Origin of the sequence: Mesorhizobium salmacidum (SeqCode) (assembly GCF_037179605.1) — a bacterium.
Lineage (GTDB): Bacteria > Pseudomonadota > Alphaproteobacteria > Rhizobiales > Rhizobiaceae > Mesorhizobium > Mesorhizobium salmacidum.
This window is the reverse complement of record NZ_JAPYKS010000030.1, coordinates 1-46,901: the sequence shown is the minus strand read 5'-3', so window position 1 is coordinate 46,901 and position 46,901 is coordinate 1. Positions and strand designations below refer to the sequence as shown.

At 59.9% G+C, this 46,901-nt stretch carries 36 protein-coding genes and 1 tRNA gene; 15 read left to right on the top strand and 22 right to left on the bottom strand.

Features of this window, described 5'->3' with window-relative positions:
• Window positions 1-107: 107 nt before the first annotated feature.
• Window positions 108-1,013, bottom strand: a complete 906-nt coding sequence (gene cysD, locus O7A60_RS27795) for a sulfate adenylyltransferase subunit CysD (RefSeq protein ID WP_027145902.1) — start codon at window positions 1,011-1,013, stop codon at window positions 108-110.
• A 467-nt stretch (window positions 1,014-1,480) separates the two neighbouring features.
• On the opposite strand from cysD, the gene O7A60_RS27790 reads away from it, so the two are divergent.
• Window positions 1,481-2,806, top strand: coding sequence for an O-antigen ligase family protein (locus O7A60_RS27790; protein ID WP_337108917.1), 1,326 nt, complete (start codon window positions 1,481-1,483; stop codon window positions 2,804-2,806).
• A 17-nt stretch (window positions 2,807-2,823) separates the two neighbouring features.
• Window positions 2,824-3,771, top strand: coding sequence for an NAD-dependent epimerase/dehydratase family protein (locus O7A60_RS27785; protein WP_337108916.1), 948 nt, complete (start codon window positions 2,824-2,826; stop codon window positions 3,769-3,771).
• A 45-nt stretch (window positions 3,772-3,816) separates the two neighbouring features.
• Here O7A60_RS27785 and O7A60_RS27780 read toward each other — a convergent pair whose 3' ends face one another.
• The 3 genes from O7A60_RS27780 to O7A60_RS27770 all read right to left on the bottom strand — a co-directional run bounded on the left by O7A60_RS27780 (window position 3,817) and on the right by O7A60_RS27770 (window position 7,517).
• Window positions 3,817-4,356 (bottom strand): sugar transferase, encoded by a 540-nt coding sequence (locus O7A60_RS27780; protein WP_337108919.1) that lies wholly within the window; start codon window positions 4,354-4,356, stop codon window positions 3,817-3,819.
• A 121-nt stretch (window positions 4,357-4,477) separates the two neighbouring features.
• Window positions 4,478-5,410: a glycosyltransferase family 2 protein gene (locus tag O7A60_RS27775; RefSeq protein WP_337108915.1), complete on the bottom strand. Its 933-nt coding sequence runs from the start codon at window positions 5,408-5,410 to the stop codon at window positions 4,478-4,480.
• A 118-nt stretch (window positions 5,411-5,528) separates the two neighbouring features.
• Window positions 5,529-7,517 carry a UDP-N-acetylglucosamine 4,6-dehydratase gene (locus tag O7A60_RS27770; protein WP_337108914.1) on the bottom strand — a complete coding sequence of 663 codons (1,989 nt, stop codon included), beginning with the start codon at window positions 7,515-7,517 and terminating at the stop codon, window positions 5,529-5,531.
• 316 nt (window positions 7,518-7,833) lie between these two features.
• Here O7A60_RS27770 and O7A60_RS27765 point away from each other — a divergent pair, with 316 nt between their 5' ends.
• Complete coding sequence (locus O7A60_RS27765; protein ID WP_245262344.1) at window positions 7,834-8,721, top strand: ABC transporter permease; 888 nt, start codon at window positions 7,834-7,836, stop codon at window positions 8,719-8,721.
• Window positions 8,722-8,726: 5 nt separating this feature from the next.
• The gene (locus O7A60_RS27760) at window positions 8,727-9,458 is read left to right on the top strand and encodes an ABC transporter ATP-binding protein (RefSeq protein ID WP_337108913.1); all 732 of its coding nucleotides are present in this window, start codon (window positions 8,727-8,729) and stop codon (window positions 9,456-9,458) included.
• A 56-nt stretch (window positions 9,459-9,514) separates the two neighbouring features.
• Here O7A60_RS27760 and O7A60_RS27755 read toward each other — a convergent pair whose 3' ends face one another.
• The 5 genes from O7A60_RS27755 to O7A60_RS27735 form a co-directional block, all read right to left on the bottom strand.
• The gene (locus O7A60_RS27755; protein ID WP_337108912.1) at window positions 9,515-11,476 is read right to left on the bottom strand and encodes a rhamnan synthesis F family protein; all 1,962 of its coding nucleotides are present in this window, start codon (window positions 11,474-11,476) and stop codon (window positions 9,515-9,517) included.
• Between the two features lie 830 nt (window positions 11,477-12,306).
• Window positions 12,307-12,981 carry a hypothetical protein gene (locus O7A60_RS27750; RefSeq protein ID WP_337108911.1) on the bottom strand — a complete coding sequence of 225 codons (675 nt, stop codon included), beginning with the start codon at window positions 12,979-12,981 and terminating at the stop codon, window positions 12,307-12,309.
• Entirely contained in the window at window positions 12,959-13,393 is a 435-nt protein-coding gene (locus O7A60_RS27745) for a MerR family transcriptional regulator (RefSeq protein WP_337108910.1), read from the bottom strand. The genes O7A60_RS27750 and O7A60_RS27745 overlap by 23 nt, the downstream gene beginning before the upstream one ends.
• Before the next feature lie 171 nt (window positions 13,394-13,564).
• Window positions 13,565-15,394 carry a rhamnan synthesis F family protein gene (locus tag O7A60_RS27740; protein ID WP_337108909.1) on the bottom strand — a complete coding sequence of 610 codons (1,830 nt, stop codon included), beginning with the start codon at window positions 15,392-15,394 and terminating at the stop codon, window positions 13,565-13,567.
• A 60-nt stretch (window positions 15,395-15,454) separates the two neighbouring features.
• A complete protein-coding gene (locus O7A60_RS27735) occupies window positions 15,455-16,513 on the bottom strand; it encodes an NAD-dependent epimerase/dehydratase family protein (protein ID WP_337108908.1) in 1,059 nt (352 codons plus the stop codon).
• 403 nt (window positions 16,514-16,916) lie between these two features.
• Between O7A60_RS27735 and O7A60_RS27730 the strand changes: the two genes are divergently transcribed.
• On the top strand, window positions 16,917-18,104 hold the full coding sequence (locus tag O7A60_RS27730; RefSeq protein WP_337108907.1) for a class I SAM-dependent methyltransferase: 1,188 nt from the start codon (window positions 16,917-16,919) through the stop codon (window positions 18,102-18,104).
• A 37-nt stretch (window positions 18,105-18,141) separates the two neighbouring features.
• Here O7A60_RS27730 and rfbD read toward each other — a convergent pair whose 3' ends face one another.
• The 7 genes from rfbD to O7A60_RS27695 all read right to left on the bottom strand — a co-directional run bounded on the left by rfbD (window position 18,142) and on the right by O7A60_RS27695 (window position 24,416).
• Complete coding sequence (gene rfbD, locus O7A60_RS27725) at window positions 18,142-19,020, bottom strand: dTDP-4-dehydrorhamnose reductase (RefSeq protein WP_337108906.1); 879 nt, start codon at window positions 19,018-19,020, stop codon at window positions 18,142-18,144.
• The gene (gene rfbB / locus O7A60_RS27720; RefSeq protein WP_337108905.1) at window positions 19,017-20,087 is read right to left on the bottom strand and encodes a dTDP-glucose 4,6-dehydratase; all 1,071 of its coding nucleotides are present in this window, start codon (window positions 20,085-20,087) and stop codon (window positions 19,017-19,019) included. The genes rfbD and rfbB overlap by 4 nt, the downstream gene beginning before the upstream one ends.
• A gap of 29 nt (window positions 20,088-20,116) precedes the next feature.
• Window positions 20,117-20,671, bottom strand: a complete 555-nt coding sequence (rfbC, locus tag O7A60_RS27715) for a dTDP-4-dehydrorhamnose 3,5-epimerase (RefSeq protein WP_337108904.1) — start codon at window positions 20,669-20,671, stop codon at window positions 20,117-20,119.
• A 2-nt stretch (window positions 20,672-20,673) separates the two neighbouring features.
• Window positions 20,674-21,555, bottom strand: coding sequence for a glucose-1-phosphate thymidylyltransferase RfbA (gene rfbA / locus O7A60_RS27710; protein WP_140717955.1), 882 nt, complete (start codon window positions 21,553-21,555; stop codon window positions 20,674-20,676).
• A 235-nt stretch (window positions 21,556-21,790) separates the two neighbouring features.
• Complete coding sequence (locus O7A60_RS27705; protein WP_337108903.1) at window positions 21,791-22,603, bottom strand: class I SAM-dependent methyltransferase; 813 nt, start codon at window positions 22,601-22,603, stop codon at window positions 21,791-21,793.
• A 102-nt stretch (window positions 22,604-22,705) separates the two neighbouring features.
• On the bottom strand, window positions 22,706-23,731 hold the full coding sequence (locus O7A60_RS27700; RefSeq protein ID WP_337108918.1) for an NAD-dependent epimerase: 1,026 nt from the start codon (window positions 23,729-23,731) through the stop codon (window positions 22,706-22,708).
• Between the two features lie 94 nt (window positions 23,732-23,825).
• The gene (locus O7A60_RS27695) at window positions 23,826-24,416 is read right to left on the bottom strand and encodes a biotin transporter BioY (protein WP_337108902.1); all 591 of its coding nucleotides are present in this window, start codon (window positions 24,414-24,416) and stop codon (window positions 23,826-23,828) included.
• Window positions 24,417-24,530: 114 nt separating this feature from the next.
• On the opposite strand from O7A60_RS27695, the gene O7A60_RS27690 reads away from it, so the two are divergent.
• Window positions 24,531-25,439, top strand: coding sequence for an MBL fold metallo-hydrolase (locus O7A60_RS27690; protein WP_337108901.1), 909 nt, complete (start codon window positions 24,531-24,533; stop codon window positions 25,437-25,439).
• Window positions 25,440-25,506: 67 nt separating this feature from the next.
• On the opposite strand, the gene O7A60_RS27685 is transcribed toward O7A60_RS27690, so the two are convergent.
• On the bottom strand, window positions 25,507-26,292 hold the full coding sequence (locus tag O7A60_RS27685; protein ID WP_337108900.1) for a DUF1499 domain-containing protein: 786 nt from the start codon (window positions 26,290-26,292) through the stop codon (window positions 25,507-25,509).
• An 80-nt stretch (window positions 26,293-26,372) separates the two neighbouring features.
• Window positions 26,373-28,001 (bottom strand): fatty-acid--CoA ligase, encoded by a 1,629-nt coding sequence (locus O7A60_RS27680; RefSeq protein ID WP_337108899.1) that lies wholly within the window; start codon window positions 27,999-28,001, stop codon window positions 26,373-26,375.
• 320 nt (window positions 28,002-28,321) lie between these two features.
• Here O7A60_RS27680 and O7A60_RS27675 point away from each other — a divergent pair, with 320 nt between their 5' ends.
• Both O7A60_RS27675 and O7A60_RS27670 read left to right on the top strand, forming a co-directional pair.
• A complete protein-coding gene (locus tag O7A60_RS27675; RefSeq protein WP_140510466.1) occupies window positions 28,322-28,675 on the top strand; it encodes a hypothetical protein in 354 nt (117 codons plus the stop codon).
• A 130-nt stretch (window positions 28,676-28,805) separates the two neighbouring features.
• Complete coding sequence (locus O7A60_RS27670) at window positions 28,806-29,195, top strand: DUF427 domain-containing protein (RefSeq protein ID WP_337108898.1); 390 nt, start codon at window positions 28,806-28,808, stop codon at window positions 29,193-29,195.
• Window positions 29,196-29,289: 94 nt separating this feature from the next.
• Here the strand turns inward: O7A60_RS27670 and O7A60_RS27665 are convergent, their stop codons facing one another.
• The 3 genes from O7A60_RS27665 to ppdK form a co-directional block, all read right to left on the bottom strand.
• The gene (locus O7A60_RS27665; RefSeq protein WP_337108897.1) at window positions 29,290-30,030 is read right to left on the bottom strand and encodes a polysaccharide deacetylase family protein; all 741 of its coding nucleotides are present in this window, start codon (window positions 30,028-30,030) and stop codon (window positions 29,290-29,292) included.
• Between the two features lie 166 nt (window positions 30,031-30,196).
• Window positions 30,197-31,297, bottom strand: coding sequence for a glycosyltransferase family 9 protein (locus O7A60_RS27660; protein ID WP_337108896.1), 1,101 nt, complete (start codon window positions 31,295-31,297; stop codon window positions 30,197-30,199).
• Window positions 31,298-31,420: 123 nt separating this feature from the next.
• On the bottom strand, window positions 31,421-34,099 hold the full coding sequence (ppdK, locus tag O7A60_RS27655; RefSeq protein ID WP_337108895.1) for a pyruvate, phosphate dikinase: 2,679 nt from the start codon (window positions 34,097-34,099) through the stop codon (window positions 31,421-31,423).
• Window positions 34,100-34,323: 224 nt separating this feature from the next.
• On the opposite strand from ppdK, the gene O7A60_RS27650 reads away from it, so the two are divergent.
• The 6 genes from O7A60_RS27650 to O7A60_RS27625 all read left to right on the top strand — a co-directional run bounded on the left by O7A60_RS27650 (window position 34,324) and on the right by O7A60_RS27625 (window position 40,955).
• Window positions 34,324-34,668, top strand: a complete 345-nt coding sequence (locus O7A60_RS27650; protein WP_337108894.1) for a VOC family protein — start codon at window positions 34,324-34,326, stop codon at window positions 34,666-34,668.
• Window positions 34,669-34,794: 126 nt separating this feature from the next.
• Window positions 34,795-34,869 (top strand) — tRNA-Gln (locus tag O7A60_RS27645).
• Window positions 34,870-35,362: 493 nt separating this feature from the next.
• Window positions 35,363-36,811, top strand: coding sequence for a TolC family protein (locus O7A60_RS27640; RefSeq protein ID WP_027145931.1), 1,449 nt, complete (start codon window positions 35,363-35,365; stop codon window positions 36,809-36,811).
• 40 nt (window positions 36,812-36,851) lie between these two features.
• Complete coding sequence (locus O7A60_RS27635) at window positions 36,852-38,984, top strand: type I secretion system permease/ATPase (protein WP_337108893.1); 2,133 nt, start codon at window positions 36,852-36,854, stop codon at window positions 38,982-38,984.
• Window positions 38,985-39,034: 50 nt separating this feature from the next.
• Window positions 39,035-40,324: an HlyD family type I secretion periplasmic adaptor subunit gene (locus O7A60_RS27630; protein WP_337108892.1), complete on the top strand. Its 1,290-nt coding sequence runs from the start codon at window positions 39,035-39,037 to the stop codon at window positions 40,322-40,324.
• Window positions 40,314-40,955, top strand: coding sequence for a ribbon-helix-helix domain-containing protein (locus tag O7A60_RS27625; protein WP_140718022.1), 642 nt, complete (start codon window positions 40,314-40,316; stop codon window positions 40,953-40,955). The genes O7A60_RS27630 and O7A60_RS27625 overlap by 11 nt, the downstream gene beginning before the upstream one ends.
• A gap of 131 nt (window positions 40,956-41,086) precedes the next feature.
• Here O7A60_RS27625 and O7A60_RS27620 read toward each other — a convergent pair whose 3' ends face one another.
• Entirely contained in the window at window positions 41,087-42,040 is a 954-nt protein-coding gene (locus tag O7A60_RS27620; protein ID WP_337108891.1) for a transglutaminase-like cysteine peptidase, read from the bottom strand.
• A gap of 323 nt (window positions 42,041-42,363) precedes the next feature.
• On the opposite strand from O7A60_RS27620, the gene O7A60_RS27615 reads away from it, so the two are divergent.
• The coding region (locus O7A60_RS27615) for a beta strand repeat-containing protein (RefSeq protein WP_337108890.1) at window positions 42,364-46,901 on the top strand (4,538 nt) is incomplete at its 3' end.

Below are 46,901 nucleotides of genomic sequence, written 5' to 3'. Positions count from 1 at the left end.
CGAACCGCAGGTCAGGAAGCGCAGCAGCGACTTCTTCTCCTGCGCGGCCAGATAATCGCGGACGCCATCCGTGGGAGCGAGGCTCTTCGCCATGATGTGGCGCATGGTCAGAAATACCCCTCGCGCTTCTTCTTTTCCATCGAACCGGCTTCATCGCGGTCGATCAGGCGACCCTGCCGTTCGGATGTGCGTGCCGTCAGCATCTCGCCGACGATGGCCTCGAGTGTGTCGGCGTCGGATTCGATGGCGCCGGTCAGCGGATAGCAACCAAGCGTGCGGAACCGCACCAACCTGTCCTCCACGACCTCGCCGGGCAGCAGCTTCATGCGATCATCATCCTTGAGGATCAACATGCCATCGCGTTCGACAACCGGCCGCTGCTTGGCGAAATAGAGCGGCACGATCGGGATGTTTTCCTGCAGAATGTACTGCCAGATGTCGAGCTCGGTCCAGTTCGACAAGGGGAAGACGCGGATCGATTCACCCTGCGCGATGCGAGTGTTGAAGATCTTCCACATTTCGGGCCGCTGGTTCTTCGGATCCCACACATGCTGGGCATTGCGGAAAGAGAAGATGCGCTCCTTGGCGCGCGACTTTTCCTCGTCGCGGCGGGCGCCACCAAAGGCGGCATCGAAGCCGTATTTGTCGAGCGCCTGGCGCAACGCCACGGTCTTCATCACATGGGTGTGGGTGTTCGAACCGTGATCGAACGGATTGATGTTGTCGCGCACGCCGTCTTCGTTGACATGAACCAGAAGGTCGAACCCCAGCTTCTGCGCCATCTGATCGCGAAATGCGATCATCTCGCGAAATTTCCAGGTGGTGTCGACGTGAAGAAAGGGGAATGGCGGCTTGGCCGGATAGAACGCCTTCATCGCCAGATGCATCAGCACCGACGAATCCTTGCCGACGGAATAGAGCATAACCGGCTTGGTGAAAGCGGCCGCGACCTCGCGGAATATGTGGATGGACTCGGCTTCAAGCCGCTGCAGATGCGTAAGCGCTGATATCATGGACCGTGAGCGTTCTCTCGTGCCTTGCGACAGAAGTTCCTGCGTCAAATCATCGAGCCTTTTTGCGCCCGCTTCAAGCTTCGCTTCTGGACAAAGTGTTTCGTTCGGACGTTCTAGCAGATCGTCGCGGCCCAGAACAATGCAGGACGAGCCCGGCAGCAGTCGGTTCGGGAATGAATTTTCCATGCTTGTGGCAAAATCCGGAAATTTCTGCTTGAAGGGCCTCCAGCTGGGAAAGGCAGGAAAAATATTGCCTGTGAGAGCGCCGCGGCGGCGCCGCAGGGGTCAACCGGCCCCGAATGCGGGATTTCGGCGGCAATCGATCCGGACGCACTATCGAAACAGCGACCCAGCCGCTATACGCTTTTCGAGAGTGGGCAAGTGCGTGATGAAGCACTGGCAGTTTCGAGGCGAGCATTTTCGAAGATGTGGCGCATAAAATCTCTCTGGAATAGCAGGTCCGAGAATTGAACCGGCTTTCATCCATTAGGCAGCAATTCACGCCTTCGCGGATCAATATCTACTTCTCCATTCTCTGCTTCTTTTCTCCCCCGGTCCTGGGATCGGTGGTTAGCTTCGTGTTCAATGGCGGCGGCTTGTGGTCCGTCCTGTTGATCGCCTTGAAGAGAAGACGCTTCAATGTCGACCGCGCGATGATGCCGCTGACGATCGCGATCTATGCCTATTGCGCAAGCAATGTCCTGGCGTCCCTCGTCAACCACGTGATCGTCAAGGACGCGCGGCATCTTATCCCGCTCATCACCTTTCTGTTTTTTCCCATCTCCTATTCGACCTGGAGCATTACGCAAAAGGCAACGCTCGTCCGCATCATTGTGCTGGCCAGCATGGCTGCCTGTTTCGGGGCGCTGCTGCTGGCGGTCTATCAGCAGTATCGGCTTGGCATACGCGCCGAGGGCGGGGCCGGAAATGCGATCGTTTTCGCTGAGGTCCTCTGCCTTGCAGTGGTGACCTGCGTGGCTGCTGCCCTGTCCGGTATAGAGAGGTACAGGACCGCCCTCATCTGCGCTGCACTCGGCGGAACGGTCGCCATTATCTACTCCGGAACGCGCATCGTCTGGCTGGCGCTGCTGATTGCCGGTATCGCCGTTCTGCTGATCAACCAGCAGAGGCTGAGAGGGAGAAATGCCGTTCGCGTGCTTTTGCTGCTGGCCGCGATCGCAGTCACAATCGCGTTTCTCGGGTTCCAGACGATAGCGGGGCGTGTCGCCTTTCTGCACTCCGACTGGGATGCGCTGGCGGCCCATGGTGACCACACGACTGCTCTGGGATCGCGCGTCGCGCTTTGGGATATCGGCCTGAAGGCATTTCGGGAGATGCCAGTTTTCGGACATGGGGTGGGGGCCACTCACGTCTTGATCAAGCAGGGCTTTCAGGACCAGTTCGGGATGGACGAAGGTTTCAGTCATTTCCATAACGGCTTCCTGACCGCCTTGGTGCAAGCGGGAATCCTGGGTGCGGTGACGCTGGCGGCGATCTTTGTGGTTGCCGCCAGAAATGCCGCCCGGGTCCTTCGCGACAGCGCCGATCCGATCGAGCGGTTCGGCGCCACCATGATTGTCGCCGTCGTGATCACCTATCTGACCGCGGGAATGACAGGCATCCTGATCGGCCATGACATTCTGGACTCGGTCTTTATGGTCTTCCTGGTGTCGGGAACATATCTCGCATGTGGGCGCCAGGCCGCGTTGGTGGAAGCACGGACGGTTTCACCAGCAAACAGCCAAGCCGTTCCATCAGTAGAGGGCCTGGCACCCCGGCCAGCCGCTCGATAGCCGGTCCGGGCAAGACAATGAAAGTCCTGGTTACCGGCGCGACGGGCTTCATCGGCCGCCAGGTGGTCCACCGGCTTCGTGAGGCCGGTGTCGGGCTTCGCCTCGCCTCCCGCCGGCCGGAGAGACTTGATGCGGGGTCCGACGCCATGCCGATGCCGGGTTTCGATGCGCCGGCCGCGGCTTTCCTGGCGCTGACCAGGGATGTTACGGATATCGTCCATTGCGCGGGTCTGAACAATGACCAGGGCAATGCTACCGAAGCCGATTTTCGGGCAGCCAATGCGCAATTGAGCGCACGTCTGGCACATGCCGCCGCCACCCAGGCAAGCGGACGGTTCATCCATCTTTCCTCGATCCGGGCCGTGATCGGCGCGCGTGCCAGCGCAACGATCGACGAAAACACGGTCCCCGAACCGCAAGACGCCTACGGGCGCTCGAAGCGCGAAGCAGAAATCGCGGTGCTGGACGCCTATGCCTCCCATGGCCGTGCCGACGCCGCCATATTGCGGCTGCCTCCAGTCTACGGGATCGGCATGAAAGGAAACCTGGCGACGCTGATGCGGCTCGCCGATACGGCTCTGCCGATCCCGACAGGCGCGTTGACGGCAAACCGCTCGCTGCTGTCATCGCAATCGGCGGCACGGGCGGTGTGGCATCTGCTTTGCCATTCGCAGCCGCTTCATCCGGTCTATACCGCCAGCGACGTGCCGCCGGTTTCCGTCGCTGCCATCATCGGTGCCTTTAGCCGCGGTTTCGGGAGGCCGACGCGCCTGGTGCCAATGCCGGCCGGACCGATGCGGGCAGCCGCCATACTGCTTGGCAAGCGGCCGTTCTGGGACAGCCTGACGGCGACACAGATATGCGACCCTTCCCTGCTTGCCTCGCAAGGCTGGGCGCCGGAATCCAGCACACTGGAAAGGCTGACCGAGATAGCGCGGCTCCGAAAGTCCCGACTTCCCGTTTGACCACTGGTCCAAGGACTGGTTTTTTGCTTCTGGAGCACGGCGCGCTCAGCCGCGATAGAGCGTTCCGAACAAGATCCGAAGGTCGAGCCAGAACGACGCGGTCCTGAGATAGCTGGCATCGATTTCGGCCAGAAGTTGCGGGTTCGACATGTCGATGCCCCTGATCTGGGCCAAGCCTGTCATTCCGGGGAGAGCCTGCAAAACCCCCAGCCGCTTGCGGCATTCGATCAGTTCTGTTTGGGTCGGCAGGCAGGGACGCGGCCCGACCAGGCTCATTTCGCCGCGCAGAACATTCCAGAGCTGCGGCAACTCGTCGAGCTTGAATTTCCGCAAGCCCTTTCCAACCGATGTCACGGCGCTCACGGGGGTTTCATGCGAGGGCAAGGATGGCGTTCCCTGGTACATCGTCCTCAATTTATGGCAGCGAAAAAGCACACCTTCGCGGCCAACCCGCGTTTGGGAAAAAATCACCGGACCAGGCGACGATGCACGGACGGCAAGAATGGCAAGAAACAGAATGGGAGAGGTTGCCACCAGCAGCACAGCCGCACCGGCGAGATCGAAGATTTTCTTGGCTGTCGTCATGAGTGGCCGATGGGCTCCCTGCCAGGGTTTCACGCGGCAACCGCGAGCGAAACCGGTCAATCCGGTCGGCGTAGCATGAGGTCGCCTTCCTGACCAAGCGCCGCCACGCGGTCCGCAATATTCAGATGCGACCCAGGATAAAGGCGAGATAGAGCCCAAGGGTCCCGGCAATAGTCTGTCGATAGACGCCGCTTTTGTGCAGGGCGCCCAGGCGTTGGAAAAGGCTACCTTGCCGACCGTTCGCGAACAAATCGAGGCATGCCAGCGCATCCGTCGTAAGGAGGTCGCGATTGACGGCAAGGCCGGCGAGATTGAGATCGGTCCAGTCCGCGAACTGGCCCTTGAAGAGGCGGCCGACCCGCGAGATCCGCGCCTGCCACGATGCATTGGCGCCGACCAGGTTTGCCGCATGCTGGCGGTAGCGCACCAATGGTCGCGGATCGTAGCGGACGACGCCGCCGGCACCGGTGACGATCAGATAGGCCCACCAATCATGGCTGACGAAACCGGTGCGGGCGGAGGCCTTGGCCAACAGATCGCGGGCGGCGCGGTTGAGCAGGATGGTGTTGCCGCCGGCAATGCTTTGCACCAGCGCGTTGCGGAAGGCCGGCGGACGGCTAAACAGCGGCGAATGGCCGACCAGGCTTCCGGTTTCGGTCATGGTCGCGGTTCGCGAGCAGAACATCAGCGGTTGCGCCACGTCAAATGTCCGCATCCAGCCAAGGGCGCTTTCAAGCCTGTCGGGCTCCCAGACATCGTCCTGATCGCTGAAGGCGTAACAATCCGCGTCAATGCGCGGGTCGAGGATCATCGACCGGAAATTGGCGGCAAAGCCTTGCCGCGGCCCTTCCACCAAATTTATCCGACCTTTTGCCCAGCGGGGCTTCCAGGTTTCGACGATGGCAACCGTGCCATCGACGGAGCCGTCGTCGGATATCCAGAGGTCGACCAGAGGATGGGACTGGTCGAGCAGCGACTGCATTTGCTCGTCGATGAAGGCGGCGCCGTCCTTCGTGGCCATCAGGACGGCAATGCGCAGATCTGTCTTACCCACTGATGTCAAACGCCTTGCTGCGCGAGGAAAACCGCTACGCACTTTTCCCGGAGTTGCTCATCTCTTGCCTTGCGCAATTCCGGACGGAAAACCGCTACGCAGTTTTCCTGGAATTGCTTTAGCTCGCCTGCCCGGCCGTCTTCGGGACCGCGTCCTGCCGCGCGTTCGCCCTTGTCTTCGTCGCGCGGTCGAGATCGGCCAGGATGGTGAGCGAGGCGGCCTTGTCCTGGCTCTTCATGGATTGCTGCAATGCCGCAAGTGCTGCCTGGACATCCGACCACTGCGCCACATCGGTGCTCAGGCCAAAAATCTTGGCAATGCTGAGCTCGACCAATACCTCGTCTTCGCCGTGAAGGGTCTCGTGGAGCTTTTCGCCCGGCCGGATGCCGGTGAAGCGGATCGGTATATCCGTATAGGGGCTTTTGCCCGCCATGCGGATCATCGTTTCGGCCACTTCGACGATCGGCACGGGCTTGCCCATGTCGAGCATGTAGACGGCGTAGTCCTGGTCGGCCGGCCGCGACGCGGCATCGGCCGCCGACATGATGACGAGATCGACGGCCTCGGCGACAGTCATGAAATAGCGCGTCATGCGGCGGTCGGTTATGGTGACCGGCCCACCGGCCTCGATCTGCGCCTGGAATATGGTCGCCACCGAGCCATTGCTGCCGAAGACGTTGCCGAAGCGCACCGCGATGAACTTAGTGGCGGCGCGGCGGCCGCCCGGTTCGCCGGCCGGCGTTTCATGCAGGGCGCTGACGATCTGTTCGGCGGCCCGCTTGGTCATGCCGAGCACGGACGTCGGATCGACGGCCTTGTCGCTCGAGACCATGACGAATTGCGCCACGCCGCATTTGGCGGCGACCTCGGCGCAGACAAGCGTGCCGAAAACGTTGGTCTGGATGGCCGATTCCCAGTTCTCCTCCAGAAGCGGAACGTGCTTCAGCGCGGCGGCATGGAAGAGGATGTCGGGTTTGAACTCCGTGACGACGCGCGTCATCTGGCGCCTGTCCGCGACATCGACGATGCGGACCTTGAGGCGGTCATGGTCCTTCTCGTCGACATACTGGCTCAGCTGGAAGATGCCGAATTCGGAATTGTCGGCGACCAGCACGGCCTCGGCTCCAAGCTCCAGCGACCGCTTGACCAGCGTTCGCCCGATGGAGCCGGCGCCTCCCGTGACCAGGACGCGCTTGCCGCCGACGAAGGCGCCGATGCGCTCGATGTCGGACGGCACAGTCGGGCGGCGCAGGATCGTCTCCATCTCGACGGCATCGAGAACGAGCTTTCCCTCCTGGCCCACCTGCGAAAGCCCAGCGAACTGCACGACCCCGATGTCGCCGTGACGCGCGACGCGGACCAGCTCGGAATATTCCTCGATCTCGTGTTCGGCGCCGCTGCCGAAAATCAGCAGATCGAGGCTCTTGCTGCCGGTCGCATAGTCCTCCAGGACATCGATCAGGCGCGGCCGGGTGGCCACCACGGGAACCCCTTGAATGCGCGTGCCCAGCGGCGCGCCACGCTCGGTCGCCATGATGCCGACGATGGAATGCTCGGCGGGCTGCGCCGTACGCGTGAAACGAATGATCAGGTCGGCCTCGCCGAGCCGCCCGACGAACAGGGCCTGCTTGGTCCGCGCCGTGTCGGCTTTACGGTTCAAAATACCCCAGCTCGCGCCGTCACGCAGGAAGCGGTAGAACAGCCGGGGCGCCGAGATGATGGTGAAGGAGACGAGCAGGAAGACGATGAACTGGCGCTCGTTGAGGCCCGCGACCGGCTGGAAGAAACGTACGACCAGCGAAACGGCGTAGAGCACGAAGGTCAGGATCGCGCAACTCTTCAGGATGTTGAAGAAATCAGGCGTCGAGGCGAAGCGCCAGACCGTGGTGTAGAGGCCGCAATATCTGAACAGCAGATGGCTGATGAGCACGATGCCGGCCCAGGTGAATAGACCCTCCGTGGAGAGCGCGCCGAACGAAAGATCCGACCGCGACAGGACGAGACTGAGCGCGACCGCGACCAGGACCATGGCCACGTCCTGGACCATGATGAAGGCGCGCCGCATCCCGGGCCTGAGTCCGAACACAGCTTCCAGGGAAGTATTCATTAGGCAGTACTAAACTCCAGACTGTCGGCATGACTACCAGCAAAGTGTGAACACGAGAAATCATTCGTGACCGTCACACTTCCAAGTAGCATCCCCGGCCCTCGCCGGCTGTATCGCATACTGCGGGGGACGAGGCATAGCCAGATGTTTTTTTGGAAGAATGAGGGGGAAGGGAAGCATGAAGCCCGATTCGTGGAAAATTGCCGCGAAGTCCCCATTAGCCATTGCTTATAAACAGCACGTCATCAGCATGTGTGTCCAGTTTTGCCGCAGTTGACTCTGCTCCAGACCTCGCTAGGACGCAATGCGTTGCCATATGTCCATCGAAACGGCTATTAGACAGGGGCTTGGTGGTTCGCTATGGCCAGCGAAGGACAATGCGCCGAAACAACAGATTGCGATACTCCCAGCTATGATCGCTGCACTAAACGGGGCTTTTGACGACATCTCAAAAGCCATGAAATTACACCGGGTCTGGGTGGCGCTTGCCCATGAAGACATTGGCGACCAGCACAGACGCACGACACTCGGCCCGCTTTGGATGCTGGTCAACTATTTCGCTTTCGTCGGCACGTTTGTCTTTGTTTTCGTCACCAAGGACGCGAGCAACCCCAGCTACATAGCCTACGTAGCCATCGGCATGCTGGTATGGTTCTATCTCAGTGAAACAATCACCGTGAGCGTGTCGCTCTTCCAGCGCGAGGCGAGCTTCATTCAAGGCACGACACTGCCGTTGTTCGTGTACGTGATGCGATTGACGATGCAAAGCGTCATCCGGGCCGGTTATTCGCTGGCGGGATGCGTTCTTATTCTGTTGTTGAGCGGTTACGGCATCGACACGAACTGGCTGCTGTCGTTGCTGGGTCTGCTGCTTATCGTCCTGGCAACTCCTGCATTTGTCATGGTCTTCGCGTTCTTGGGCGCCTTTTTCCCCGACAGTGAGTTCATCGTCGGCAACATGATGCGGGTTGGCATGTTCTTGACGCCGGTCTTTTGGGTCTATAGCGGGCAAGAAGGCATCCAAAAGTATGCCTATCATTGGAATCCGTTCACCTATTTCCTTGAGGGCGTGCGTGAACCGATCACAGCGGGCATATTTCCGACGCATGCTCTGGCGGTGACAGGTTACATCTGTATCGGCGCCTGGGCTATTGCGTTGCTGCTGCTGGGCCGTTACCGCAAGCACGTCGTTTTCCTGATCTGAGCCTCATGACCTCCATCAAACTGAACAATGTCAGCCTCGTCTATCGGCTGTTTGAAAAGCTGACGCTTTCGGCGCCTGGCCGGCGTCGCAGCGCTCTTGGCGGCAACATAGCAAAGGCGGGCACCAAACAGGTCGTGCAGGCGCTCGACGGTGTCAGCTTCGAGCTCAAGGCGGGCGACCGGTTAGGGCTTGTCGGCCCGAATGGCGCCGGTAAGACCACCCTGCTCAAGGTTCTATACGGAATCTACCAGCCAACGGGCGGCACGATGTCCATCGCCGGCAAGGTCGATGCGCTGTTCAACATCAGTATAGGTTTCCGACCCGAGGCCACCGGGCGCAGGAACATCGTGCTGAGGGGATTGATCAGCGGCTGGACGAAGGCCGAGATCGAAGAGAAGATGGAAGAAATAATCGATTTCAGCGAACTCGGTGATTTCATCGATGTCCCGTTCAAGGCCTACAGCCAGGGCATGGCCGCGCGTCTCGCCTTCGCAGCGGCGACAGCGCTTGATCCTGAGATTCTGCTGATGGACGAGTGGATCGGCGCCGGCGATGCGGCGTTCCAACAGAAAGCCAAACGGCGCATGGACGAATTGGCAGAAAAAGCAGGTATCATTGTCCTGGCCAGCCACGATGAGAATCTGATCAACAGCGTATGCACAAAAAAGCTTACGCTTCGCAGTGGGCGAGTGGAGTCGCTACATCCGGTCGTGAAAGTCCCGTCCAGGAAGCATTGATTGACTCCTAAGGTGCTGGCGCTTGAGAAATTCATACGCCATGCAGGCCTCAGCGGTCATCTCACAAGAGACATAAGGTTCCTGCCGATCCGATAGAATGGCCGTAAGACATAGAATACGGAGGGAGCCCTGGCGTGCAAAGACCTCTTGGCAGCCCCGATCGTCGTCACGATAGATTCCTTAAGGAGCGGCTGACGCGCGCCGACAAGAGAGTTGCCGTTAACCTCAACCACAGGAGCTAGAACAGGGTTGCCGTTGGCTTCGATCATAATGGGATGGCCATTCGCCTTCCAAATGCGCATTTTCTCAATGAGTGCGAAAAAGCTGTACACCGGAGAATGTGTCAGCATCTTTTGCAACTTATATTCAAGCATTGTGTAGTTGAAGGCAGCCTGTCTTGGGGACATGATCTGATGAGCGAGGTATCCCGCATCCTGCGCGACATAGACAATAGCCCGCTCCAAGGCATGCGGTAGATCGCCGTCCCTATAATTCCCCTCGGTTGGAAAATCGCTGAGCTTCCAATTCCTGTCGAACAGCTTCTGCAGTGCCTTGGGCCGAAACCAAAACATCGACCCGTATGGAGCCAAGGGCGTATCCTCATCGAGAGGCACTTTGACGTCGATCTTTCTAAGCAGGTCCTTCACCGGCTCTTTATTGGAGAACCACGAATATCCCATCGTCATGAATGAAATATGGATAATAGGTGCGATGGCAATTCCGATAACCGGATTCTTTCGAAATAAGTCTATGACGTTCGCAACATAGCCCGGGCTGTTCAGAAGATTTTCCAACAAATGGTTCTTGAACAGCAACCCTTGCGCGGCAGAGACCTGCGGCGACTTCTTTGTGTGAATCCTGCAAACGAGATCGTAGTTGTCTTTCTGGAAGATATCCTTGCAAGAAATGAAGAGTGCCGCCATGTCGCGTCCACGGTTTTCGCTCACGACACGAACAATCGAATTACCTATACCTACCTCCTTCTTAAGACGAGCCTCGATTAACCTCTTCTTCTTGCTAGTATCTGTTGTCGCGATGAAATCGTATTTATTTCCTATATTCCTGGAGTATGACAGCAACTCATCCAAAAGCTCTACGTAAAAGACGTGAGCGCACACCGCAATTCGTAAATCATTCGGGGTGTTATTCTCAAGTACCTGATCGGGCAGCACAGACATCAATGCTGCATTGGTATTCAATATCCTCGGTGACGCGCCACGAGCAATGTTCCTCCAAACAAGACCTAAGTCGTAATCTGACGTTTCGCGTATGATATCGATAGCCTTTGGAAGGTTTATCGCATGAGCCTCATGAAACAGAGACTCGTGGAAAAATAATCGCCTTTTTAGTATTGGTATCCTATTCTTAATGGTTTCCTCAATATTAATAAAGCACGGGTAATCCGAACCGTAGTCATCTGGATTCTGATACGCTTCGTATTTATATTTCAGCTTCGAAAAATGATCACTGAACCGACTCTCGTGCTTCAGAACCGATTCATTATAGCTCCCTATCTCGGGCATTGTCTCCCAGTACCGGCGAAATGCCAAAGAGGTAAGCATCGGCTTCCGAATGGCTATGAAATGGGAATTGATGTGCCGAGGGAGATGGCCTTGTCCCGTAAAAGGATTCGGAGTCATCTCCTTGTGAATCGTGATCCCCCAGAAATCGAGGGACTTCCTTTTCTCCATCTCTTCGAACATCTCCGAGAACGGATAGATGGGTCCATAAAACGTATGGTTGTAGAGCAGAAGTTCATCATACTCGCCAAGATTTTCGTATCCGACCGACTCAATCCCTGTCTTATAAGCCCAGACATCAAATCCGCTGTTGTCTCGAATTACTACCTCTTCGACCAATGGCCTCACGGCCATTTCGGAATCGCGAGCCAAAGAGCCGTTCGACACAAAAACCGTCTTACTTACGAATGGTTTCAGAGATTTGATCAGATGCAGAAAGTAGTCATCAACGATCCCTTCTTCATCGTAAAAAAAGGCTATGGCTAGTCGCTTTATCATTTATCGGGCCCGGATGTTACAATGAGAGGACGATGCGCAGATTGGTCGATGTGGTGCATTTTCTCGGTCGCCTAGCGAACATCTCCAGTTGCGAGACACCCGTCCATACGGAACAACAGCCTGGTGGCACCCTGGTCGCCCAATGGAGTTCACGGTGCAAATGAACGGGCTCGGCACTCTGTGTCAACCTTTGGGCAGCTCTGTCAACAATGCCGAGGGAGCGGTAGGTATATGGCTACATTGCAGACCGGCTGCCTTATCCATAAAGCGGAAACTGAAGCCTCCAAGTCGAGAGTGGACGAAGTCACGGGGCGGAATACGAGTGTAAGACGGTGGAAACCTGACTACTGACTGACGCCTGCGACATGGGTAGAGAGGAGTAAGTCAAATATCAACGAATATCCGCCGCAAGACCGGCCATTGGAACAATATGCAGATTGCCAGCGGAAAAACGAAACGAGTTCGGTATCTGGATTCGTTGCGCGGCCTCGCCGCATTGTGGGTTGTGGTAGGTTCACGCCGCGATGGTGCCACAGCCGATCTTTGGCTTGCCCGAGTGGATCGGCGTTTACGACCGCTTATCCCGTTCGCTCAGGTGGTAACCATATCTTGCGATTGTTGCTGGCGCCTTGTCTGCCCTATTGGCGTCGACATGGGCGAGGCGCTGTTTCCGACCCGGTGGAAGAACGACAACCCACCGTCGATCGAGAAGTTCGTGGAGACTTTCCGCGACGATTACGCATGCGCGGACGATACTGGTATTGCCTTCCGCGCAAGGGCCGGCCATCGCGTTGGCGGCGGAATGAAGCTGGGCCAAATTCAGGGCAATGCTAGGGGCCTTCCGACACGTCGCCACTCGGCGTTTCGTCTTCGGAAAGAACCTCTGGCAGATCATCCAGGGTGTCGTCTCGATCATGGCCTTCTAGTCGCGCAGCGAACTGCGGAAGGCCGGACCCGGCCAGCCTCTCAAGATACTCAGGCCACGTTGGAATCCGCCCGGCAACGGACCTGGCAAAACCATGGGCCCTGCGGGATGCTTCGTAGGTGATGACCGGGTTTTCGTCATAGACCTCGCACAGAAAGTCATCCGGGCTCCAGACAGTGACCCTATGGCCTTTCAGATGTCCCGCGTCGAAATCCCTCAGATTCCATGTGAGCAGGTGTGACGGCGCACACGCCATCGCCGCAGCAGCCACGTGGCGATCCCCAGGATGGGTGGCGCCAGTGTCGTCGACAAAGCGCTGCCAATCGCCAAGCTCGAAGTCAGGTATCGCCTTCCGCATCTTCTCGGCAGTGCGCTGCGGGGCAGTTGCATCCTTTCCTGCCTTCAGCAGGCGCTGACCGCGGTTGCGAACCCACTCGTCCTCGATCTTCTCAGTCCAGCGCAGGCGGAAAAGGCCCTCGATGGCCAACGTCATCAAGATGTTTCGCTGCTCTTGGGAAAAGAGGACGTTGGCGTCCGCCAGAACCGTCGGCATGTCTTCAAGGCGACGGTTCTGCGTCAATGTCCCCGATCTCCTCGAAGTCCTGGTAAATCTCGGTCATCAACCGATTCTGTTCGTCTTCCTTGGCCTTCAGGCTAAGAACATCCCCGAGCGTACAACGCCTGTGCGTGCCGACGTAATGGAACGGCAGCCGTCCGTCTTCCATCCGGCGGACGACAAGCGGCCGCGACAGGCCAAGGATCTTGCCCGCCTGGCTGGGAGACAGTTCCGTTCCAAGCGGCCCGTAAGCAACCCCTCCTCGTTCCAGGGCTGTATTAAGAAACCTGGCAAGCACTGAAGCGATCTGCGGATCGAGGGTCACCGGGACGCGCTTCCTCGCTCGGCCCAACTCCCGCAACGAACCCAATGCATCCTCCGCTGCCCGGCGAAGCCCGCCGTCAAAACTTTCAAAATTCAGATGCGCGGTTCCCATGTGATCACCTCTCATATCTGAAATAAGTGAAATTAGCGCAAAGGTCAATTGCTCTGCGCGAACGCGATTAGGTGACTCATATGGGGCCGGCATAGAGGACACCCTGCCTCGAATCGTGCGAGACAAGGCTCTCTCCAGCGGGAGCGAGGACCGCACTTGCGAAGGCGGCTCCTACGCTTTCCTAGCCAGACGATTTCCAACTGCTATTATTGCTCGGTAAGGCGGCCTAAGGATACGAAAGAGAAAGGGCGATCTACGTGTTGTCGATCGCTTAAGGGCTAGAACCAGGACCCTGAACGCTGATTTCACGCCAAAGTTTGGCGACTGACCGGAATAGAAGGCCGACAATTTTGCTTCCAGCATGGTATAATTTCGAGCCGCATGGCTGGGCGTCAGGACATGGCGGAACACGTAGCCGGCATCAAGCGCCACATATGCCACGATCCGTTCAATCGCATAAGGCAAGCTGCCGTCCTTATGACGCGCTCCAGCGAAGTCGCTCCATTTCCACTCGTGCGCGAATAACTTCCTTAATGCCAGCGGCCTGAACCAGTACATTCCACCGTAAGGCGCCACCGGCATGTCGTCATCAAGGTGTATTTTCAGCCCCAGCTCTTCGGCGAGCAGTGCGACATTATCCTTGTTTCCGAACCAGGAGTTTCCCATCGTGGGATAGCCAATATGGACTATCGGCGGCATGACAAGTCCAATGGCGGAATTTTCCGCGAACAACCTGATTATGTTTTCGACATAGGCTTTCGAGTAAAGCAAATTATCGAGCATATGCAGCTTGAATTGGTCACCCATGGCCCCATCTTGGGGAGATTTCTTAGAATGCACACGGCAAACAAGATCATATTCTCCATTTAAGACATAATCTCGGCAAGAAATCAGCAACGCTGACGTATCTCGGCCGTCATTTGAATCAACGACATGTATGATCACACGGTTGGCACCGCGTGCCCCGGCCATCGAGACTTCTATCCTCGCCTTTTTTTCATCGGTGTCGGTCGTGACGATCAGGTCATATCCAGCGGGAATATTCTCCACATAGGCCAGCATCTCCCCCGCCATTTCGGGATAAAATATATGCGCTATAACAGCGATGCGAAACGGCTTTTCCGCCATATTTACCTCTGCGACCTCATCAGAGAGTACTGACATGAGGGCAGAATTGCTGTTGAGCGTTCTCGGTTTTGCGACTTTTCCGATACTTCTCCATACCAATGAAAGATCGTATTCCGAATTTTTCTCGATCAGATACAGAGCCCTTGGCAGATTTATCGCTTCCCTGTCCAAAAATAGCGTGTCCTGGAAAAAAAGCCTTCTCTTTAAAATAGGACTCCTGTTCTCAATGGTTTTATCAACCTCCATCAAAACAGGATAGCTAGTCTTGTATTTATCCGGGTCAACATAGACCGAAGATCTATATCCTATATCCTCAAAATGCTTGGTGAAGACGGTTTCGTGCTTCTTAATCGAATCCATATAAGAGTCGATCCGGCTCATCTGCTGCCAATACAGCTTGAAAGCTTCCGACTGATGAAGAGGCTTCCGGACCGCGATAAAGTGCGAGTTGAGATGAAATGGCAATTCCGATTTCATCGAGTTGAAAGGGTGTGGACGCATCGCACGGTGAGCCGATATGCCCCAAAAGTCACACGCCTCACTGTCCATTCGCGAAAACATCTCGGAAAATGGAAAAATCGGACCATAGAATGTATGATTGAAGAGGAGCACTTCATCAAAGTCGGCAAGCCGCTCCCAGCCGATATCGGTCAGGCCGGCCTTATAAGCCCAGACGTCGAATCCCCTGTTCTCCCGAACAATTAGTCTGTCGACAATCTGCGACAGGCGATCCGCGGATTCCTCATCCAAGAAGCCGTTGGACACGACAATCATGTGTTCGACGAACGGCTTTAGTGACTCCAGCAGATGAAGATAATAGTCTTCGACCTTGCCGTTTTCATCATAGTGGAATGCGATGGCCAAGCGCTTCATTGTAATGCGCTACGCGCTTTTAGGTGAAACAGCGCAGCTTTTCGGCGCGATAAGTTGAGCTTAGCCAAGTCGTGAATCAATCCACTCGGAAAGCTGGCCGATCCCCTCGTCCACGCTTTTCAAAGGCCGCCATTCCAGTTCGCGCACCGTCCTGTCAATGTCGGCGACGGCACAGCGTACATCACCGTTGCGGAACATGCCGTTGACGTGCGGCTCGGGCGCCCCATACCTCTTCGCCACGATTTTCGCCAGATCCAGGACCGTGGTCTTGGAGCCCGTGCCGACATCATAGGCGAGCGATTGCGACAGATTCGTTGTCGTGGCCTTGTCAATCGCCGAGGCAACGTCGTCAATGAACACAAAATCCCTGCCGATATCGCCATCTTCATAGATCGGGATGCTCTTGCCTTCCTTGGCCATCCTGATGAACAACGACACAATTCCCGTGTAGCTATTCGTCAAGGACTGGCCGGGGCCATATACGTTTTGAAGACGAAGCACGTTGACGGCCGTTCCGAATGACAGGGCCCAGGCCCGCAATATCTGTTCCTGGGTTAGTTTGGTCGCCCCGTAGATACTGGTCGGATTCGGTATCGTTTTTTCCGCATCCATTGGCAGAGGTTCAAGGCCGGGAAAATCCCACTCCGCGCGCTCGAGCTGCTGCTTCGATCTCTGGCCCGGATAGGTTACTTGGCCGGTCCCCCTTGAACGCCATGCCCCTTCTCCGTAGACGGCGCGGCTTGACGCCAGGACAAAGCGCTCAGGAACATGCGATGCCGTGGCGAAAGCGTCCAACATGCGGGTTGTGCCAAGGACGTTCGCTATCGCGTGGCGAGAGCCCTCTGTGAGTGACTGTCCGGTGCCCGTTTCAGCCGCAAGATGCACCACAACTTCGGGCCGGGTGGTTTCCAACGCCTGCGTCCAGGTGGAAGCCTCGGTCACATCCGCAATCACGAGTTCAACGCGCGGATCAAGTTCGGCGGGACGCTTTCGCTCAGCGTGAATCTGCGGGTGCAAGATGTCCACGACGATTACGCGACCGAAACGATTCGCCAATTTGGTGGAGAGCGCACAGCCAATGAAACCGGCTCCGCCAGTCACTACACATGTTTTAGACATTCAGCATACCCGGTTATTGATCTGGCTGTTCGTTACCATCGTCGATCTCATTTGAATAGACGCAGAGGGGCTCAGTTCCAGTTGGGCTGGCTTAAAGCGTCAGTGCCCCCGCGTCCGCGCTCGCAAAAAAGATGCACCACAACGGTTCTCTAACCAGACGCCAATTTGACCACTTGGCATGCGAGCCGCCCGAATAGGTTTGACATGCGTTCCAAACACCACAAATCGGCGGCGTCCATGGAATTGTTGAGGCGATCGACTGCTAGCCCGTTCGCCGCTAGAATTCCGGATTCTCGCAGCCCTCTAACGCCTCATACCCTCGCCATATACCGCCCATAGCATTGTTTCGAGGCATCGGTTGCGGACGAGATGTGAGTTGGTTGGCAGGTAAGGAGTAGCATTTTTGAGAGATCATATTGCAGTACAGGTTTCCCCTTCGGAAACGGATGATTTTTTTCGGACACTTCTAAGTAGCGAACTGGATCCGGTCTTTTGGCCCACGGATTTGCTGGATAGAACAAGCGCGTGGTTTGGGCACATACCCTTCGCCCACTGGGTCGTCGGAGCAGCGGAGCCACGCGTCTTGGTCGAGCTCGGAACACACGAGGGCGTTTCGTATTCCGCATTTTGCTCCGCGGTAGCGCGAATGCAGCTGGCGACTCGGTGCTACGCAGTCGATACTTGGCAAGGAGATGAACAGGCAGGCTTCTACGATGATAGCGTATTCCAGAAACTAAGCGCCTATCACACCCCACTCTTCGGAAGCTTTTCCAGTCTTTTGCGGACAACATTTGACGAAGCTCGTAGCCAGTTTTCCGACAAGTCAATAGATATTCTCCATATTGATGGTTTTCATTCCTATGAAGCGGTGAAACATGATTTCGAGACATGGCGAGACAAATTGTCAGACCAAGCGGTCGTCTTGTTCCATGACACTAATGAATTCGGAGAAGGATTCGGCGTGCATCGTCTCTGGGCAGAACTTAAAAGCGAATATCCCAGCTTCGAATTCTTACATAGCCACGGCCTTGGAGTTTTATGTGTTGGCTCGGCGTCCCCTCAAGCCATTCTGACTCTATGCAATCTTTCGGAACGCGACAGTGATCAGCTTCGCCAACGTTTCGATCTCCTAGGAACTCGTTGGGCAGCTGATTCTCAGAACACCAGGCTGGCATCCTTGCTGCATCTGGAACATCAGGCTGGCTTGCAACACCTTCATGAACGGGAGCGCTTGGCCGCCGAAGTCCATAACCTCGAAGAAGAGTTAAAGCAGGCTCGCCTAACCCACGAAGAAATTCTGGAGCAAACTCGCCTGGCCTACACGGAACTTTTGGCGCAGGCTGGCCAAGCTCAACAGGAATTGCAGCAAGATGTGAGTCGGAAGCTTCAGGAAGCTGATGTCAAGATGAGAGAAACCGAGCGCGCTCTCAGCGTGAAAATCGCGACGATCGAATCAGAAAAGAATGCTCTTCTTGGATCGACATCATGGCGATTGACGCGGCCGCTGAGAGCGATGAGGACGGCCCCGTCGGCGTTATCGTTGAGCGGGTTTGCCAAAAGGTGCTGGACCACGCTTGGGAGGCGGCGGTGACAAGCTGAGATCCCGTGGGTCTTTCGCGGTGTCCGTGTCAAGAAAGCCGGCGCACCACCTTCTCCGTCGACTGCCGCCAGTCCGGCGCGTTCCATCCGAACACATCCGCGAATTTCGCGCTTGATAGCCGGGAGTTGGCAGGGCGGCGCGCCTTGGTTGGGTAGTCCATCGTAGTGATATCCCCTACCCGCGCCCAAGAACCACCAGACTTCAGGCTTGTGTCCAGGATATGACGGGCAAAGCCACTCCAGTTGGTCTCGCCGGTGCCGGCCAGATGATAGGTGCCGAACGCGGCGAAGTCCTTGTCGCGGTGCAGCATGGCGGCCGCATGCAGGATCGCGTCGGCGATATCAAGCGCCGATGTGGGATTTCCCCATTGATCGGCCACCACCGAAATCTCGTCGCGGTCGGCGGCGAGCCTCAGCATGGTTTTCACGAAATTCTTTCCGAACGGGCTGTAGACCCACGCGGTGCGCAGGATCAGGTGGCGCGGGCCGACGGCCGCCACCGCCTGCTCGCCGGCGAGCTTGGAGGTTCCGTAGACACCGAGCGGCGCCGTCGGGTCGGTTTCGACATAGGCATCGGCCTTGGTTCCGTCGAAGACATAGTCGGTCGAAAGATGGATGACGGGAACGCCGAGCCGCTCGGCAGCCTCGGCCACCTTGCCGGCACCGGTCGCGTTCACCGCAAAGGCCAGATCGGGCTCGTCCTCGGCCTGATCGACGGCGGTATAGGCGGCGGCCGACACGACGATATCGGGCTTCGCAACCGCGATGACGTCGATGACGGTGTCGGGTCTTGCCAGGTCGAGCTCCGGGCGACCGAGGGCGACGACCTCCACGCCCGCGCGCGCCTGGCCGGCCTCGAGCAGGCTCGCCGCGACCTGGCCGTCGCGTCCGGTGACGAGGAGCCTCACGCGCCCACCTTGCGTGCTTCGCCCAGCCTTTCGCCGGCATAACGCTGTTCGCGGATCGGCCCCCACCACCATTTGTTGTCGAGGAACCAGTCCACGGTCCTGGCAAGGCCGCTGTCGAAATTCTCCTTGGGCGTCCAGCCGAGCTCGCGGCTTATCTTGGAAGCATCGATGGCGTAGCGGCGGTCGTGGCCGGGACGGTCGGTGACGAAGGAGATCAGCTCGCGATAGCGCCTGCCGCCGGCGCGCGGGCGCCTGGTGTCGAGCAGGTCGCAGATCGTCTCGACGACGGCGAGGTTGGTGCGTTCCGAATTGCCGCCGACATTGTAGCTCTCGCCCGGATGGCCTTTCGTGGCGACCAGTTCCAGGGCACGCGCGTGATCCTCGACGAACAGCCAGTCGCGCACATTGGCGCCGGCGCCGTAGACCGGCAGCGGCCTTTCGTCGAGCGCGTTGAGGATGACGAGCGGAATCAGCTTCTCGGGGAAATGATAGGGCCCGTAATTGTTCGAACAGTTGGAGAGTACGACCGGCAGGCCGTAGGTCTCGTGCCAGGCGCGCACCAGATGGTCCGAAGCCGCCTTCGAGGCGGAATAGGGCGAGGACGGCGCGTAGGGCGTCTCCTCGACGAACATGCCGCCGTCGAAGGGCAGATCGCCGAACACCTCGTCGGTGGAGACGTGATGGAAGCGGAAGCGGGCCTTCCTGTCGTCGGGCAGGCCACGCCAGTATTCGAGCGCGGCATTGAGCATCTTGTAGGTGCCGACGATGTTGGTCTCGATGAAGGCGCCCGGTCCATCGATCGAGCGGTCGACATGGCTCTCGGCGGCGAGGTTCATGACGATGTCGATATCGTCGCGGCGCAGTATGTCGAGCACCGCCCTTTCGTCACAGATATCGGCCTGGGCGAAGCGGTAATTGTGGACATTCTCAATCGGCCGCAGCGAGGCCAGATTGCCCGCATAGGTCAGTTTGTCGAGGTTGGTCACCCGGTAGGCCGGATTGGCGCACAGATGCCGGCATACCGCCGAACCGATGAAGCCGGCACCGCCCGTCACCAGAAAATTCATCCCGCTGTCCTTATGCACAACACGCTCCATCAGGCGAACACCTCGGCCGCGGCCAACATAGGCGCCTTGAGGTCCTTGTCGGAAAGCTGGAACCCGCCGGCCAGCGACGGCCATTCTATGCCGATGGCAGGATCGTCGAAACGGATCGACCGGTCATGCTCGGGCGAATAGGTGTCGGTCACCTTGTACAGCACCTCGGTGTCGGGCACGAGTGTGACAAAGCCATGCGCGAAGCCCTTTGGCACCAGTATCTGGTTGCCTTTTTCGGCCGACACTTCGAGGGCGACCCATTTTCCGAAGGTTTTCGAGGCGCGGCGGATGTCGACCGCGACGTCGAGAACACTGCCACGGATAACGCGCAGCAGCTTGTCCTGGGCGCGCGGCGCAAGCTGATAGTGAAGCCCGCGCAAGACGCCCGGGGCAGCGGAATACGAGTGATTGTCCTGCACGAAAGTCAAATCAATGCCGGCCTGCGAAAAGCGCTCGGCATTGTAGGTTTCCATAAAGAACCCGCGTGCGTCGCCATGGCGTTTCGGAACGATTTCAAGCACCCCATCGATGCCCAGGGATCTCACCTCCAGCATCTCTAGCCCTCCGAAAGATCGACGACGCGCCGGCGCAGATAGGCGGCGTATTCGTTCTTGCCCAGGCGGGCCGCGCGCTCCAGCACCATGTCCGCCGTCAGCCAACCCTGTTCGAAGGCGATTTCCTCCGGGCAGGCGACCTTGATGCCCTGGCGATGTTCGATCGTGCGAACGAAGGAAGAGGCTTCGTGCAGGCTGTCATGGGTGCCGGTGTCGAGCCAGGCATAGCCGCGTCCCAGCCGATGAACATGGAGCTGGCCGCGCTCGAGATAGACGTTGTTGACCGCCGTGATCTCGATCTCGCCACGCGGCGAAGGGCGGATGGTCGGGGCGATGTCGACGACATCATTGTCGTAGAAATAGAGACCCGTGACGGCCCAGTTGGACTTCGGTGTTTGTGGCTTTTCCTCGATCGTCAGCGCGGTTCCGGTCGCTTTGTCGAAAGACACCACGCCATAGCGCTCGGGATCCTCGACATGGTAGGCGAACACCGAAGCGCCCCTCTGGCGCGATGCCGCGGCGCGGCAAAGCTGCGACAGCCCGTCGCCAAAATAGATGTTGTCGCCCAGGATCATCGACACGCTGTCCTTGCCGATGAAATCGCGGCCGATGATGAAGGCTTCCGCGAGGCCATTGGGCTGCGGCTGCTCGGCGTAGGACAGTGCCAGCCCAAAATCCGATCCGTCGCCGAGTAAACCACGGAAAGCGGGCAGATCACGAGGCGTCGAAATGATCAGAATCTCTCGTATTCCCGCGAGCATCAACACGCTCAGCGGATAATAGATCATCGGCTTGTCGTAAATGGGAAGAATTTGCTTAGAGACTGCTAATGTTAGTGGATAAAGACGTGTTCCACTGCCTCCAGCAAGGATAATTCCTTTCAAAAAGCTCTCCTTGACATGCCAAAGCCCCCCGGCCCTGAGTGCCTGTGCTTAGGTTTCATGCATTGGCTTGTCAATGCGGCACACGACAAATGCGTCGACCATGTTGAATACCGTCCATCAACGGGCGCCTCCCGCTTCGGCCGAACCGGTCTGATCCCATCCTGGCAAGGCCGAGGCCGTGATCACCGATCGCACTTTCGGCTTTATCGAGGACGGGCTTGGGGCATATCAACACCTAGGCCACAGCCATGATCACATATGCCTGGATTTTGGCGGCAACTTCGCCGTTGCCATGTCTGTCTGCAATGGCTGATGCCGCGTAGTCGGTCGCGGCGTCCAGTTTTCCAGCGTCCCTGGCCTCGATTTCGCTGCGAAGAACGGTGCCTTGGCAATAAGCGACGGCCGGAAGGCGCGGCGAGGATGCGCGGCTTTGTTCGGCTCTCGTCTCGATCGTGACATCGGAGAAACCCGCGTCCTCCAGGTCGCGGCGGATCAGCACCTTGTCGTGGTAGCCGTGCGGCGTGCGTGCCAGGAAGCGCGGCGGATCGTCTGGGAAAATCCTCGCCAGCGCATTGGTCACGTCATCGGCGAACACATTCTCCTCGATGCGATCCCATACGTTGAACAAGAACCGTCCTCCCGGCTTCAGGACCCGCCTGGCTTCGCGGTAGGCGGAGGTGCGGTTTGGAAAGAACATCGCACCGAACTGACAACAGACGAGATCGAACGCCGCATCCTCGAACGGCAGCGCCATCGCATCCGCCTGACGCCATTCGATGCGGCTGTCGGGTGTCTGCCGCGAAGCGGCGTAGTCGAGCATCGGCTGGTTCAGGTCGGTCACGACATAGCTTGCGTCCGGCGCCAGTCTTGGTGCCAATGCGCGGGTGACGACCCCGGTGCCCGCGGCGATTTCCAGGACCGCGCCTGGCGACAGCGCCGCGGCTCGTTGCGCGATATCCACGGCGAACGGCTCGAAAATCAAGGGCACCATGTAACGGTCGTAGTTTTCCGGAATCGAGCCCGCGAACAGCTTGTCCGTTTCCAACATGGCAATCCCCACCATCTGATGACTTGGGAGACTAGCACATTTTTTTGGTCCCTGGTCCTTTTCGACCGAAGGCCGGCCTCTACGCGGCCAAGAGCGCGTTCATCACGCCCGCCCAAAATAACCCTGGTACCACTCGACGAACCGCCCTACCCCCTCCGTGACGGAGGTGCGGGGGCGGTAGCCGACCGCCGCTTGCAGCGCCGAAGTATCGGCGAAGGTGTCGGGCACGTCGCCGGCCTGCAGCGGCAGGAGCTCGATGATGGCCTTGCGGCCGAGCGCATTTTCCAGCGCCTCGACATAGGCGGTCAGTTTCACCGGGTTGCTGTTGCCGATGTTGAAGATGCGCCAGGGCGCGCTGCTGGTCGCCGGATCCGGATGGCCGGAGTCCCAGGCCGGGTTAGCCGCGGCAGGACTGTCGCTGGCGCGTATCACGCCCTCGGCGATGTCATCGACATAGGTGAAGTCGCGCGTGTGGTTGCCGTTGTTGAACAGCTTGATCGGCTCGCCGGCCAGGATGTTCCTGGTGAACAGGAACAGAGCCATATCAGGTCGCCCCCAGGGACCGTACACGGTGAAGAAACGCAGCCCCGTGGTGGGCAGGCCGAACAGATGGCTGTAGCTGTGCGCCATCAGTTCGTTGGCGCGCTTGGTGGCGGCGTAGAACTGCAAGGGATGGTCGGCCGGGCGATGCTCGGAAAACGGCATGTCGGTGTTGGCGCCATAGACACTGGAGGTGCTGGCATAGGTCAGGTGCCCGACACGGCTGCTGCGGCAGGCCTCGAGCATGTTGGTGAAAGCAACGATGTTGCTCTCGACATAGGCGCGCGGGTTTTCCAGGCTGTAGCGGACGCCTGCCTGGGCGGCGAGATGGATCACCCGGTCGAAGGCGTGGTCGGCAAAGCAGCCATCGACCACGCTATGGTCGGCGAGATTGCCGTGGATGAAATGATAGCCTGCATTGGTGCCGCGGCTCGCCTCGGCCAGGAGCCGCAGCCGCGCCTGCTTGATCTCAGGGTCGTAGTAATCATTAATGCTGTCGATGCCGACAACCTCGTCACCGCGCTCCAGGAGCCGCCTGGCGACATGATAGCCTATGAAGCCGGCAGCGCCGGTGACCAGAACTTTCATCACAAAGGCCGTCCGTAACATGCCTGGTGACCAGGCCCGAGCTGACCGCAGGCCAAGCACCGGCCCGGAGTGATCCGGGCCGGATGATCTCAAATCAGGAGCGCTTCAGCAATGACCAGACGGCCGGCACGAGGCTGGCCGCGAGAGCGACCTTGATCAGGTCGCCGACGATGAACGGCACGACGCCGAATTGCCAGGATTTTTCTGGACCGATGAGCAGCGCCAGCCAGGCGAAACCCATCGCCATCATGACCACTTCGGCAACCAGCATGGCGTTGAAAAGCTTGATCGGATGACGGTCCCAGCCGCGCTCGGCGGCCCAGCCGACAATCGCGGCCATGACCACGAAGCCGGCGAGATAGCCGCCGGTCGAGCCGAGCATATAGGCGATGCCTATGCCTTTTTCCGGCGTGCCCTGGAAGACCGGGAAGCCCATCGCGCCTTCCGCCATATAAAGCAGCAGGGTGGCGACGCCGAGCCGCATGCCGAAGGCGGCAGCGATCAGGAAGACGGCGAGCGTCTGCATCGAGATGTCGACAGGCCCGAGCACTACCTTGGTCTTGGCCGAAAGGGTCAACAGCAGCGTCCCGGCAATCGCCAGGACAAACTGCGTTGCCAGTCGCGCGGCACCTTCTTGCGGCAAGGCCAGAAAAACAAGCGGGCGCGTCGTCGTTGCGGTTGTCATGGTCTTCCCCATTCAATCTCGCCGCGAACCAACAATCGCGGCCTTGCGTTTTTCTATATTTGCTTGCGTGCTATGCGGCAATCGGTTTTGCCGTTCTTGGAATAATGTGGCGACATGGCCCTCAAATTCGATACCAGCTTCGACCCCGCTTATGGCCAAGGCGTAAGCGTGGCCCCAGACGTGCAACGCGTCACGGCTGGGAATCCCAGTCCCTTCACCTTTCATGGCACCAACAGCTATGTCGTGGGCCGCGACACGCTGGCGGTGATCGATCCCGGGCCGGATGACGAGGCGCATCTTCAGACCTTGCTCGACGTGATCGCCGGCCGGCCGGTCAGCCACATTTTCGTCAGCCACACGCATCGCGACCATTCCCCGCTGGCGGCCCGACTGAAGGAGCGCACCGGCGCCCAGGTGCTGGCGGAAGGACCGCACCGGCCGGCGAGGCCCTTGCATATCGGCGAAACCAATCCGCTCGACGCCAGCGCCGACACCGCTTTCGTTCCCGACATCGCGTTGCCGGACAGTGAACTGGTCAGCGGCGATGGCTGGGCGATCCGGACGGTCCTGACGCCCGGCCACACCGCCAATCACGCGGCATTCGCGCTGGAAGGCACCGGCATCGTGTTTTCAGCCGATCATGTCATGGGCTGGGCAACATCCATCGTCGCGCCGCCGGACGGGGCAATGGCCGATTACATGGCATCGCTGGACCGGCTGATCGAGCGCGGCGATCGCCTGCTGCTGCCTGGCCATGGTGGACCGGTGACGGCGCCGCGCGCTTTCATGCGCGGGCTGAAGGCGCATCGCAAGATGCGCGAACGAGCCATACTGGAGCGGATAAGAGCCGGCGACCGGACTATTCCCGCCATGGTCAAGGCTATCTACAGGGATACCGATCCCCGGCTGCACGGCGCCGCCGGCCTGTCGGTGCTTGCCCATCTGGAGGACCTGGTGGCACGCGGCGTGGTGGCGACGGACGCCGCCCCCGCCATGGATGGCACTTTCACGCCCGGCCGATAGGCCTTCCCGCCCGCCCACGGTGTTCACCCGACCATCGCCGCCGGCGCGCAATTCGCCGGAAAAAAGGCTATTGAGCCGGCGCCGCGCCGACCTGGCCGGCGACTTCCTGATCCAGTTCCGCCAGGAAATCGGTGATGCGCGCGGCATTGTCGCCAAGATCGTGGCGTCCGTAACGCGAGGCAGATCGCATATCAACGATGACCGTGTCGCCGTCATCCCTCACGCGAATGGCGACGTCCGCAGGAAGACCAACAACGAAGCTCGAGGCGATGGCGGTAATGGTCACCTCTGTCTGCCCGGCGAGTTCGGGATAAGGCTCCGAAAGGTCCCAGCCGCGCCGGTCGAGCACGGTTTCAACGGCATTGACGACGGTCTCGAATGGCAGGTCGTAGCTGCGTGCGGTGACCAATGGATAGCTGTCGGTCTGCAATGTCTGCTCACCCGGCGTCGGCGGGGACAGCACGTTCATGTCCCTGGTCCGATCACCGACATCAAGCGCGGGCGGTTCATCGAAATCGGTCGAGATGTCGCGCAGTGGCGGATAGATCGTCGCCCAGTAGGCGGCAACGCCGTACGGGGTGAGCACCAGCAGTGCCAGCAAGGCGCCGACGGTGAGATCACGGCCCCCACGGTCACCAAAATTCCACAGCCTTGCAAAGGCCAGGCCGGCAAACAGCAGCGCCAGCGCCGCCAGCAGGGCGACAACTCCCAGTACCCACAGGAACACCGGCGTTTGGACGAGGCCGAAGCGATGGCCGACAAAGTTCGTCAGCAAAAGCACCATCGAAAAGGCGGCCGTGCGCCGCGACCAGCCGGCAGCCTTCGACGTTTGCCGTTCGGGAATGCTAACCATTATTCTCTGCGCTGCCCCAACCCGGCTGGAGGTTTAGTGCCTTTTTGCGGCGGCTTGAAGCCGAAACACGCAACATCCCCTCAATCCGTCGGCAAGTGATAGTCCCTGAACTGCTGACGCAAGGTGATCTTCTGGATCTTGCCGGTGGCGGTGTGCGGTATCTCGTCGACGAAGGCGACGTCGTCCGGCATCCACCATTTGGCCACCTTGCCATCCATGAAATCGAGAATCTCGGCCTTGGTCGGTTCCTTGCCAGGCTTGGCGACGACGACCAGCAAGGGCCGCTCGCCCCATTTCGAATGCTGGACGCCGATCGCCGCCGCTTCCGCCACATCGGGATGGCCGACAGCCAGATTTTCCAGGTCGATGGTCGAAATCCATTCGCCGCCGGACTTGATGACGTCCTTCGCGCGATCGGTGATCTGCATGTAACCGCCGGCATCGATATGAGCGACGTCTCCGGTATCGAACCAGCCATCCTCATCGAACTGCTCCGCTCCCACACCGCCGTAATAGGCGCGGGCGACGGCCGGGCCGCGGACCTTGAGCCGGCCAAACGTCTTGCCGTCCCAAGGCTGCGCGTTGTCATCGTCGTCCGTCACCTTCATTTCGACGCCGAAGGGCGGGTAACCCTGCTTGCCCTGGACGTCGAGCCTCGCCTCGCCGTCCAGGCCTGCATAGTCCGGCTTCAGGGTGCACAGCGTGCCGAGCGGCGACATTTCGGTCATGCCCCAGGCGTGGATGACCTGGACACCGTACTTGTCCTGGAATTTCGCCATGATCGCGCGCGGGCACGACGAGCCGCCGATCACGACCTTGTTGAGATGGGGAAGCGTCTTGCCGGTCTCTTCCAGATATTGCAGCAGCATCATCCACACGGTCGGCACGGCGGCGCTGAATGTCACCTTCTCCTGATCGAGCAACTCATAGATCGAGGCGCCGTCCATTTTGCAGCCAGGCATGACCAGCTTGGCGCCGGTCATCGGCCCGCTCTGGCCAAGGCCCCAGGCATTGGCGTGGAACATCGGCACCACCGGCAGGATCGTGTCGCGCGCCGACAGGCCCATGGCGTCGGGCATGGCAGCGATCATGGCGTGCAGCACGTTCGAGCGATGGCTGTAGACGACGCCCTTTGGGTCACCCGTCGTGCCGGACGTATAGCACATGCCGGCCGCGGTGCCTTCATGAAAGGTCTTCCAGGCGAAGTCGCCATCAACCTCGTCAAGCCAGTCCTCGTAGGCAACGACACCGGGCAGGGTCGTTTGCGGCATGTGCGCCTTGTCGGTGAGCACGATCACCTTCTTCAGCGATTGGACGGCACCCGCGATCTTCTCGAGCAACGGGATGAAGGTGAGGTCGACGAAGACGGCCTTGTCCTCGGCGTGGTTCATGATCCAGACGATCTGTTCGGGAAACAGGCGCGGATTGAGGGTGTGGTAGATAGCACCGATGCCCATGATGCCGTACCAGGCCTCGATGTGGCGGGCGGTGTTCCAGGCCAGTGTCGCGATGCGGTCGCCCAAGGCAAAACCGTCGCGCTCCAAGCGCTGGGCGACCTTGAGGGAACGACGATGGATGTCGGCGTAGGTGGTGCGCACGATCGGTCCCTCGATCGAACGCGACACGATCTCGCGCACACCATGCTGCCTTTCAGCATTGTCGATCAGCTTGTGGCACAGTAGCGGCCATTCCTGCATCAATCCCAGCATGCCGTTCCCTCCCTCACGCTTTTCACGTCGCGCTTTTGATCGCATTGTGAAGCGAACCGGCGAATTGTCCAGCCACCTACGGGCGCAGCGGACGAAAGTCGGAGTTCGACCTGTATTTGGCAAACGATTGAATCCGGACGCTTTTTGATTTCGTTTGGCGGGCCTTGCTGCCATTCGAGTGACAGGGGCTTCAAATCCATTACGTCGGCGCAAACTCTCGTGATCGGACCAACCGCAAAAAGTGTCATAATCCGGCCATCGTCGGTGTTAAACTTCGTTAACGGGCAAAGGGGTGCGATTGGCGACTGAGAGAGGTTCGCATGGACGCGCTCGACGATAAGGTTCTCGAGAGTACGCTTGCCGAAAGCCTGGCCGATCTGGTGCCGGACGAAAAGACTGTTTCCGAAGACGAGTTCGTAGAAGTTGTCGGCGGCGCGCTGGAAGCGGTCGGCGGCACGCTGCTGTTCAAGATGTGCGTCCAGAACGAAGGGGAAGGCCAGCATGTCGCGGCGGCATCCGTCGGCGATGGCGGCAATCGCCAGTTCCTGCTGCTCACCTTGCCAACCGGCGGCGGGGCGCTGAAAGTCGAGACCATTTCCAGAAGCAGCAATCCGGTGGCGGGCATCGCGGCCGCCTATGCCGGGCTGATGGATGCCTTCAAAACCGCCGCCTGAATTTCCGCGGCCACGAGAAGGCAATCTTCGCGCCACGCACGGGCGCATGGCGTCTGTTTTGTTTGTGACTACGGGTCTTGCGCAATCCGGCCGTCCACCACACTTAAGGTTGGGGCAAGGAGGAACCAGCATGGACAAGATCGCCAACCCGGCACCCGGCTTCCAGCGCAATCCCGACAAGATCATCACGATAGAGCCCTATTCCGGCACCGTCACGGTCCGCTTCGGCGATACCGTCATCGCGTCGTCCGCGAGGGCGAAGGTGCTGACGGAGGCCCCCTACCCCGCCGCCTTCTACATTCCGTTCGCCGACATCGATTTCGACAAGCTCAGCCGAACGGACCACGCGACCCACTGCCCCTATAAGGGTGACGCCAGCTATTGGAGCGTGCTGCCGGCGGGCGAAGCGGGCAAGGACGCGATGTGGGCCTACCGCCAGCCGTACGACGAGATGACCGAGATCCGCGACCACGGCGCGTTCTATGCCAGCAAGGTCACCATCGAAGCCAAGCCGGACTGAACGCTTCGGCCCGACGCGCTTAAGGGTGCATTGAGATTCAGATCAGGCCCAGTCGTTAGAGCGGTTCGGCGGTTCTATCAAACACTGAAGCGCCCTACTCGGTGGTGCCGTGATCGCCCGTCCCGTCGGCGTCGTCGAGCCGCACGAAGGTCATGCCCTTGTCCTTGAGTGCCAGCAGGCCCTGCACCACGCCCTCGCCGGCGGCGTGGGTCGGCTGGTTGATGTGCGAGATAATGACGTCGCCATCCTTGGCAGCGGCGATACGCCTGGCGGTTTCCTTGGCGCCGAGCAGCGAGCCGCCGTCGCCATTGATCGAGAAGCCGGCAATCTTGAAGCCCAGCTTGCGGATCATCGCGATGGCCGAGGGGCTGTATTCGGCGGTTGCGCCACGGAACCATTTCGGCGCCGGCTCGCCGGTCGTGGCCAGAGCCGCGGCCCCTGACTCGACCTCGGCGAGCACAGCCTCCGGGCTGCCGGCGCTACTTATGCCATAGATCTTCCGTGGCGTGTCGACCGCCGGAACATGGCGGCCGCCGTGATTTTCCAGTTCGAACAGGTCGGGATGCGCCCGCATGATCGCGACGGCCTCGGCGTTGCGCTTCAGCCAGATGCCGGTGACGAAAATGGTGGCCGGTATCTTGTTGTCCACCAGCGCTGAGAGAATGCGCGTGTCGGTCTTGCCGCCGCAGGCATCGAGCGTGAGCGCAACGCGGCCGGTTCCGCTTGCAGCCGGCTTGATGTGCAGCGTGGGTTCGACCAGCGGCGCGGCATGGGCACCGGATATCAGCGCCACCGACACGGCGATCGTGCAGAGATGTTTTTGCAGCAGACGCATCAAACCAAATTCCCGAAACCAAATTCCCGGCTGGCTACTTCAAGCCGCCATCCCAAAACCCGCATGAAGGCGGAAATCGGACGAGGGATAGCAGAAAAACGCCTGGCGCGGCAATTTGATCTCCGGCTTGGTGAACATTCGGCGACAGTCTTGCCGACCATCGCCCTCAGACAACGCGTTCCTTTTTCAGATCGGTGCGTGCGAGGATCTCGCGCACGGCGTCAACGACCGGCTTCACCTCCAGACGCCAGACACAGCAAGCCTTGCTGGGGTCGGACCGGCGACACAAATCCCTGGCCACGCAATCGCAGGGCATTGACGGCCGAAGCGCGATGCTGGGCACGCCGACAGGTCCCCAGCGCGACGGATGCGTCAGGCCGAAAAGGCCGACAACCGGGGTACCCGCGGCAGCGGCCATGTGCATCGGGCCGCTTTCGTTGCCGAGAAACAGCCGGGCCTGTTCCAGGACCGCCAGCAGGCTCTCGAGCGAAAGCGCTCCGACCAGGTCGACCACCGGCGTCACGGTCCCGGAAACAATCCGCGCGGCGGTTTCACGTTCGCCTGGCCCTCCCACCAGGACGACGCCCAGTCCGGTTTCGGCCGCAACCTGGTCAATTGCTTCGGCAAACCGTTCCGGCTGCCATTGCCGGCCCTTGAAACTCGCGCCCGCATGGACGGCGACGAAGGCGTTCGGGTGGATATCGTGCGTGCCCAGAAGCGCCAGGGCTTTCGTGGCCTCGAATGTCGGCGGCTGGATGCTCGGTACCGTCACGCGCAAATCGATGCCGAGTGCTTCAAGAGGGGAGAGATAGCGATAGACAAAATGCTGCCCGCCAAACCCGTATGGTTTGGCAAACACATTGGCGGGCTGCCGCTCCAGCAGCTTCAGCGGCCTCTCGGGAGGATTGTAGCCGACACGCTTCCTGGCGTTGACGAGCCCGCTGACGACCCGAGAGGTCTTGGAATCGGTCAAATCGATCGTCAGGTCGAAGTGGAAGCGGCGCAGCGCCCGCACCACGGCATAAAGCTCTTTTCCACGCTCCAGCGGGTTGCCTCGCATGCGGGCCCGCCTGAACGTAACCACCTCGGAAGCGATGCCATGCGCAACCACGAAGCTCTCGAAGTGGGCTTCGCAGAGGAATACGATCCTGGCGCCGGGAAATTCGAGCTGCAGGTTCCTGGCGAGCGTCGAGGCGAGGACGATATCGCCTATGAACTTCGTTTGAATAATCAGGATCGAGCGGAACGGAGCGGGTGATATCTGCAACGTCTGTTTCCGGAGACAATTGGCGGTCATCCGCAAATTGGTGGCAAACAATGTCGAGATTACGCTCATGTCGCCAGCACGTTCGCGTGAGTTTTCATACAAAACCGTAAGCTTCGTACCGGTCTAGCCGCGTCCTGCCTTTGCCGCGTGCACAGCGGCCTGCGCCGCCGCCAGCCTGGCTATCGGCACGCGATAGGGTGAGCAGGAGACGTAGTCGAGCCCGACATCCTCGCAGAAGCGGATCGACGAGGGATCACCACCATGTTCGCCGCAGATGCCAAGCTTGATGCTAGGCCGCGTCGCCCTGCCCTTTTGCGCCGCCATGCGCACCAGTTCGCCGACACCGTCGATATCGAGGGAGACGAACGGATCCTGCTCGATGATGCCCTTCTGGCGGTAGGTTTCCAGGAAGGAGGCCGCGTCGTCGCGCGAGATGCCGAAGGTGGTCTGGGTGAGGTCGTTGGTGCCGAAGGAGAAGAACTCGGCCGACTCCGCGATGACATGGGCACGGATCGCCGCGCGGGGGAGCTCAATCATCGTTCCGGTGAGGTAATCGATCTTGACGCCGCTCTCGTCCATGACGCTCTTGGCGACCGCATCGATACGCGCCTTCACATAATCGAGTTCCTTCACCAGGCCGACCAGCGGCACCATGATCTCGGGCACCACCAGCGCGCCGGCTTTCCTGCCGGCCTCGACGGCCGCCTCGAAAATGGCGCGCGCCTGCATCTCGGCGATCTCCGGGTAAGAGACGGCGAGCCGACAGCCGCGATGGCCGAGCATCGGGTTGAATTCGTGCAGCGCCTCGGTGCGCTGTCTGAGCTTGTCGGGCGATACGTTCATGGCGGCCGCGACTTCGGCGACTTCCGCTTCCGTCTTGGGCAGGAATTCGTGCAGCGGCGGATCGAGCAGGCGGATCGTCACCGGCAGGCCGGCCATGATCTCGAACAGCTCCAGGAAATCCGAGCGCTGCATGGGCAGAAGCTTGGCCAGCGCGGCGCGCCGGTCCTTCTCGGTGTCGGCCAGGATCATCTCGCGCATGGCGACGATGCGGGCGCCGTCGAAGAACATGTGCTCGGTGCGGCAAAGACCGATGCCTTCGGCGCCGAAAGAGCGCGCCATGCGCGCATCGAGCGGCGTTTCGGCATTGGTGCGCACCTTCATGCGGCGCACCGCGTCCGCCCACTCCATGATCGCGGCGAAATCGCCTGACAATTCCGGCTGCAGCATCGCCACGGCGCCCTTGAGCACCTGGCCGTTGCCGCCATCGATGGTGACGATGTCGCCCTTGCGGAAGGTTTGTCCCATCGAGAGCAGCGTGCCGGCCCTGTAGTCGACACGCAGCGAGCCGGCGCCCGAGACGCAAGGCTTGCCCATGCCGCGCGCAACGACGGCGGCGTGGCTGGTCATGCCGCCGCGCGTGGTCAGGATGCCTTCGGCCGCATGCATGCCGTGGATATCTTCCGGACTGGTCTCTATGCGCACCAGGATCGCCTTGCGTCCTTGCGTCTTCAGGTCCTCGGCATCGCCGGAGGAAAAGACGATCTCGCCGGTGGCGGCTCCCGGCGACGCCGGCAGGCCGACGCCGATGACGTCGCGCGCGGCTTTTGGGTCGATGGTCGGGTGCAGCAACTGATCGAGCGAAGCCGGATCGATGCGAACGACCGCCTCTTCCTTGGTGATCAGCCCGTCCCTGGCCATCTCGACCGCGATCCTGAGTGCTGCCTTGGCGGTGCGCTTGCCGGACCTTGTCTGCAGCATCCACAATTTGCCGCGCTCGATTGTGAATTCGAGGTCCTGCATGTCGCGGTAGTGCTTTTCCAGGCTGTCGGAGATGGTGACGAAGGACTGGAAGGCGTCCGGCATCAGCTTCTGCAGTGACGGCTTGTCGGAACCCGCCGCGATGCGCGCCGCCTCGGTGATGTTCTGCGGCGTGCGGATGCCGGCAACGACATCCTCGCCCTGCGCGTTGACCAGGAACTCGCCATAGAGCTGCTTTTCGCCGGTCGACGGGTTGCGGGTGAAGGCAACGCCGGTCGCCGAGGTCTCGCCCATATTGCCGAACACCATGGCCTGGACATTGACCGCCGTGCCCCAGCTTTCGGGAATATCGTGCAGGCGCCGGTAGGTGATGGCGCGGTTGTTCATCCAGCTCGATAACACCGCGCCGATCGCGCCCCAGAGCTGCTCGTGCGGATCCTGCGGGAACGGCTTGCCCAGCTCTTCCTCGACCTTGGCCTTGTAGAGCGCGATGACGCCTTGCCATTCGATGGCCGTCAGCTCGGTGTCGAGCTCATGGCCGAGGCTGGCTTTCTGGTCTTCCAGGATTTCCTCGAACACCTCGTGATCGAGACCCATGACGACATCGGAATACATCTGGATGAAACGGCGGTAGCTGTCATAGGCAAAGCGCGCATCGCCGGAATCGGCGGCCAGCGCCTCGACCGTCTCGTCGTTCAATCCGAGATTGAGTACGGTGTCCATCATGCCGGGCATCGACGCCCGAGCGCCGGAACGCACCGAAACCAGGAGCAGCTTCGACGGGTCGCCGAACCGGCGGCCAGTCAGCCGGCCGATATGGTCGAGCGCGACGGTGACGTCGGCTTCCAATCCCGCCGGGTAGGTACGGCCATCGGCATAGTAGGCATTGCAGACCTCGGTGGTGATCGTGAAGCCCGGCGGCACCGGCAGGCCCAGGCTGCACATCTCGGCCAGATTGGCCCCCTTGCCGCCCAACAGATTCCTGTCGCCGGCACGGCCTTCCGCCGCACCATCGCCAAAGGTGAAAACCCATTTGGTCATGCTTTGCTCTCCGGTTGCAGGAGATTGGAAAGATTGGCGAAACGGAAAGCTCCGCCCGTGTCCGACTTCGAGCGATATGATGCTGCAGTGCGAAACGCAAGCGCCGGGCAAGTCGTCGGGTCGCTACAATCGATTAAGAAAAAGCCATCGCCCGGGATGCGTCAAAAAGACTTGCCACCTGATGGTACGATGTCTAGAACATAAAGGGAACAAAGAGGTGCATCATGAAACAGCCTGGAAAACTGGACTATCTGGAAATGCCGGCGACCGGCGGCACGCTGGACCGGATGAAAGGCTTCTACAGTGCCGCCTTTGGCTGGTCGTTCACCGACTATGGACCGACCTATTCGGCCTTTGCGGAGGGGCTGGACGGAGGTTTTCAGGCCGATGCAGAGGAAGCGCCGGCCAATCCGCTGCCTGTGCTTTACAGTGAGAATCTGGAAGAAACCCTTCGCGCCGTCGAAAGCGCCGGCGGAACGATCGTCAAGCCGATATTCCCATTCCCCGGTGGCCGACGCTTCCACTTTGTCGACCCAGCCGGCAACGAGTTGGCTGTGTGGTCCCTATAGTCCGTTTGTCATCATCCGCGGCAATCGCGCTGCTGGCCAGCCGGGTGCCTTCGCGGTCGCTCATAAGCATTGTGCTTTTCGGCTGCTCTGCTAATAACGCGCCGCACAGCGACTCTGACGGCTTATTGGGGCGTCGCCAAGTGGTAAGGCATCGGTTTTTGGTACCGACATTCCCAGGTTCGAATCCTGGCGCCCCAGCCAAGCGCAGACTTCATTGAGACTGAAGCACGCACCGAATCGAGCCTGCTCCAACCAAGAAGTGTCCCGCTCGGCCGTGCCTCGGCGATCTCGCCAGCCATTTAGACGTCAAAGCGCGACCAGAACATGTTGGCAATGGGGGTGGCCGGACAAAACCCTCCTTCGCCTGGGTTTGTTAAGTGTGCCCTTATTGCCTGCGAGAGCAACTTTATTTGCAGACGGGCGTACTCGTCAGCATGTTGTCAGAACAGGCTTGCTGTTTGCCATCTCCATATCTTTGTTGGGGTGCTTCAAGCTTCGACACCGGCACTTGATCCCGCCGACATCTCAAATGTGTGCTATTTTTGCTACATTTTCTGGCCGTCTGCCCAAAATCTATCATTTAGTCACAGCTTAATAATGAAACGTCCACGTTAATTTGTAAGATAGCGAACAAAGCCAGGCGCCGAGCCCGGCTGGGGCGCTCTTGAAAGAGCGGGGAAACGTGGGTGGGAAAATGAAGACGACAGGTCTGTCGACCAAAGTCATGGGCGTTGGCCTCTTGATGACGGCTACCATGCTGAGCTGCTGGGGCGCGCATGCATTGACGCTCAAGGAGGCCATGGCGGTTGCGGTGGAATCCAACCCGGAAATCGGCCAGGCCATCGAAAACCGTGAGGCGATCGAGTTCGAGCTGCGGCAGGCGAAAGGGCTTTATCTCCCAAGCGTCGACCTGCAGGCATCTACTGGTGCTCGCCGCCTGGACAACTCCTCCCGCCGCGCGCTCTCCATCGAGCACGATGCGCTTTATCCAGCGGAGACCGATCTGACGGTTTCACAAACCCTTTATGACAGCGGCGCAAGGCGAGCCGAACTCAACCGTCAGGCCTCGCGAGTCGATGGCGCCTCGTTCCGCGTGCTGGAGCGATCTGAGTTCATCGGGCTGTCGGTTGTCCAGGATTACCTGGAATACATGCTTCAGGGCTCGATCGTGGCAGAGGCAAAGAAGAATCTGGGCTTTCATCAAGCGATTCTCCACGACATCCGGGAAGGCATAGCAGGCGGCGGGTTGAACGAAGCCGACCGGCAACAGGCCGAGGAGCGCTTGTTTGCGGCCAAGGCCCGCATGCAGGAAGCCTCCGAGGAACTCGAGGCCTCGAGGATACGCTTCTTCAAGACAGTCGGGAAACCGCTGACCAATGCTTCGCGGCCTGGCGATGTTTCCTCCGCGCTGCCAAGGTCCCTCGACGACGCACTGGGCATTGCGCGGGAGAACAATCCGCGCGTCCACATGGCCAATAGCGATATTGCGGCCGCGGCCTCGCAGGTTGACGCCGCTCGGGCGAAATACGGCCCTTCGATCGTCGCCGAAGGCACCGCCCGGGCCGGATATGACATTGACGGCGACAATGGAGACACGTCCGATTTGCAGGCACGATTGGTGCTGCGTTGGAACCTGTACCGCGGCGGCATCGACAAAGCGAATGAGCAGGAGCAAATCCGCCGCGCCAGCGAGCAGCGGCTTGGGCTGCATCAGGTTCTGCGGGAGATCGAAGAGGCCGTTCGCACGTCGTGGGATCGCCGCTTCCGGCAAGCCGATCTGGCAAAGACCCTGAAGCTGCAAGCCGCTTCCAGCGAGAAGCTGGTTGCCTCTTATCGCGAGCAGTTCAAGGTCGGACAGCGCTCGCTGCTCGATGTGCTGGATGCGCAGAATACACGGTTCAACACAGCTACGCTGGCGGACACCGCGTCCTACGCATCCCTCTTTGCCCAATATCGGCTTCTGGCAGCGACCGGGCAGTTGCTGAAAACGATGGACATCCATCCGCCAAAGCAGGCCACGGCCTACGCCAAGGACGAATTTGCCGTTCCGGCGAACGCGGATACCGAAACCTATGCACGGACCCCGTCGGAACAGACGAACGATATACCTTTCGACATCCTTGCCCCGGTCAGGAAGAAGTGAGCCGGTGTAAAGGGGGGTTGAGGGTCCTGGCGGGCGGGTCGTGAATCAGCAGCCACATATTCTGTCGCCCAAGGAGGCATTCAAGGCCTGCTTTTCGGCGGTTGCCGCCTATCTCGGCAGGCCGAGCGCGGAAACCGTGCTGTTTGCCGGGGTACCGATTTCGGACACGCGCATCGAAGTCACCGAGATCAGGCATCTTGCCGAACGCATCGGTCTCGAGACCCACGAATTCAACCATCGCGACTTCTTGCGCGGTCGCCTCGATCTTCCGGCAATTCTCTTCCGTGTCAGCCAGTTGCCGATCGCCCTGCTGGCGGAAATCGACGGCGACGGGTATCTCACTGCCCCGCAGGAAGACGGGCGCACGACTGTCGGCAAATCCGAGCTGGCCGCAAGTTACATCAGCGGCGGCGTATCCTTCTCGATCACCTATGCCAACGCCACCGAAGGCATGAAGGTCGGGTCGGCGCAGCAGATCGAACGGCGCCATTGGCTGACAGGAACGATGGGCGCTTTCTGGCGTACCTATTCGAAGGTCGTGCTGTCGGCGATCTTCATCAACCTGCTGGCCATCGCCTCGCCGATCTTCACCATGAACGTCTATGACCGCATATTGCCGAACAAGGCGATATCGACGCTTTGGGTGCTGGCGATCGGTATCGGTGCCGTCATTCTTTTCGACCTGCTTCTGAAGACGGCCCGGGCCTCGCTCATCGACTATGCCGGGCGCAAGGCGGACCTGCGGATATCGTATTTGCTGTTCGAGAAGGTGCTGAATTCATCCTTGTCCGCGCGCCCGGGCTCGACCGGCGAATATGCAAATCGCGTCACTCAATATGAGTTCGTCAGGGAGTTCTTCACCTCCAACACCATCAGCGTCTTCATCGACACGGCCTTCGTCTTCATCTTCCTGCTGGTCATCTACGCGATCGGCGATTGGTTGGTCATCATACCGGCCTTGGCATTCGTGGCGTCGGTGATAGTCGGCCTCGTCACGCAACGCCGCATCGGCAAACGGGTCGCCGCGTCGATGAACGAGGCATCCCAGCGCCAGGCCTTGCTGGTCGAGTCCATCTCCACGCTGGAAACAATCAAGTCCCTGCGCGCCGAAGCCTATTTGCTGAGGAAGTGGGGCGAGCATTCGAAGAACGCGGCCAATACCTCGGAGAAGATCAAGCAGCTCTCGGCGGCGGCCGGCAACATCACCCAGGCTATCCAGCAGCTTGTGACGGTCGCCCTGGTCGTGGCCGGGGCCTATGCCTTTTCGGAAGGGCACGTTTCGACAGGAGCCATTATCGGCACGGTGATGCTGGCGAGCCGGGCCGTGGCTCCGCTCGGCCAGATCGCGATCACCCTGTCGAGATTTCGCCAGGCCATGCTCTCCTTGAGAATGGTGAATTCCATCATGGCCCAACCGGAGGACCGGCCGGACACGGTAGGCTTTGTCAATCGCCCGATCCGCAATGGGGCGATGACGTTCAAGAATGTCGGCTTCGTCTACCCCGGCTCGGAAAACGAGGTTCTGTCCGGCCTGAACTTCTCGGTGAAGCCGGGCGAGCGCATCGGCATCATCGGCCGCATCGGGTCAGGCAAGACGACGATGGGACGCCTGATCGGCAGGCTTTTCCTGCCGAGTTCAGGCGAGCTGCTGCTGGATGGCATCGACATCCGCCAGTATCACCCGTCGGAGGTGCGCGCCGCCGTGGGTATCGTCGCGCAAGCCGGCGATCTGTTTTCGGGCACCGTGAAGGAGAACCTGCTCATGGCAGCTCCCGAGGCGACCGACGAACAGATCATCGAAGCCGCAAAAGCCGCCGGCGTCGACGAGTTCGTCTCTCGCCATCCACGCGGCTACGACATGAATGTCGGCGAGCGGGGCACCAATCTTTCCGGCGGGCAGAGACAGACGGTGGCGATTGCCCGGCTGCTTTTGACCAAGCCGAAGATCGTCTTTCTGGATGAACCGTCTGGCTCGATGGACCTGGCTTCGGAACGACAGCTGATCAAGCAACTCAAGACAGCTTTTGACCGCAATACGACGCTGATCGTCTCGACGCATCGCTTCAGCATGCTCGAATTGGCTGATCGCCTTATTGTTGTCGAGCAGGGAAAGATCGTTGCCGATGGACCAAAAGAACAAGTCATTCAGGCGCTGCAGAGAACCAATACCTGAATGAACAAATTATATCGGGCTGAAACCGATATAATAACGGGGCGTAGGAAATGCTTGCCAGGGAAGACCGCCCGCCGCTTTTTGCGACGGCGTCCATATTCATCATAGCGGCGCTCTTCGTCGCATTTGTCGCTTGGTCATCATTCGCCGAGGTCGACGAGATCGCGCGTGGCGACGGCAAGGTCATACCGGCTTCCAAGACCCAGGTCATCCAAGCCAGCGAGCCGGGCGTCGTTCAGGAAATCGCCGTTAAGGTGGGGCAGGTCGTCAGGAAGAACGACCTTATCATTCGTCTCGACAACACTTTGAACACGTCCAGCCTCGGCGAACAGCAGGCCAAGGCGCGGGCCCTGCAAACACGGATCGCCAGGCTCAAATACGAACAGAGCGGCAGCATCACCGGATCGTTTCCGTGTCCGCAGGACATTCGGGCGGTGGCACCGGAAATCTGCGACAACGAGCAAAATCTGCTCGTTGCCCGGCGCGAAAACTTCGATAACAAGCTGTCGGTGCTCAAGTCGCGCCTCGACCAGCGCGAAAAGGAACTTGACGAGGCGAACGCCAATCTCGACCGCCTGACAAAAAACCTGGCTGTGAGCGACCAGCAGGCGAAGCTGGTCGAGGCGATGGTCAAGAAAGGTCTGATGGCAAGGACCGAGCAGCTCAAGGTCGAGCAGGAGCAAACCGAACTCAACGGCCAATTGAACCTGGCCGGCGAGACGATAAAGAAAGCCAAGTCGGCGATCACCGAGGCGCAGCTTCAGGTCGAGGAACTCGGGCTGCAGTTGAAGCAGGAGGCACTCGATGACCTGACGCAGGCCTTGGCCGATCTTTCGGTGGTGGACGAAACCATTCGCGGCGCGACCGACAAGGTCGCGCGAACGGATATCCGTTCTCCGGTGGACGGGATCGTCAACACGATGGAACTGAACACCGTCGGCGCCTTCGTCCAGCCCGGAACTGTCGTAGCCGGCATCGTGCCCACTTCCGAGACATTGCTGGTCGAAGCGCGTGTTTCGCCCCGCGATGTCGCCTTTATCCGCCCCGACCAGGATGCCTTGATAAAGGTCACGGCTTACGACTTCTCGATCTTTGGCGGCATCGAAGGCAAGGTTTCCAACATTACCGCGGACAGCCTGGTCGATCAGAAGACGGGCGAGCCCTATTACCAGGTGCGTGTCTCAACCGACAAATCGACACTGGAGCGAGACGGAAAGGCATATTCGATCATCCCCGGCATGATCTGTTCCGTGGATATCAAGACCGGACGCAAGACGATCCTGAGCTACCTGCTGAAGCCGATCAACAAAGCACGTCAGGAGGCAATGAGTGAGCGCTAGCGCCATCTCTCCCCCGCCCCCCGAAGACCGTTTGCTTCTGCCGCTGCCGACAGAAGATTTCGAGCTCGAGTTTCGCGTCGTGGCGCGCGGCGGCACAAGGCGCGGCATCCGTCTGGAACGGGCTTTCTGGCTTTCGCTGAAACAGATGGCCGAGAGCCGCAAATGCACCATCGGCATGCTGGTCGACGAGATCGCCGAAAGTCACGCGGAGAACGGAAACCTGACCTCGGCAATTCGGGTGGCCTGCATTCGCGCGTTGGGACACGAGAACCTGAATTTGCGCAGGCTCGCGTCGATCAGGACGGTAAACGCCATTCTGCTTGCCTGTCCGTCGCCGGCTTTCGCCTTGGCATCGACCAAGAAGATCGTGACGTTCAATGCGCCATTCCAGCAATTGGTCAAACGGCAGTTGCCGACGGCATTCGACGGAGACACGCGGCAGGACCTGAAGCTGGCGCTGGATCTCAACGTGGCGGATATATTCGCGCGCCTCGACACCAACGGCGACGTTGCCGTTGCGAGCGGATTTGTGATCGGCGCCGGCGAGCGCCGTTACCGGGGCCAGCTGAACGTGGTGCGCGCGCCGGTGCTGGACCTGGAATTGCTGATGGCTTTTGTCTTCAACGGTTAGAGCCGCTCATCGTTTCGCGGAACCGTTCTATCTCTTTGTCTTGATGCAATTTGCCCAGGCAAAGCGCTACGCACTTTTCCTTGAATTGCTCCGGGCATTCAGCCGGGGACAAACAGCGACCGCGCTTTGCCTTACTTGACTTCCATCTGCGCGCCTTCGCCAGGCGCGACGGTTTCGAAACCGCCTTTGACGTCGGCCATCTGCGCGGCCCCCGGTTTGGACCCATGGATCCATGCCCGGTCGGTGCTGAACGAGTACAGTGGCTGATAGTCCGGAAGCGCGCTGTCCTTGAGCACTGTATTGTTGAGACTGTCGAGAATGTAAGCGCCGCTTGCAGTGCTCACCGAAAGCACGGCGTGGAAGAAACCTCGCTTGCGGTCCTGGAGAACGACGAGCGACATGCTGCGTGCCGGAATGCCGGCCCTCAGCAACGCCGTCATCTTGAGGATGGCGAAGTCCTCGCAGTCGCCGGCGCGATTGGCGAGGATCTCCGAAGGCTTCGCCCAGTAGTCGAGCTTGCCGTAAACGACGCTGTCCTTCCTGTAGGCGATCAGGTGGTTGATGCCGCTGTTGATGAACGACAGTTTTTCGACAAACCCCTTGCCTTGGGCAGCCGAAACCATGGCCGCGAAGGCCGGGCTCTTGTGGTCGCAGGGACTGCCGGCGGTGCAACCGGTTATGGCCTGGTAGACCGGTGCCCAGCGCGCCGAAACCGGAAAATTGCGCATGGACAGCGCAACCGACCCGAATACGCCCGGGATAATCGACGCAGTCTGCATCGGGTCGATATCCCTACCTTCTTGCGCCATCAAGGCGCTGGACCGGTCTTGCGCGGAAACGGGATTGTAGCCGTTCAGGACGAGGCTGATCTGGTAGGCGGCGGCCGGCTGCCAGGGCTGGTACCTCCGCAGCGAAATGCCGCCGAGATCAGGCGGCGCCTGGACCGTTCCAAGCAGTGCCGGTTCGGGCAGGAAATCCCTGATGATCGGCCCGGCAAGGGCTGGCTGCGCCGCGCCGGCTATCCCCAGTGCCAGCAGAAGCAGCTTGAGTTTTCTCTTCTTCGGAGCATTCTTTTGTTTTTTCATGACGCCCACCTTTGACCGTGGACGCTACCAATCTTGTCTCAAATTACTGGAAATGAAGGTGGATAACTTTCCCGCAAAGTGGTTTTTCTATTTTGTGTAAAATTTTATACGTATTTATACTTCTATTTACCAAGTTTTTCGCGCTGGTCGTGGCAAAGCGCCGCCCATTCCAAGCAAGATATAACTGATTATATGTTCACAGTTTACCAAGCGTAAAAAAAGTCATCGAACGCATATCCAAATATATAGAATGGATTGACGGACCGTTGCAAAGTCGAGGCGCCGCCTGTCTCTTTCCGGGAAATGCCGGAGGGGTTAAAGCTATGACGACCAGTATTGAGTTGGACAACGTTTCGAACTCGTGGGACGAGCATTCCGTCTCCAACGATCACCACGACCTGACAGCGCCGATCCAGTTGGTGGCGCAGGCCGCGCCGGCCGAGCAAGCGGCGGCGCCGGCTCAAACAGCGCCGGCAGCGGCCGAGCCTGTGCCGGTCGATGTCGGCGGCGGCGCGCCGGCGGCTGCTCCGCCAGCGGCAAATGCGCCACACGAATACGTGGCGGACGCAAGCAACGTCGTAAAGCTTCCCGCCAACGTCTCGATCGACAACATCAAGGTCGACGGCCACAACCTCGTGCTCGAGCAGGCGGACGGCTCGGTCATCGTCATCAAGGACGGTGCCCTGAATGTGCCGACCTTCATCATCGGCGAAGTCGAAGTGCCGCGTGTGGCCTTGATCGCCGCGCTGGAAGCGAGCCATGTCGATGTCGCCTTTGGCGCGGACGGCTCGATATCGGCGGGCCCGGGAGGTTCGACCTCGAGCGCCGGCGGCAATTTCGAACAGCCTGCCGGCGGGATCGGCGACGGCTTCGGCCTGTCGGCCCTCCTGCCACCAACGGACCTGCAATTTGGGCAGCCGGATCATCGCGAATTGTTCCCGAGCCTCCTGGAAAATGATTCCACTCCCTCCATTGGCGCCATAGGGGAAGCGACGGTCCATGAGGCCGGCCTTCCGGCCCGTGGCGGCGAGTCGGCCGGCTCGGATGCAGCGTCGGACTCCGAGACGATATCGGGCACGATCGGCTTCACCTCGCCGGACGGCGTGTCGGAAGTGACGCTGGGCGGCCATGTGCTGACCGGTGCCCCGCAGACCTTCAGCGACGCTACCGGCTCGCTGACCGCAAGCTATGTCTATGATGCTGCCTCGGGCGTTGGCACGATCAGCTACTCCTATACTCTCGGCGACAACACCTCGGGCGACAATACGAGCGTGAATTTTGCGGTTGGGGTGACGGATGGCGATGGCGACACGGCTCCTCCCGGCAACCTGGTCATCAACATCATCGACGACGTGCCGACGGCCCATGCCGACAGCAACGACGTGACCGAGGGTGTCCTGCTCACCGTCACGGCCGCGGCCGGCGTGCTGACCAACGACGTTGCCGGCGCCGATGGCGCCACCGTCAGCGGCGTGCGCGCCGCTGGTGCGGACACTTCAACCGCGGTGACCGGCGGGGTCGCCACCGACATAGCGGGCCTGCACGGCACGCTGCATCTCAACGCCGACGGGTCCTACACCTATCAGTCGACCGCCAACAACATCACCTCGGCGACGACCGACGTCTTCGTCTACACGATCAGGGACGGCGACGGCGACCTGTCGACCACGACGCTGACCATCAATCTCAGCGATGCCGGGCTGGTCGCTCCGGCCGACAGCGACGTCACCGTCAACGAAGCAGCTCTCGACACCTCGACCACCGGCGCAGACCTCACGCACGGCAGCGTTACCGGCTCGCTGCCGCTCCTGACCACCGAGACCGACGCGACCAACCATCTCAACGCCTTGGGCGGCGTCGGCGCGCTCACCTATACCGAGCAGACCACCGTCGGCACTTACGGCACAATCCATATCAATACCGATGGCAGCTACGTCTACACGCTGACCAGCAACCATCTCAACGCCCAGGCCGATGACGGTGCGCAGACCATCTCGGGGCTGGAGAACTTCACCTACACGGTCACCGACAGCGTCGGCAATTCCACCACGGGCACCATCACCGTCAACATCATCGACGACGTGCCGACGGCCATTGGCACGGCCCAGCTCACGGCAAATGTCGATGAGGACGGCCTCCACAATGCCCAGTCTGTCGGCAACGTCGACAATCCCCAGCCCGACGGCGAAGTAGCCGGGACCAACTCGGCCATTGCCGCAGGCGCCGCCGGTGCCTTGAATCTTCTCGTCGATTTCGGTGCCGACGGTCCGAACCCGACATCGGCCTTTGGGCTGGTCACGCAAGCTGCTCCTTCCGACTCCGGCATCGACTCGAAGGGCGCGGATGTCCTGATTGTCTCCGACGGCACCACGCTCACCGGCTATGTCGATATCGGCGGCGGAGCCGGCTACCAGGCGGGCACGGACAGACCGGTGTTTACGCTGACTGTCGGCGCCGACGGCTCATACGTCTTCACGCTGATCGATCAGATCGACCATCCGACGCTGAACGGCGCCGTGGGCGACAATACGGAAAACACGCTTGCGAATGGCGGGATCGATTTTTCGTCATTCATCATTGCCAAGGATGGCGATGGCGACACCGTCGAACTGGCGGCCGGCACGTTCAAGGTCCAGGTGCTCGACGATGTTCCGCAGATCACCGCGCGGGATGCCGCCACCACGACGACCACCACCACGGAAACGATCGTCTACACGCTGCAGGCCGGTAACACCGATGTTCGCGGCATGGACGGCGCCGGAAATCACGACATCAAGCTGTCCGGCGTCGACGTCAACGAGGGCGACAATTCCGTCAACACCACCGGCACCAAGATCGGCGTCGGCGACGGCCAGATCATCGATGGATACGAAACTCATCCAGGTGTGACCGGACCTGAAATCCTGACCATGGATTTCGTCAACAACCTCGTGGTCACGGCCAACAATCCAAATCCGCCGATCATCACCGATAGCGGTTCCTATGATGTGTCATCCGTCGCCTTCACCATAGACGTCGCCGAAGCCAAGGGCATCGAGAGTGCGGTCCTGTTCATCGGCGCTAAGGATGGCGGCGTGTTCGAGCCGTTCACCGTGACGGTCAATGGCGTGCTCACAGCCGGCACCGCCGTCTTCGAAGGCGGCGTGCAGGTCGGCTACGCCTTCGCCGGGGTACCGGATGGCGCTACGGTGGAAGTCGTGGGCAGCACCCCATTCGACCAGCTCAAGGTGGGCAACTACAACAACTTCACGTTCGATTCCAATGCGGGCGGCACCGATGCCACCTTGAGCGGGGGGAATCCGTTCAAGATCTTCGGTATCGAGGCGAAGATCACGAACGTCACCACACAGACCGAGGTCTTCCGGGTCAGCCATGACGAATCCGCCGGCGTCAACAATTCCGCCGACCCCAATCCGGCCAACGATACGGCCCTGCCCCCGCCGGCTCTGGTCCAGGAGGCTGACGCGCTCGGCTATGCGAAATCGTCGGCAAGCGCCCTCGGGCTCTTCAACGCCTCGGTCGGCGCCGACGAAAATGCCACGTTCTCCTTCGCGGTGACCGATGCCAACGGAAATGCACTCGTCAATGTCGATTCCGGACTGAAGACGATCGGTGGCGCCACAATTCTGCTCTCGACGAACGCCGACGGCGTTCTCGTGGGGTCGGCCAACGGCGTCGACGTATTCAAGGTCTATGTCGACCCGACCGGCGCGGTCTGGATCGGCCAGTATCAACCGATCGCGCACAGCATCGATGGCGGCAGTGCGGCTGCCTTCGACGACATCGCGACCGTCGCCGCCGATCTGCACGTCAAGGCGACGATCACAGATTTCGACGGCGATTCGACCACCGCCGTTTCCCATGTCGCCCTGAGCGTCGAATTCCAGGATGACGGCCCGGCGGCCGTCAATGATCAGGATTCGGTGACCGAGGACGGACCGACGATGGCTGACGGCAATGTCGTTACCGGCACCGGCGGCAGCGACGCCAATATCACCGACGGCCACGCCGACCATCTTGGCAGCGACGGCTTCGGCGCGATCGCCTGGGACGGCGCTGTCACCAACCACGTCAACGGGATTTACGGCCAGCTGACAGTTGGCGCCGACGGCAGTTACAGCTATGTGCTCTATACACAGGCTCAGAATCCGGCTGCCTATGCCGCTGTCCAGGGTCTCTCCGCGGGCCAGAGCCTGAGCGAAAGCTTCGGCTACACCGTGACGGATGGCGACGGCGACACTTCGCCGGCGTCCCTGACGATCACCGTCAACGGTGCCGATGATATCGTCACCATTTCAGGCCTGACGCCTCAGGCGGACGGCGGCGACGCAACGGTCGACGAGAAGGGACTGCCGCCACACGGATCCAATCCCGCAGGGTCGGGAGAATTGTCCGACAGCAATCCAAACAACAACTCCGACCATTCGGAAACCGCCGTCGGCACATTCGCCTTCACCTCACCCGATGGCCTGGGATCGCTGCAGGTCGGCACGACCAGCATCACCTATGCCGCTCTGGCCAATTCCGGTTCGGTTCCGGTCGTCATTGCCGGCGGCCCGGCCTATGGCACGCTGATGATCACCGGCTTCAGCGGAACAAACGCCGGCGGCACTGTCACCTACAGCTTCACGCTGACCGACAATGTTGCGCATCCAGGCGTGGGGGTCACCGGCGCAGCAGACCAGCTTTTCGCCAACTATGGCGTTATCGTCACCGACGAGGATGGCAGTCCATCGAGCTCGACGCTGTCGATCGCCATCAATGATGATGGACCGGTGGCGCAGAACTACACGGGAGCGACCTTCGCCGAGGGCACCGGCGCGCACGACATTGGCAATGCGGTGACGCTGCTGGGCATCGG

What these genes read in the sequence shown, in the direction of transcription:
- O7A60_RS27740 (WP_337108909.1), bottom strand. Translation starts at nt 15,394, where the DNA reads ATGAAGCGCTTGGCCATCGCATTCCACTATGATGAAAACGGCAAGGTC.
- rfbB (WP_337108905.1), bottom strand. Translation starts at nt 20,087, where the DNA reads ATGAATTTTCTGGTGACGGGCGGTGCCGGCTTCATCGGTTCGGCGGTA.
- O7A60_RS27745 (WP_337108910.1), bottom strand. Translation starts at nt 13,393, where the DNA reads ATGGGAACCGCGCATCTGAATTTTGAAAGTTTTGACGGCGGGCTTCGC.
- O7A60_RS27675 (WP_140510466.1), top strand. Translation starts at nt 28,322, where the DNA reads ATGGACGCGCTCGACGATAAGGTTCTCGAGAGTACGCTTGCCGAAAGC.
- O7A60_RS27785 (WP_337108916.1), top strand. Translation starts at nt 2,824, where the DNA reads ATGAAAGTCCTGGTTACCGGCGCGACGGGCTTCATCGGCCGCCAGGTG.
- rfbC (WP_337108904.1), bottom strand. Translation starts at nt 20,671, where the DNA reads ATGCTGGAGGTGAGATCCCTGGGCATCGATGGGGTGCTTGAAATCGTT.
- O7A60_RS27640 (WP_027145931.1), top strand. Translation starts at nt 35,363, where the DNA reads ATGAAGACGACAGGTCTGTCGACCAAAGTCATGGGCGTTGGCCTCTTG.
- O7A60_RS27700 (WP_337108918.1), bottom strand. Translation starts at nt 23,731, where the DNA reads ATGAAAGTTCTGGTCACCGGCGCTGCCGGCTTCATAGGCTATCATGTC.
- O7A60_RS27670 (WP_337108898.1), top strand. Translation starts at nt 28,806, where the DNA reads ATGGACAAGATCGCCAACCCGGCACCCGGCTTCCAGCGCAATCCCGAC.
- O7A60_RS27755 (WP_337108912.1), bottom strand. Translation starts at nt 11,476, where the DNA reads ATGATAAAGCGACTAGCCATAGCCTTTTTTTACGATGAAGAAGGGATC.
- O7A60_RS27765 (WP_245262344.1), top strand. Translation starts at nt 7,834, where the DNA reads ATGTCCATCGAAACGGCTATTAGACAGGGGCTTGGTGGTTCGCTATGG.
- O7A60_RS27680 (WP_337108899.1), bottom strand. Translation starts at nt 28,001, where the DNA reads ATGCTGGGATTGATGCAGGAATGGCCGCTACTGTGCCACAAGCTGATC.
- O7A60_RS27620 (WP_337108891.1), bottom strand. Translation starts at nt 42,040, where the DNA reads ATGAAAAAACAAAAGAATGCTCCGAAGAAGAGAAAACTCAAGCTGCTT.
- O7A60_RS27780 (WP_337108919.1), bottom strand. Translation starts at nt 4,356, where the DNA reads ATGACGACAGCCAAGAAAATCTTCGATCTCGCCGGTGCGGCTGTGCTG.
- O7A60_RS27760 (WP_337108913.1), top strand. Translation starts at nt 8,727, where the DNA reads ATGACCTCCATCAAACTGAACAATGTCAGCCTCGTCTATCGGCTGTTT.
- cysD (WP_027145902.1), bottom strand. Translation starts at nt 1,013, where the DNA reads ATGATATCAGCGCTTACGCATCTGCAGCGGCTTGAAGCCGAGTCCATC.
- O7A60_RS27685 (WP_337108900.1), bottom strand. Translation starts at nt 26,292, where the DNA reads ATGGTTAGCATTCCCGAACGGCAAACGTCGAAGGCTGCCGGCTGGTCG.
- O7A60_RS27770 (WP_337108914.1), bottom strand. Translation starts at nt 7,517, where the DNA reads ATGAATACTTCCCTGGAAGCTGTGTTCGGACTCAGGCCCGGGATGCGG.
- O7A60_RS27665 (WP_337108897.1), bottom strand. Translation starts at nt 30,030, where the DNA reads ATGCGTCTGCTGCAAAAACATCTCTGCACGATCGCCGTGTCGGTGGCG.
- O7A60_RS27650 (WP_337108894.1), top strand. Translation starts at nt 34,324, where the DNA reads ATGAAACAGCCTGGAAAACTGGACTATCTGGAAATGCCGGCGACCGGC.
- ppdK (WP_337108895.1), bottom strand. Translation starts at nt 34,099, where the DNA reads ATGACCAAATGGGTTTTCACCTTTGGCGATGGTGCGGCGGAAGGCCGT.
- O7A60_RS27690 (WP_337108901.1), top strand. Translation starts at nt 24,531, where the DNA reads ATGGCCCTCAAATTCGATACCAGCTTCGACCCCGCTTATGGCCAAGGC.
- O7A60_RS27705 (WP_337108903.1), bottom strand. Translation starts at nt 22,603, where the DNA reads ATGTTGGAAACGGACAAGCTGTTCGCGGGCTCGATTCCGGAAAACTAC.
- O7A60_RS27735 (WP_337108908.1), bottom strand. Translation starts at nt 16,513, where the DNA reads ATGTCTAAAACATGTGTAGTGACTGGCGGAGCCGGTTTCATTGGCTGT.
- O7A60_RS27695 (WP_337108902.1), bottom strand. Translation starts at nt 24,416, where the DNA reads ATGACAACCGCAACGACGACGCGCCCGCTTGTTTTTCTGGCCTTGCCG.
- O7A60_RS27630 (WP_337108892.1), top strand. Translation starts at nt 39,035, where the DNA reads ATGCTTGCCAGGGAAGACCGCCCGCCGCTTTTTGCGACGGCGTCCATA.